The 42,768-nt window shown below is 72.9% G+C and carries 38 protein-coding genes; 12 read left to right on the top strand and 26 right to left on the bottom strand.

Annotation, left to right across the window (positions count from 1 at the left end; all coding sequences use genetic code 11):
• The 5 genes from I3F58_RS23185 to I3F58_RS23165 form a co-directional block, all read right to left on the bottom strand.
• Positions 1-1,519: polyketide synthase (locus tag I3F58_RS23185; protein WP_240110605.1), on the bottom strand; the 1,519-nt coding region annotated here is incomplete at its 3' end.
• 65 nt (positions 1,520-1,584) lie between these two features.
• Positions 1,585-2,526, bottom strand: coding sequence for an NAD-dependent epimerase/dehydratase family protein (locus tag I3F58_RS23180; RefSeq protein WP_240110603.1), 942 nt, complete (start codon positions 2,524-2,526; stop codon positions 1,585-1,587).
• 106 nt (positions 2,527-2,632) lie between these two features.
• On the bottom strand, positions 2,633-3,412 hold the full coding sequence (locus I3F58_RS23175) for a hypothetical protein (protein WP_240110602.1): 780 nt from the start codon (positions 3,410-3,412) through the stop codon (positions 2,633-2,635).
• A gap of 212 nt (positions 3,413-3,624) precedes the next feature.
• Positions 3,625-5,214, bottom strand: a complete 1,590-nt coding sequence (locus I3F58_RS23170) for an MFS transporter (RefSeq protein ID WP_240110601.1) — start codon at positions 5,212-5,214, stop codon at positions 3,625-3,627.
• Between the two features lie 107 nt (positions 5,215-5,321).
• Positions 5,322-6,878 (bottom strand): D-alanyl-D-alanine carboxypeptidase family protein, encoded by a 1,557-nt coding sequence (locus I3F58_RS23165; RefSeq protein ID WP_240110600.1) that lies wholly within the window; start codon positions 6,876-6,878, stop codon positions 5,322-5,324.
• A gap of 1,698 nt (positions 6,879-8,576) precedes the next feature.
• Here I3F58_RS23165 and I3F58_RS23160 point away from each other — a divergent pair.
• The 3 genes from I3F58_RS23160 to I3F58_RS23150 all read left to right on the top strand — a co-directional run bounded on the left by I3F58_RS23160 (position 8,577) and on the right by I3F58_RS23150 (position 10,911).
• Positions 8,577-9,314, top strand: a complete 738-nt coding sequence (locus I3F58_RS23160; protein WP_240110599.1) for a GPP34 family phosphoprotein — start codon at positions 8,577-8,579, stop codon at positions 9,312-9,314.
• Positions 9,315-9,608: 294 nt separating this feature from the next.
• Positions 9,609-10,475 (top strand): helix-turn-helix transcriptional regulator, encoded by an 867-nt coding sequence (locus tag I3F58_RS23155; RefSeq protein ID WP_240110598.1) that lies wholly within the window; start codon positions 9,609-9,611, stop codon positions 10,473-10,475.
• A 235-nt stretch (positions 10,476-10,710) separates the two neighbouring features.
• Positions 10,711-10,911: a DUF397 domain-containing protein gene (locus I3F58_RS23150; RefSeq protein ID WP_240110597.1), complete on the top strand. Its 201-nt coding sequence runs from the start codon at positions 10,711-10,713 to the stop codon at positions 10,909-10,911.
• A gap of 264 nt (positions 10,912-11,175) precedes the next feature.
• On the opposite strand, the gene I3F58_RS23145 is transcribed toward I3F58_RS23150, so the two are convergent.
• From I3F58_RS23145 to I3F58_RS23130, 4 genes are all read right to left on the bottom strand, one after another.
• Positions 11,176-12,306 (bottom strand): ADP-ribosylglycohydrolase family protein, encoded by a 1,131-nt coding sequence (locus I3F58_RS23145; RefSeq protein WP_240110596.1) that lies wholly within the window; start codon positions 12,304-12,306, stop codon positions 11,176-11,178.
• A gap of 190 nt (positions 12,307-12,496) precedes the next feature.
• Positions 12,497-15,169 (bottom strand): bifunctional FO biosynthesis protein CofGH, encoded by a 2,673-nt coding sequence (locus I3F58_RS23140; RefSeq protein ID WP_240110595.1) that lies wholly within the window; start codon positions 15,167-15,169, stop codon positions 12,497-12,499.
• Between the two features lie 91 nt (positions 15,170-15,260).
• Positions 15,261-16,091: an LLM class F420-dependent oxidoreductase gene (locus I3F58_RS23135; RefSeq protein WP_240110594.1), complete on the bottom strand. Its 831-nt coding sequence runs from the start codon at positions 16,089-16,091 to the stop codon at positions 15,261-15,263.
• Between the two features lie 222 nt (positions 16,092-16,313).
• On the bottom strand, positions 16,314-16,982 hold the full coding sequence (locus I3F58_RS23130) for a hypothetical protein (RefSeq protein WP_240110593.1): 669 nt from the start codon (positions 16,980-16,982) through the stop codon (positions 16,314-16,316).
• 220 nt (positions 16,983-17,202) lie between these two features.
• Between I3F58_RS23130 and I3F58_RS23125 the strand changes: the two genes are divergently transcribed.
• Positions 17,203-17,790, top strand: a complete 588-nt coding sequence (locus I3F58_RS23125) for a TetR/AcrR family transcriptional regulator (RefSeq protein WP_240110592.1) — start codon at positions 17,203-17,205, stop codon at positions 17,788-17,790.
• Entirely contained in the window at positions 17,787-18,161 is a 375-nt protein-coding gene (locus I3F58_RS23120) for a hypothetical protein (RefSeq protein ID WP_240110591.1), read from the top strand. The genes I3F58_RS23125 and I3F58_RS23120 overlap by 4 nt, the downstream gene beginning before the upstream one ends.
• 112 nt (positions 18,162-18,273) lie before the next feature.
• Here the strand turns inward: I3F58_RS23120 and I3F58_RS23115 are convergent, their stop codons facing one another.
• Complete coding sequence (locus I3F58_RS23115) at positions 18,274-18,843, bottom strand: SMI1/KNR4 family protein (RefSeq protein WP_240110590.1); 570 nt, start codon at positions 18,841-18,843, stop codon at positions 18,274-18,276.
• A gap of 43 nt (positions 18,844-18,886) precedes the next feature.
• Between I3F58_RS23115 and I3F58_RS23110 the strand changes: the two genes are divergently transcribed.
• Both I3F58_RS23110 and I3F58_RS23105 read left to right on the top strand, forming a co-directional pair.
• Positions 18,887-19,645, top strand: coding sequence for an IclR family transcriptional regulator (locus I3F58_RS23110; RefSeq protein ID WP_240110589.1), 759 nt, complete (start codon positions 18,887-18,889; stop codon positions 19,643-19,645).
• Positions 19,646-19,692: 47 nt separating this feature from the next.
• A complete protein-coding gene (locus I3F58_RS23105; protein ID WP_240110588.1) occupies positions 19,693-20,022 on the top strand; it encodes a putative quinol monooxygenase in 330 nt (109 codons plus the stop codon).
• Between the two features lie 722 nt (positions 20,023-20,744).
• On the opposite strand, the gene I3F58_RS23100 is transcribed toward I3F58_RS23105, so the two are convergent.
• Together I3F58_RS23100 and I3F58_RS23095 are read right to left on the bottom strand one after the other, a co-directional pair.
• Positions 20,745-21,077: a hypothetical protein gene (locus I3F58_RS23100; protein ID WP_240110587.1), complete on the bottom strand. Its 333-nt coding sequence runs from the start codon at positions 21,075-21,077 to the stop codon at positions 20,745-20,747.
• A 122-nt stretch (positions 21,078-21,199) separates the two neighbouring features.
• Positions 21,200-21,721 (bottom strand): hypothetical protein, encoded by a 522-nt coding sequence (locus I3F58_RS23095; RefSeq protein ID WP_240110586.1) that lies wholly within the window; start codon positions 21,719-21,721, stop codon positions 21,200-21,202.
• Positions 21,722-22,094: 373 nt separating this feature from the next.
• Here I3F58_RS23095 and I3F58_RS23090 point away from each other — a divergent pair, with 373 nt between their 5' ends.
• Entirely contained in the window at positions 22,095-22,976 is an 882-nt protein-coding gene (locus I3F58_RS23090; protein WP_240110585.1) for an N-acetyltransferase, read from the top strand.
• A gap of 90 nt (positions 22,977-23,066) precedes the next feature.
• Here I3F58_RS23090 and I3F58_RS23085 read toward each other — a convergent pair whose 3' ends face one another.
• Both I3F58_RS23085 and I3F58_RS23080 read right to left on the bottom strand, forming a co-directional pair.
• On the bottom strand, positions 23,067-23,285 hold the full coding sequence (locus I3F58_RS23085; protein WP_240110584.1) for a DUF397 domain-containing protein: 219 nt from the start codon (positions 23,283-23,285) through the stop codon (positions 23,067-23,069).
• Positions 23,264-24,112: a helix-turn-helix transcriptional regulator gene (locus I3F58_RS23080; RefSeq protein ID WP_240110604.1), complete on the bottom strand. Its 849-nt coding sequence runs from the start codon at positions 24,110-24,112 to the stop codon at positions 23,264-23,266. Before I3F58_RS23080 ends, I3F58_RS23085 begins: the two co-directional genes overlap by 22 nt.
• A gap of 168 nt (positions 24,113-24,280) precedes the next feature.
• Between I3F58_RS23080 and I3F58_RS23075 the strand changes: the two genes are divergently transcribed.
• Both I3F58_RS23075 and I3F58_RS23070 read left to right on the top strand, forming a co-directional pair.
• Positions 24,281-24,520, top strand: coding sequence for a hypothetical protein (locus tag I3F58_RS23075; RefSeq protein ID WP_240110583.1), 240 nt, complete (start codon positions 24,281-24,283; stop codon positions 24,518-24,520).
• A gap of 30 nt (positions 24,521-24,550) precedes the next feature.
• Positions 24,551-25,492, top strand: coding sequence for a DUF4429 domain-containing protein (locus tag I3F58_RS23070; RefSeq protein WP_240110582.1), 942 nt, complete (start codon positions 24,551-24,553; stop codon positions 25,490-25,492).
• 141 nt (positions 25,493-25,633) lie between these two features.
• Here I3F58_RS23070 and I3F58_RS23065 read toward each other — a convergent pair whose 3' ends face one another.
• The 10 genes from I3F58_RS23065 to I3F58_RS23025 form a co-directional block, all read right to left on the bottom strand.
• A complete protein-coding gene (locus I3F58_RS23065; protein ID WP_240110581.1) occupies positions 25,634-25,951 on the bottom strand; it encodes a cupin in 318 nt (105 codons plus the stop codon).
• A gap of 141 nt (positions 25,952-26,092) precedes the next feature.
• A complete protein-coding gene (locus I3F58_RS23060; RefSeq protein WP_240110580.1) occupies positions 26,093-27,667 on the bottom strand; it encodes an APC family permease in 1,575 nt (524 codons plus the stop codon).
• A gap of 264 nt (positions 27,668-27,931) precedes the next feature.
• On the bottom strand, positions 27,932-31,345 hold the full coding sequence (locus I3F58_RS23055) for an AAA family ATPase (protein WP_240110579.1): 3,414 nt from the start codon (positions 31,343-31,345) through the stop codon (positions 27,932-27,934).
• 97 nt (positions 31,346-31,442) lie between these two features.
• Positions 31,443-31,574, bottom strand: a complete 132-nt coding sequence (locus I3F58_RS29465; protein WP_275678840.1) for a hypothetical protein — start codon at positions 31,572-31,574, stop codon at positions 31,443-31,445.
• A 633-nt stretch (positions 31,575-32,207) separates the two neighbouring features.
• On the bottom strand, positions 32,208-32,621 hold the full coding sequence (locus I3F58_RS23050) for a PaaI family thioesterase (RefSeq protein WP_240110578.1): 414 nt from the start codon (positions 32,619-32,621) through the stop codon (positions 32,208-32,210).
• Positions 32,622-32,796: 175 nt separating this feature from the next.
• A complete protein-coding gene (locus I3F58_RS23045; RefSeq protein WP_240110577.1) occupies positions 32,797-33,537 on the bottom strand; it encodes a hypothetical protein in 741 nt (246 codons plus the stop codon).
• Positions 33,538-33,629: 92 nt separating this feature from the next.
• Positions 33,630-34,001 carry a hypothetical protein gene (locus tag I3F58_RS23040; protein ID WP_240110576.1) on the bottom strand — a complete coding sequence of 124 codons (372 nt, stop codon included), beginning with the start codon at positions 33,999-34,001 and terminating at the stop codon, positions 33,630-33,632.
• A 181-nt stretch (positions 34,002-34,182) separates the two neighbouring features.
• The gene (locus I3F58_RS23035; RefSeq protein ID WP_240110575.1) at positions 34,183-35,121 is read right to left on the bottom strand and encodes a threonine/serine dehydratase; all 939 of its coding nucleotides are present in this window, start codon (positions 35,119-35,121) and stop codon (positions 34,183-34,185) included.
• Between the two features lie 18 nt (positions 35,122-35,139).
• Positions 35,140-36,342, bottom strand: a complete 1,203-nt coding sequence (locus I3F58_RS23030) for a hypothetical protein (protein ID WP_240110574.1) — start codon at positions 36,340-36,342, stop codon at positions 35,140-35,142.
• A 133-nt stretch (positions 36,343-36,475) separates the two neighbouring features.
• Positions 36,476-37,069, bottom strand: a complete 594-nt coding sequence (locus tag I3F58_RS23025; RefSeq protein ID WP_240110573.1) for a pentapeptide repeat-containing protein — start codon at positions 37,067-37,069, stop codon at positions 36,476-36,478.
• A 148-nt stretch (positions 37,070-37,217) separates the two neighbouring features.
• Here I3F58_RS23025 and I3F58_RS23020 point away from each other — a divergent pair, with 148 nt between their 5' ends.
• On the top strand, positions 37,218-40,214 hold the full coding sequence (locus tag I3F58_RS23020) for a BTAD domain-containing putative transcriptional regulator (RefSeq protein ID WP_240110572.1): 2,997 nt from the start codon (positions 37,218-37,220) through the stop codon (positions 40,212-40,214).
• A 219-nt stretch (positions 40,215-40,433) separates the two neighbouring features.
• On the top strand, positions 40,434-40,667 hold the full coding sequence (locus tag I3F58_RS23015; RefSeq protein WP_240110571.1) for a hypothetical protein: 234 nt from the start codon (positions 40,434-40,436) through the stop codon (positions 40,665-40,667).
• A 131-nt stretch (positions 40,668-40,798) separates the two neighbouring features.
• On the opposite strand, the gene I3F58_RS23010 is transcribed toward I3F58_RS23015, so the two are convergent.
• Both I3F58_RS23010 and I3F58_RS23005 read right to left on the bottom strand, forming a co-directional pair.
• The gene (locus tag I3F58_RS23010; protein WP_240110570.1) at positions 40,799-41,326 is read right to left on the bottom strand and encodes a hypothetical protein; all 528 of its coding nucleotides are present in this window, start codon (positions 41,324-41,326) and stop codon (positions 40,799-40,801) included.
• 178 nt (positions 41,327-41,504) lie between these two features.
• Positions 41,505-42,768: PQQ-binding-like beta-propeller repeat protein (locus tag I3F58_RS23005; RefSeq protein WP_240110569.1), on the bottom strand; the 1,264-nt coding region annotated here is incomplete at its 5' end.

Below are 42,768 nucleotides of genomic sequence, written 5' to 3'. Positions count from 1 at the left end.
CAGGGGAAGCCGGCGGCGTGGCGGACGCCTCCGGGACGGCCGGGCCGGTGACGGCCGGTACGGCCGGTGTCGGGGCGGTCGTCGAGGTGGCCGCCGATGCCGGGGCGACCGGTGCGGCGGCCCTCGGCGCCGGGACGCCCGACGGCACCGCGCCGGCCGCCACCGGCCCGGTCACCCCCCAACCGCCCACCGCCGTCACGGCCTCCTCCACCACCAGGTGGACTCCCGTGCCGCCGAAGCCGAAGGCGCTCACCCCCGCCCGGCGAGGCTGCCCGGTCTCCGGCCAGCGCACCGCGGCGGTCGGGACGGTCAGCCCCGCCGCGTCGAGCGCGGGGTGGGCCGACAGGCCGAATTCCGGCTGCGGCGGGACCACCCCCCGCTGCACGGCCAGGACCGACTTGATGAGGCCCGCCAGCCCCGCCGCGTTCAGCGAGTGGCCGACCACCGCCTTCACCGCGCCCAGAAAGGCGGGGGCGGCGTGCTCGCCGCGCAGTTCCCGCAGGACGTCCAGCTCGACCGGGTCACCGACCGTGGTGCCCGTGCCGTGGGCCTCCAGGAGTCCCACCGCGTCCGGGGGCAGGCCCGCGTCCCGGTATGCGCGGCGCAGCGCGCGGAGCTGACCGGACGCCTGGGGGTGCATTCCCCCCTGGACGGTCCCGTCATTGGCCGTTCCCACGCCTCGTACCACGGCGTAGACCCGGTCGCCCGCCGCCAGCGCGTCGGACAGGGGCCGCAGCACCAGCATCCCTGCGCCCTCGCCCAGCACGAAGCCGTCGGCCTCCGCCCCGAACGGCAGGCACCGTCCGCTCCGCGAGATGGCGCCGACCCGGCACAGCCCCACCAGCAGGTCGGGAGTCAGGATCAGTTGGGCGCCCCCGGCGACGGCGATCCGGCACCGGCCCGCGCGCAGCGCGGACACCGCGTTGGCCACGGCCATGAGTCCGCCCGAACACGCCGCGTCCAGCGCATAGCTCTCCCCGTGCAGATCGAACACCGAACTGACCGCACTCGGGCCCATGTTGAGCAGCAGCCCGGCCACGGAGCTGCCGTGCAGCCGGTCCACCGCCCGCACCGCTGTCCGCCACCGGGAGTCGGACGGCCGCGCGCCGAACTCGCCGCCCGCCAGCTGGCGCATCCGTATCGGCAGGGTGCTGATCTCGCGATAGCCGCTCTCGGTGAGGGAGGTGATCACCGAGGTCTCCTCGCGGTCGAAGCCCTCCGCCTCCCAGCCCGCGTCCTGGATCGCCTCCCGCGCGAGGTCGATCAGCAGCCGGTGCTGCGGGTCCATCGCCCGGGCCCGCCGCGGCGGAATGCCGTAGTGCGCCGCGTCGAAGTGGCCCACCTCCGGCAGCAGCGCCATCGTGTCCGTGTACGCCGCGGTCGCGTCGCGCAGGTCGTCGCTGAGGAACCCGGCACTGCGCCACCGCGAGTCCGGCACGGCGGCGAACTGCGGCCGGGGGTCCGTCAGCAGCCTCCAGTACTGGTTCACATCGCGTGCCCCGGGGAACCGGCAGGCCATCCCCACGATCGCGATGTCACCGCGGCGCGCCCCGGCCCCGCCTCCCGGGATCTCCGCCACCCGAGTCACCCGCGGGTCGCCGTCCGCTCACGCCACCAGTCCACCGTGGCCTTGACCTGCTGCTCGACAGGGGTCGCCCGTACCGCGAACTCGGCCTCGTAGGCGCTGGAGTCGACGACGAACGGGCGGTCGAACTGGTAGCGGACCTCCTTCAGTTCGCGCAGCAGCGGCGAGAACAGCGACCCGGCGCCCAGCACGGCCGACGGCAGCCCGCGCACCGGCACCGGCCCCGTGCCCGCGGCGGCGGCGAGGCGGTCGACCATCTCCCGTGTGGAGAGCGGGGGTTCCGTCGGCACGTGCCAGGCACGGCCCCAGGCCCGCTCCTCGCCCGCGACCTCGATCAGCGTCCTCGCCACATCGGGCAGATACGTCCAGCTGTGCGGCGCCTCCGGGTTCCCGAGCGCCGAGACCGGCTTGCCGGCCAGCACGCGCGGCACGACCCGCGAGGCGAGATGCCCGCCGTCGGTCACCCCGGGCCCGAAGAAGTCCGAGGCCCGCACCTCCACGGCCCTGATGCGGCCCTGCTCGTGCAGCGCCCGCGCCTGCTCCCACACCGCGGCGCGCAGCCGCCCCTTGGTGCCGGTCGCGGCGAGCGGCAGGTCCTCCGTCAGAGGGCCGTCCACCGGGCCGTAGCCGTAGAGGTTGCCGAGCATGACCAGGACGGCCCCGGTCGCCTCGGCCGCCGCGCAGGCCGAGGCGGCCAGCGGGGGCCAGTCACTCGCCCAGCGCGGGTAGGGCAGTCCGAAACAGCTGTAGATCACGGTCGCGCCCCGCGCGGCCTCCGTCAGCCGGGCGCTGTCCGCCGCGTCCAGCGCGATGTGCTCGATACCCGGCTCCGCTCTGCGGCCGGACCGGGTGATGACCCGTACCTGATGTCCCTCTGCGGCCGACTGCCTGGCCGTGGCCGCCCCTGCGGGCCCGAAACCTATGACGACATGAACGCTCACGCTTCGCACACTAGCGTGAGCGTGTGGTGCCACTGTGTCGGGTGCGCATCAAGCGATGGGAGAGGAACCGCCGTTCTCAGCCACCTCCGGCGCGGCTGTGCCGTCTCTACGGCTGGCGCGTGGTGTGCGGCAGGTAGTGGTAGGCCACCTGCTTGTCGGCGGCCGTGTCGATCAGGTAGATCATCAGCGAGTCGCTCCCCGCTCCGCCCCCGGCCAGTGCGCGCATCCGGTAGCGGATGGTGCGGGCGGCGTTCAGCGCCAGCGCCGAGCCGCCCTGGTGGAGGGCCGGGGGATAGGCGTCGGTGGCCACCCTCAGATCCACGTTCTTCCAGGTGCCCGTCGCCGGGTCCCATCGCTGGAGCACGATGCCCTGCAGGTACTCGATCTGGAAGGTCGGCTTCAGATGGGTGTACGCGCGCGTGTTGCCGTTCGTCAGGGTGACGGTGAACTCCTGGGCCGCCCCGCCCCGCACCAGATCGAGCCCGCCTCCGGCCGTACGGACCGCCATCGACAGGCGTGTCGGCACCGGCGGCTTCGTCGGTGCCGGGGAGGCCGTCCTGGTCTCGGCCGGGGTCGGCTTAGGGCTGTCGTGCACCGGCTTCGGCGTCGGCTTCGCGGTTGCCGACGGGGGCGCCGCCTCGGTCGGCGTGGGGCTCGGGCTCGCGGAGACGCTCGCCCCGGAGGCGCTCGGCACGGGGGAGGACGGGGACTGCGCCGCCGTCGCGCTCACCGACGCGGTCGGCGCCGCCGCCTCCGACACGACCTGCTCCGGAGCCGCCCCCGAGTCCGTCCCGTTGCAGGCCGTGGCCGCCAGGCCGAGCAGCGCCGTCGCCAGGCCCCCCGCCACCAGCCCACGTGTTCTGCGCACCCCGCGCATTCCGCGCATGCTCGTCATCCCCCTGTTGCTGCGACTGGTCGTGTCCCGGGGAAACCTACGCACCCCAGATCACGGCCAGGACCGGGGTGGATAACACTTCGGATGTGCTTTTCGGCCAGATCGGCCGGAAGTCCACCAGAAAGGGACCCACTCCGGGGCGGCACCCTCCGCCATGGCTCCGTCACGCAGGACCCCGTTCCGGAGGCTCCCCCGCCACCGCCTCAGCACGGCGTCCCCCGCGACAGCAGCGAGTACGGCGCGCCCAGCCGGTACAGCCCCGCCTCGGGCGCGTCCAGTTCGGTCCACTCGTCGCCGTCCCCGGTCACCGGAGCCCGCCGCAGGCAGCCCCGGCCGTCCCCCGCCGCCAGTCGCTCGTCCGCCTCGTCCAGCAGCGACAGCCACGGCGAGTACGGCACCCTTATCAGCACCCGCCCCGGCTCGTCGACCCGCAGCAGCAGGCCGCCCGCCCCCGCGTGCTCCACCTGCGCCGGAGGCCCGGCCAGCGGCGTGGCCTCCTGGACGGCGAACAGGCGCCAGTTGTCGTCGGCCCACTCCTCCTTCAGGTACGGCAGGCCGCCCGCCACCAGTGCGCTCTCCTCCTGGGCCCCCATGTCCGGCGTGCCGCCCGTGGGGAGCACGACGTACCGCACGGCCCACCGGTGCAGCCACTCCCGGTAGCTGTCGGCCGTCAGGGACCCGTCGTAGAAGAGCGGGTTGCGTTCGAGATCGGCCTGCCGGTTCCAGCCGCGCGCGAGGTTCACGTACGGCGCGAGCGCGGACGCCTCGCGGTGGCTGCGCGCGGGCACCACCTCGACCCGCGCCTCCTCCGCGCCCCGGCTCCGCAGCTCCGCTATCAGAGGCGCCGCGTCATGTGTCCACGACGCCTGCGGAGCCGTGCGCACCACGTCGTCGACGCTCTTGAAGCCCAGCCACGCGTGGAACACCACCAGGGCCGCCACCAGGGCGTACCGGCGCCGCCGCCCGGCCCGGCCGCCCTCCGCCCGCGCGTAGGGCAGGGCCGCGGCCAGCACCACGCCCCCGAACAGCATCGCCAGCCGGGTGACGTTGGAGCCGACGGGCGAGTGCACCGCCCATGCCAGGACGACCGCGACCGCGTACACGGCCGCGACCGTACGGAGCGTCCGCCAGCCCGTCGGCACGAGCAGCACGGCCGCCACCGCGCACAGCAGAGGCAGCACCACCGTCCCGAACCCCATGGGCATCGCCCCGGAGAACGGGAACAGCCACACCGACAGCGCCACCACGGCCACCGGCGGCAGCCCGAGCGTCAACGACTCACGGAACCGGCCCCGCAGGAACAGCGCCGCCGCCAGGAAGCCCAGGAACAGCCCCGCCACCGGGCTCGCCGCGGTCGCGAGACCGGCCAGCAGCCCCAGCGACACGAACGCCCCCGCTCCGAGGCCGCCGGGGCGGGCCAGCACCGCCACCGCGCCCAGCGCGAACACCAGGCCGAGGCCGAACGTCACCCGCCCCGACAGCGCGTTGCACAGCAGCGCGAACACAGCAGCGAGCGAGCAGGCGGTGATGTTCCGGACGGCCCGCGTCCGCGCCAGGACCAGCACGACGAGCCCCGCCGAGACCGAGCCGACGAGCACCATGGTGGTCCGTACGCCCAGCACCGCCATCACATAGGGGGACAGCACGCTGTACGAGACGGGGTGCAGGCCCCCGTACCAGGCCAGGTTGTACGCGGTGTCCGGGTGGCGCCCGGCGAACTCCGCCCAGGCGTCCTGCGCGGCCAGGTCGCCGCCGCTGTTGGCGATCCACACGACCCACAGCAGGTGCAGCACAGCCGCAGAACCGGCGGCCGTGAGCACCGCCCTGTGGAGGGGGTTCCCGAAGACCCCCCTCCACGCGTGCGCAGCTGTGTGGTTCGCCTCCCCCGCGGCCACTTCCGTCAGCCGAGCCTGGTGAGCCTGATGCCGATGCCCGGCTCCGACAGATCCTCCTGGAGTGCGACGGGCACGCTCACCCGGCCTTCGCCCTTGCCGACCGAGAGTTCACCGACGACCGTGCCGTCGACGGCGTTGCGCGGGAGGTCCTTGCCACCCTCGGTGAGGGTCAGCTCCACGTTCAGCCCGGCCCAGCCGACCGGCTTCAGGTCCTCGGTGGCGACGACGGGCGTCCGGCCGCCGAGCCCGTCGTCGACGTACCCGACGACATCGCCCTTCCTGACGGCCGTCTGCGAGTCGACCCCGTCCTGCGCGGTCCTGATCATGTTGTAGCTGTACGTCTCGATCGCCAGCTTGGTCTTCTCCGAGAGGTGCACGGGGCTCTTCACGCCCATCGTGACGCCCAGGATCCGCTGCCGTTTGCCGTCGACCAGGGTGTACGCCGCCCACAGCAGGTTGCCGCCCGCCGGGGTCGACGTACCGGTCTTGATACCGGCGACACCGTCCTTGAGGAGGATGCTGTTGCCGTTGTAAAGCTCCTTGCCGATCTGGGGCAGGTCGACGCTCGGCATGTCGACGATCTCGCGGAACGCGTCGAACTCCATCACCGCCCTGGCCAGCTTGAGCTGGTCGGTGGGGGTGGACACGGTGGTCTTCTCGAAACCGCTGGGGTCGGTGTAGACGGTGTCCTTCATGCCGAGTTCCCCGGCGGCGGCGTTCATCTTCCTGAGGAACGCCTCCTCGGTGCCGGCGTCCCAACGGGCCAGCAGGTGGGCCACGTTGTTCGCGGACACGACCATCAGGAGCTGCATCAGCTCGCCCTGCGTGTACTTCTGCCCCTTCTTGACCGGCGCGACCGACCAGTCCGCGTTGTGCGACTGGTCCTCGGTGAGCTGGTCGATCTCGATGACGGGCCCGCCGTCCTTGTCCTTGATGGGCCGGTCCTTGAGAAGGACGTACGCGGTCATGGTCTTGGCGACGCTCGCGGTGGGCGCGGGCTTCTGCGGGCCGTAGGTGCCGATGGTGCCGACGCCCTCCACCGCGACGGCACCCTGCCCCTCGCCGGGCCAGGGCATGTCCAGCCTCCCGCCCTCGAAGGTGTACGAGGAGCCCGCGGAGAGCCGCAGGGACGGCTCGGGCAGCGGGCGCAGCATCTGCACGGTCGCAAAGACGATCAGCAGCAGGACGACCAGCGGGGTCCAGATCTTGAGCCGCCGGGCCGTCGTACGCAGCAGGGTCGGCGGCGGGGGCGGCGTGTTCGTCAGCTCCGCCAGCATGTCGAGCGGGGGCCGCGGGGGCAGCGGCTGCTGCTTGGTCCGTTCGGCCTCGGTGAGCGCGGCGGGCGCAGGCGCGTCTGCCTCCGGCCCGGCACCGGCGCGCAGCGGCACGAACGTGCTGCCCGGCCGTTCACCGGCCCGCCCCGTGTCGGCCCGGTCCGCGGTGCCGGCCGCGTCGCGTCCCGGCGCGGCGTCGGCGTCGGCGTCGGCGTCCGCCCACTTGGGCGCGGCCTTGCGCCTGGCCGCCGGAGCTTCCTCGGCCTCCGGGGTGGGGGCCCTGAACACGGCCGTGGCCTGGTCGGATCCGCCCTGGTCCGACGCACGCTTCTGGAACGCGCTGAATGCCGCGGTGGGCTGATCGACGCCCCCGGCCTCGCGCCTGCCCGCAGTCCCGGACGCACCGGAGCCCCCCGTCGCGGGTTCGGGCTTCTCCCGGGATCCCGCCGTCGTGGAAGCCGCCGCTCCGGCACCGGCCGGGGAGTCGGAGGGGGACGCGGGCCTGGCGCCGGTCGCGCCCCCGGACGCGGTTCCGCCCGCGGACGCGGCCCCGGACCTGCGCGCGGGGCCGTCCGACGCCCCCGCTCCGGACACGGACCCGCCCGTGGACGCGGCTGCCCGGCCGGGTCCGGACCCGGAACCGCCGGCGGACCCCGGGCCCGGCCGAACGGACCGCCCTGAGGCAGTCCCGGCGCCGGAGCCGGACGCAGACCCGGGCCTGGAGGCGGGCACCGCCCCGGCACCGGACCCGGGCTCGGGCTTCTGTGCGGAACCGGCAGCGGACTTCGCGGTGGAGGCGGACGCGGACGCGTCAGCGGAGCCCTGCGCGGAACCACTCGGCCGGCCCGGCGAGGACGCGGCCTCGCCGTCGGCCCCGGATCCCGCACGGGACGCGGACGCCGGACCGGCTGCGGGCCCGCGCACGGACCCGCCCGACGGGTCGGGCGCGGTCTCATCCGCAGAGCCGGACACGGAGCGGTCCCCCCGGCCGGACCCCGGTCCGGCGACGCCGGACGCAGCCCCGGCGCCACGCCCAGCCGCGGAACCCGGCGCGGACGCGGGCCTCGGCGCAGACCCGGCAGGCGGGTCCGACGGGTCCGACGGGGACCCGGCTTCTTCGTCGGCCGCTGCCGTGGACTTCGGCCTGGAGCCGGTCCTGTGCTGGTTCTCCCGCTCGCCGCGGGCTGCGGACGCGGCCCCGGCACCCGGCGCGGAGCCGGACGCGGAGTCGTCGGCGGGCCCCTGCCGCGAGCCGGCCGACGGCTCCGACGCGGTGGCGGGCGCGGACCCGGGGACGGAACCGGACACGGGTTCAGGCGCGGCCCCCGCGCCGGCCGCGGCCGTGCCCGCCGCGGGCTTCCGCGGGGAGGCCGCGGACGGGCCCCGCCCGGATCCCGCCGACCGGCCCGAGGCAGCATCGTCGGCGGCACTCGTCGCAGCGTCGGCCGACCGCCCCGACGGGGGCGCCGTCCCGGCCGACACGTTGGGCGCGGGCCGACGCGCGGGAGGCGTCACGGAGCGGTTCCCGGCGGCGGGGGAAACGGCTCCGGATTCGCCCTTCGCGCCCTCTTCGCTCGATTCGCCCTGCTTGTCCGACGCTTCCTGGTCGTCCGGTCCGGCCGAAGGCTCATCGGCCTCTTCCGGGCGCGGTGCGCGGAAGACCGCCGTCGGCTGGTCGACCGTGTCCCGACGGGCACCGCCGTCCGGGGCTCCGCCGCCGAACGCGGTCAGCCGGGGGTCACGGCCACCCGATGCCGTCTCCCCCGACGACTTCCGCTGCTCCGACTTGTCGGGGGACTCGCCCGCCACCGTGCCTCCAACCAACGCGTTGTCCGAACCGTCTACCAGTGTCCTGTGTGGGCACATGGCCACCCGTGCAAGACGAGAACGACATACCTACTGGTTCCCGCCCGAAGCGCCCAGGCACTCTCGACAGATGAATGTGAGAGGGGTCACCCTGTCATTCATCCACGCGGGGAGGCATGGATGGGCAGGAGCCGCAGAACAATTCCGGAAGAGCTTCTGCTGCTCGCTCTGGACCCGGCCACGGGTACCACAGCGCAGCCGCAGTCGCTCGACCTCGGCCTCGCCGGAGCACAGCTAGTGGAGCTGGCTCTGGCAGGACGGATAGCCCCTGACGGGGATCGTATCGCCGTGGTGATGCCACGGCCGACAGGAGATCCGACCCTGGACTCCGCACTGGAACTGCTGCGCAGGCGCGGCAGTCCGGTACGGGCCGTCCACTGGATAGGCGGGCCCCGGCTGGGGCTGCGTCAGACGTATCTCTCGCATCTGGAGCGGTGCGGCATGGTGCATGCCGTCGAGAGCCAGATGTGCGGGGTACTGCCGACGACGCGCTACCAGGCGACGGACACGGCGATCAGCCGCGAGATCAGGGCCCGGCTCGACAGCGCGATCCGCACCGGCGTCCCGCCGGACCCGCGGACCGCCGCACTCGCCGCGCTCGCACACGCCGTCGGGCTCGGCAAGCACCTCTACCCCGGCAACGAAGGACGCTCCTCGCGTTCCCGTCTCCGGGACCTGATCAGGCACGACCCCATGGGCGGCCTCGTGGCGCACGCCGTGATGGACGTCCAGAACGGCGTGGCCGCCCAGCCGCGCCGGGCGACCGCAGGAGGCGGCACCGGCAGGCCGGCCGCTGCCGCGCCGATGCGGTCGGCTGCGCACAGGCCCGGGCCCATGGCCCGCGTCGCCGCACGCTGACCGTCGCGTCGCCGCACCCCGTAGGCCCGGGGGCGCGCCTCGACGCGCACCCGCACCTCACGGCGTACATCCGCACGTCCGTCGCACCGGCGGTCCCCACAGGCCTGGTCCGGGAGCCGCAAGGGCGCGTGGGGCGGCCGTCCCGGCCGCCCCACGTGTTCGAGACGGCGCACGGGACAACAGCTCACCCGTGTGGCAATTCTCCAGCGCGACACGCCCTTTGGTGGCAGTCTGCTGAGCGGTAGATACGCAGAGCAACGCCAGCGTCAGCAGGCAGCCGGAGGTGCAGTTCCCGTGGCGTCCAACGTCAACCCCACCGTCAGGCGACGCAGGCTGGGCATGGAGCTCCGCCGACTGCGCGAGAACAAGGGCATGACGGCGGAGGAGGTGGCCGAGCGCCTGCTCGTCTCCCAGTCGAAGATCAGCCGACTGGAGAACGGCCGCCGTTCCATCAGCCAGCGCGACGTCCGCGACCTGTGCACCGTGTACGAGGTGGAGGACCGGCGGATCGTCGACTCGCTGATGCAGATGGCCAAGGACTCCCGCCAGCAGGGCTGGTGGCACGCCTTCGGCGACATCCCGTACAGCGTCTACATCGGTCTGGAGACGGACGCCGCCTCACTGCGCGTGTACGAGCCGCAGATCGTGCCGGGACTGCTCCAGACCCGGGCGTACGCCGAGGCGGTGATCACCGGGGCGCTGCCGGAGTCCCCGGCGGCCGAGATCGAGAAGCGGGTCAACGTGCGCACCCGGCGCCAGGACCGCGTCCAGGACGTGGACAAGCCGCTGCGCCTGTGGGCGGTGATCGACGAGTCCGCGCTGCGCCGGGTGGTCGGCACGCCGCAGCTCATGGTGACGCAGATGGAGTGGCTGATCGAGCAGTCGCACCTGCCTCATGTCACCGTGCAGGTGCTGCCGTTCGAGATGGGCGCCCACCCGGGAATCAGCGGGCACTACGCGATCCTGGAGTTCCCGGACGCGACCGACTCGTCCGTGGTCTACATCGAGGGCGTCACCAGCGACCTGTACCTGGAGAAGGCCAACGACGTGCAGAAGTACAGCCTCATGTACGAGTACCTCCGTGCACAGGCCCTGGGTGTCGAGCAGACCCGGCAGTTCATCGCCCAGGCCGCCAGGGATCACGCCGAGTCGGCTCAGTGACCCGAACTGGGCCCCACCTGCGAGGGTTTCGGCGCAATTGACCGATCCGCTGCTGAGAAAGCCGACACCGTACACCGCTGTCGGCTTCCAGTGGAAGACCCTGCCTGAATATGCCATCCGGTCGAGTGAACGCCCATCCCGTGCACGGAGGGCGGCGAGTAGCGTCGATCACGCCAGCCTGCAGGTTGGCGCGACTCCTACCAGCCAGAACCAGCCAGAACCGGGAGCCAAGCACATGGCTATCATTCAGGGCGCCACCGACACCTGGACCAAGTCCTCCTACTCCGGCGGCAACGGGGCCTGCGTCGAGGTCAAGTCCCCCGTTGTCGCCTCGATCGCGGTCCGCGACTCCAAGGTCCCGGCGGGCCCGTCGCTCACCTTCGTGGGAGACGCGTGGAACGCCTTCGTCCGCGAGGTGCGCGCCGAGTCCGTCTGAGCTGCTCCCCCTTCCCCGCATCCGGCTCCCGCGCGAGCAGGAACCACCGAAGAGCCCTCTCGTCTGGTCGCCGTCCCGGCCGAGGGGGCTCGGCGCTTCCCGGATTCCTCCCGGGGCCTTGCCTGTTGGTTTTCCGGCCTTTTCCGTGAAGTTGGTCGACATACCGGTCAGTACCCGGCAGGGTGACCCCTGAGTGGCACCGCCGGTCCAGCCTCCCCGCCAGGACCGACAGGGCCGCCGGACCGACCGTCAGCCGTGCGCCCCTCAGCCGCCCGTCGGCGCCGGGTAACGCGCCAGCCAGCCCGGAGACGTGGCCGCCGGGCCGTGCAGCGCGGGGCCCTGGGTCATCTCCATCGCGAAGTCGTCGGCCATCTCCAGGACCGTCGACCGCCCCTCCAGCTCGGCCACCCAGGCCGGTGGCAGCGCGGTCTCCCCGTGCATGGCGCCCATCAGCGCCCCGGTCAGCGCGCCGGTGACCGCCGACGGCCCGTCGTGGTTCACCGCCAGCCGCAGCCCGTGCCGTATGTCCTCCCCGACCTGGGCGCAGTACAGAGCGATGGCCAGTGCGTCCTGCGCCGCCGCCCCGTCCGTGTCTCCCAGGGACGCGATCCGCTCCGGCGACGGCACGCCCTGGCGTACGGCTTCGAGGGCCTGGTTCATGGCGTGGGCGACCGGCTCGTGGCCGGGCCGGGGCGCCAGCTGGGCGAGGGCGCCGCGTACGGCGGCGCCCAGGTCCTGCCCCCGGGCCACCCCGTGCACGACCACCGCGAAGGCCCCCGCCGCGAGATACGCGTCGGGGTGCCCGTGCGACTGGGCGGCGCACTCGACGGCGAGCTGGCACACGAGGTGCGGCTCCCAGCCGACCAGCAGCCCGAACGGCGCAGAGCGCACCAGAGCGCCCACGTCCCGGGCGGTCGGGTTCTTGGGCTTGGCGAGCGTGCCGAGCGTCTCGTCCCCGAACCCCGACAGGGTGGCCGGGGCGGGACCGCGGCGTGAGTACAGCCACTCCTGGCCGGCGAGCCAGCCGTTGTCCTTGCGCCGCTCGTCGGGGCCCCAGTCCCGCTGGGTGGCCGCCCAGCGCAGGTAGGCGCGGTGCAGGTCGGTGGGCGGGTGCCAGGCGCCGGTGTCGCGGCGCACATGCGCGCGGATCAGCCCGTCGACGGTGAACAGGGTGAGCTGGGTGGCGGAGGTGACGGCGCCGCGCCGCCCGTGGGCGGGCGCGAAGTCGGCCAGTCCGCCGGGCCCGTGTGCCGCGCGGACGGCCTCCAGGGACAGGTCCGCGACGGCGGCGCCGAGGGCGTCCCCTGTCGCGGCGCCGAGCAGGCAGCCGCGCACCCGGGAACGGAAGTCCTGCTGTTCGGCACGGCCCCACACCACTGCCGCCGTGGTACTCACCGCAGGCCTCCCCCACGAGGTAGCTCAGCCAGCACTGCTCCGCCCAGCACTGTAATCGAACGGCCGCTGCAGGTTGGGGCCTCCGGCGGTCTTCCCCCGCTCCGCCGCTTCCCGGCCGGGCCGGTGTGCGGCTCCGGCGCACGGGGGATCCGCCCGCACGCCCCCTCGGTCGCGGCTCCGCCGCTCCTCCTCAGGCGCCGGACGGGCCGGTCCCGGCCTCCCCTGAGTCCGAGGAGCGGCGGTCCGGGACGGAGCCCCCGATGACCGGCAGCAGCTCCGGCAGATGCCCGTCCGACGCCTCGGCCGCCGCGCGCCGCTCCTCCGGTACGGCCCCGTACAGGGTGGTCCGGGCGCGAGCCGGGCGTCCGGCTGCCTCGGCTATCGCCACCAGGTCCCGCACGGACTTGTACGAGCCGTAACTCGACCCCGCCATCCGGGAGATCGTCTCCTCCATCAGCGTGCCGCCCAGATCGTTCGCCCCGGACCGCAGCATCTCGGCCGCCCCCTCCGCGCCGAGCTTGACCCAGCTGGTCTGGATGTTGGTGATGTACGGGTGCAGCAGGACCCGCGCCATGGCCGTCACCGCCCGGTTGTCGCGGACGGTCGGCCCGGGCCGGGCGATGCCCGCCAGGTAGACGGGCGCGTTGGTGTGGATGAACGGCAGGGTCACGAACTCGGTGAAGCCGCCCGTCTCCCGCTGGATGCCCGCCAGGGTGCGCAGGTGCCCGAGCCAGTGCCGGGGCTGGTCGACGTGCCCGTACATCATGGTCGACGAGGACCGGATGCCGAGTTCGTGCGCGGTCCTGACCACCTCGGTCCAGGTGGCGGCCGGGAGCTTGCCCTTCGTCAGCACCCACCGCACCTCGTCGTCCAGGATCTCCGCCGCGGTCCCGGGGATGGAGTCCAGCCCGGCCTCCTTCGCGGCGGCCAGCCAGTCACGGATCGACAGCCCGGTCCGCGACGCCCCGTTGACCACCTCCATGGGCGAGAACGCGTGCACGTGGATGTCCGGCACCCGTTCCTTCACCGCCCGCGCGATGTCGAAGTACGCGGTGCCCGGGAGGTCCGGGTGGATGCCGCCCTGCATGCACACCTCGACGGCGCCCACGTCCCACGCCTGCGCGGCCCGGTCCGCGACCTGGTCCAGGGACAGGGTGTAGGCGTCCGCGTCGGTACGGCGCTGGGCGAAGGCACAGAAACGGCAGCCGGTGTAACAGACGTTGGTGAAGTTGATGTTGCGGGTGACAATGTACGTGACGTCGTCCCCGACCGCCGACTTCCGGATGTCGTCGGCGACCCGGCACAACGCGTCCAGCGCCGGTCCGTCGGCGTGCAGCAGGGCCAGCGCCTGCGCGTCGCTCAGCCGCGTCGGGTCGTCGGCGGCGAGCCGCAGCGCCTCCCGCACGTCGCCGTCGATCCGTTCGGGCACCAGCCCGGGCGCGGCGGCCTCCCGGAGCGCGCCCCAGTCCCCGTACACGGCGTCGAAGTCCTCGCGCCGATCGCCGCTGCGCCCCTCCGTGTCGATCGTCCGGTGCAGGTCGGTCCGGCCCGTGGGCGCGGCGAACACCTCGTCCGGCTCCTGCCAGGGCAGGCCCTCCGGCCGGACGCCCTCCCGGGCCAGGCCGGTGACGGGATCGGCCAGGGCGGCGACATGGGGCCGCAGCCGGGGGTCCAGCCACGGCTCGCCGCGCAGCACGAACTCCGGGTACACGCAGAGCCGTTCCCGCAGCGAGAACCCGGCCGCCGCCGACTCCTCGGCGAGCCGCTCGATCCGCGGCCACGGCCGCTCGGGGTTGACGTGGTCGATGGTGACGGGCGAGACCCCGCCCCAGTCGTCGATCCCGGCGCCTATGAGCCGCGCGTACTCGCCGTCGACGAGGTTGGGCGGGGCCTGGAGGCAGGCGGAGGGCCCGAGGATGTGCCGGGCCACGGCGACGGTCGCGACCAGGTCGTCCAGTTCGGCGTCCGGCATCCCGCGCATGGCCGTGTCCGGCTTGGCGCGGAAGTTCTGGATGATCAGCTCCTGGACGCCGTGGTAGGCGCGGGACACGCGGCGCAGCGCGAACAGCGATTCGGCGCGCTCCTCGTACGTCTCCCCGATCCCGATGAGCAGCCCGCTGGTGAAGGGGACGGACGACCGCCCGGCGTCCTCCAGCACCCGCAGCCGCACGGCGGGTTCCTTGTCGGGGGACCCGTGGTGCGGGCCGCCGGGTTCCGACCACAGCCGCTCGGCGGTGGTCTCCAGCATCATGCCCATGGAGGGGGCGACGGGCTTGAGCCGCTGGAAGTCGGTCCAGGACATGACCCCGGGGTTGAGGTGCGGCAGCAGGCCGGTCTCCTCCAGGATGCGGACGGAGACGGCCCGCACGTACGCGAGGGTGTCGTCGTACCCGTGCGCGTCCAGCCACTCCCGCGCCTCCGGCCAGCGGTCCTCGGGCTTGTCGCCCAGGGTGATCAGCGCCTCCTTGCAGCCGAGGGCGGCGCCCTTGCGCGCGATGTCCAGGACCTCGTCCGGCGACATGAACATCCCGTGCCCCGAGCGGCGCAGCTTGCCGGGGACGGTGACGAAGGTGCAGTAGTGGCAGGTGTCCCGGCACAGCCGGGTCAGCGGGATGAAGACGCTCTTCGAGTACGTGATGACCCCGGGCCGCCCCGCGTCCTCCAGCCCCGCGTCCCGCAGCCGTGCCGCCGACGCCGCCAGGTCGTCGAGGTCCCCGCCCCTCGCCTGGAGCAGCACGGCGGCCTCGGCGGCATCGAGCGCCACGCCGTCCCGGGCCCGCCTCAGCGCCCGGCGCATGGCGTTCTCGGTGGGGCGGGACCGATCGGGGCCGGTGGCGGAGGTGGCAGGTCCTGTGGAGGTCATCCCCCGAGCATACGAGCGCCCGCCCCTGCCCTGACCAGCCGTTCCCGCCACCTGACCGATACCGGCCGCACGGCCGTCCAGGCTCGGCGGATCAGAGGTACCGGGCGTAGTCGTCCAGCGCTCTCAGGACCTCGCCCTCCTCTGCGGGCGGGAGCTGGAGGACGACCTCGCCGATGCCCAGCTCGGCGTAGTGGGCGAGCTTGCCGGGAGTGGGGCGTACGGCGTACGGGACGACCTGGAGGTCCTTCGGGTCGCGGCCCGCCCGCTCCCACTCCTCCCTCAGAGCCGGGATGTTCTCGCTCAGCCCGCTGCCGCCGATGGGCAGCCAGCCGTCTCCGTACCCCACGACGTCCTCGAAGAGCCGGGGCCCGGCCGCGCCTCCGACGAGCACCCGCGGTGCCCCTCCCCGGGCAGGCTTGGGATGGGCGAGGGAGGCGGCCACCGCCACGAACTCCCCCTCGTACGACTGTGGTTCCTCCGCCCAGAGCGCCCGCATCAGCGCCATGTGCTCGCGCACCCGGGAACGGCGGGTCGGCCAGTCCACCCCGTGGTCGGCGGCCTCCTCCCTGTTCCAGCCCAGCCCGACGCCGAGCGTGAGACGGCCGCCGGAGAGGTGGTCCAGCGAGGCGGTCTGCTTGGCGAGGTCGATCGGGTCGTGCTGCGCGACCAGCGTGATGCCCGTCCCGAGCCCGAGCCGCTCGGTCACGGCGGCGGCCTGGGCCAGCGCCACGAACGGGTCCAGCGTCCGCCCGTACTCCCGGGGGAGCTCGCCGCCCGGCGGGTAACCCGTCGCTCTCTCCACGGGGATGTGCGTGTGCTCGGGCACGTACAGCCCGGCGAACCCGCGCTGCTCCAGCTCACGCGCGAGCCGGACGGGCGTGATGGTCTCGTCCGTGAGGAAGATGGTGGTGGCGATGCGCATGGAGCCCTCCTCGGTCCGCTGTGCTCCTGTGCGGTCAACGTGCGGCGGTCGCGGAGGATTTCCCGATCCCGACACTCGTTCGAGTGATTCGGGGAGGGGCCGGAGAGGCTTCGGCCGTCGCGCTCGCAGTCGGCGCATCCCGACGGGCCGCCCAGCCGGATTCGGCCGGAATGCCGATGCGGGCGGCCCGGCCCGCGGTCCGCCGAGGCCCGGACCGGCCCCTCACCCCCGCCGCCGCGGGCGCCCGGGGCGCGGACGGAAAGGGCGGTTCGCGTAGGCGGGGTTGACGGCGGCGGCGAATCCGTGGAGCAGGTAGACCGACACGAGCAGCACGGGAACGCCGACGGCCGGTCCCGCCAGGGAAGCGACCCTCTCCGGCGTCTCGGCGGCGACCCGCCCCCGCGGGTCCACCAGGACGGTGAACGGCTCGCCCGCCGGGTACTCGTGGACGAGGCTCCGCCTGGGCGGGCCCGGCACGGGTTCCCCCGTGCCGGTGTAACGGAACGTGAAGTCGCGCCACTTGAGCCGGGTTGCGACCCTGTCGACCGTCACCTCGGCGGGTTCCCCCCGCACCCGCAGCACGAGGCCGTCCATGCCCGGCTTGAGGAAGAGGAGCGCCGCCACGACGGTCACGAACGCCATCATTCCGGTGAGCAGCACACTCCGCTTCCCGACCACACGGCGTATCAGCACACCGAACGCCATGAGCAGTACGGCCCACAGCGCCGGACTGAGCCACCCGGGTGTCTCGGCCCACAGGTACACACACGCCCCGGTCGCGAGGACCCACCCGAGCCCGGTCGTCGCGACGAGGCCCGCCTGGCGGCCGGGGGGCCGCGTGCGGGCCCGCCGGTCGGGCCCGCTCTCCTGGTGCGGCCAGATGACGGTCATGCGCGACACCCCGTTCCCCCGTGTACGGCAGCCCCTGCGAGCCGCCGCCACGAGCTTAGGCCTCGCCCGGTGCGGTGATCCGGCGACGGCCGGCGAGCACGCCCGGCCGCGGTCCACGGACCGGCGGACCGCCGCCCCGGCCACCGGCGCCCACCGGGCGGAGCGGTCGAGGACTGCGAACATTTACCATACGGGTCGACCCGTATGGTAAAAAGGGTTCATGACTGCCAGGACAACTCCACGCGGACGCCCGCGAGATGAGCGCTCACATGCGGCGATCCTCGCCGCCACCGCCGAGCTCGTGGCCGAGACCGGCTATGCCGCCACCTCCCTCGGAGCCGTGGCGGCCCGGGCCCGGGTGGGCAAGGACACCATCTACCGCCGGTGGTCCGGCAAGGCCGAGCTGGTCTACGAGGCGGTGTTCACCACCACCGACACCGCTCCGGTTCCCGACACCGGCAGCCTCGAAGGGGACCTCACCGTCCTCGTCCAGCAGTTGATCGACGAGTTCGACGCTCCGGGCGCCGCAGCGGCGCTGCCCGGCCTGCTGGCGGACTTCGCCGCCTCCCCCGAACTGCGCGCCACCATCCGCACCGCCTTCCTCGCCCCCGCCAAGCAGCGCCTGGCCGACGTCTTCGAACGGGCCGGGGCACGCGGCGAGACCGAGGCGAGCATCGAGACCGACCTGGTCCTCGACGCCCTCGTCGGCACCATCCTGTTCCGGCTGGGCATCCTCGGGGAGGCCGCCGGTCCCCGACTGGCCGGGAACATCGCCGGCATCGCCGCCAAGGGGGTCGAGGTCCGGTGAACGGATGGCTTATGGCCGCGGGCGTGCTGGCGACCCTGACGGCCCTGGTTCACCTCTTCGCCGGAGGCCGCGACGTGGTCCGCCCGCTGCTGGGCAGCGCCCTGGCGGACGAGCCGCTGCGCACCCTGCACGCGGTGTGGCACTTCGCCACGGCCGACCTCCTCTTCAGCGGCGTCGCGCTGATCGCCCTCGCGGTCCGGCCCGCGCCGAACGCGCCGCTCGTCCTCTTCATCGCGGCCCACTTCCTCGCGTACGCGGCGGTGTTCCTGGTGATCACGCTCCGCGTGGGCTGGTCACGCCCTCTGCTGCGGCTGCCGCAGTGGATGCTGCTGCTTCCGGTGGCGGCCCTGGCCGGAGCCGGTGCGCTGTAGCCGCACCGGAGCGCGGCTCACACCGCCGGCCGTCCCCGTCCCGCGCGCCGCGGTCGTGGATACCGGTGTCCGCCCGCCCCGAGTCCCGGTGGCGCCCCTGGGGTCACCGGGCTCAGTACGGGCGGATGCCGGTGCCCAGCGGAGGAAGCTCCCACCGCTCCAGCCCGCCGTCGATCCAGTCGGCGACGAACTGGGCCACGCCACCCGTGTAGTGCCACCAGCCGTGACTCCGGGCGGCCACGGTCACCGTCCAGTCGTCCGGACCGGCACCGGTCGTCGTCCAGAAGAAGAGGTCGCCGTCCACCGACTCTCCCCACGGGAGCAGCCCGCCCGGAGCCGGGTGGGGACGCAGACCGATCGACATGTCGTCCTCCCACCACTCCTGGGCGATCTCCAGGAAGTGCTCCAGGCCGCGCAACCAGCTCTCCTCCCGCCCCGGACCGGGCAGTCGGACATTCAGGAAGCCGTCGAGCTCGAAGGGCCCGAAGATCTCGGACAGCAGTCGGAAGTCGGCAGGCGGCAGCGTCCCGAGCCGGGCCTCGATCACGGACCAGTCTGGTGGGGCAGGGGCACTGCGACGGTGCGCCACGAGCCCCGGGACCGCCGCCTCCAGAGCGGCGACCGCCTCACCCGGATCCGTGAACCGGCGCCGGGGGTGCTGTGTACCGATGAGGTCGTCCATGGCCGGCAGCATGCCAGGACGCCCGGGCCGTACCCTCGGGGGCATGCCCACCCCCGGCCCGCAGTCCGTCGACCGTGCCCTGGAGATCCTGGACGCGGTGGCCGACGCGGACACCCCGCTCACCGCCAAGGCGCTGGCCAGGCGGCTGGGCTGCTCCCTGTCGACGGTCTACCACCTGCTGGGCCCGCTCACCGCACGCGGCCATGTCGTCCGGGCGGCGGACGGCGGGTACGCGCCCGGGCCCCGGGCGGCGGCACTGCACCGTTCGCTCCAGCGGCACATGGGACTCACTCCCGGCGTACCGGAGCTGCTGGGACGGCTCCGGCGGGCGACGGGGGCGGAGGCGTACTTCACGGCGTACCGCGACGGCCGGATCACGGTCGTGGACACGACGGCGCCGCTCACGGACACCGGCCACCCCTTCACCCCCGGCCCGGAGCCGCGCGCCCATGCCACCGCCCACGGCAAAGCCCTGCTGGCGGGCCTCGACCGCACCGCCCGCCGCCGTTACCTGACCGACCACGGGATGGCCCGCTTCACCCACCGTACGATCACGTCCGCCGACCGCTTCGAGGCGGAGATGCGCCGGGTACGGGCGGGGGACGGCGTGGCGGTGTCGGTGGGAGAGGCGGACCCGGCGTACACCTGTCTGGCGGTACGGCTCCGCGACGGCGGCGGCCACGGCCCCCTGCACGCCCTGTCGCTCTCCGTCCCGACGGCCCGCTTCCGGCACGGGCACGGCGCGCTGCGACAGGCGCTACGGGAGGCGGTGGCGGGTTTTCCGACCCTGCCGGAACGGTAGGCGCCCGGCCTTGGCGAACGGGCAGGTCCTTGCGGACCCTGGGACCCATGATCTTCATCACCGTCCGGTTCACCGTCCGCCCCGAGTACCGCGACCAGTGGCTCGCGCTGGTCGACGACTTCACCCGCGCCACGCGCGCGGAGCCCGGCAACCTCTTCTTCGACTGGTCCCAGGACGTCGAGAACCCCGACCGCTTCGTCCTGCTGGAGGCCTTCGCGGACGAGGCGGCGGGCGCCGCGCACGTGGAGTCGCCCCACTTCAAGGCGGGCCTGGCCGCCATGGCGGACGCGATCGCGACGACCCCCGAGATCATCAACGTCACCATCCCGAACGCCACGGGCTGGAACGTGATGGCAGAACTGAGCCCGCGGGGCTGAGGGCTGAGCCTGGGCGGCCTAAGGTGCCTCCCATGGGAGGGCACGACTACGACGCGGCGGACATCCGGATCGTCGAGTTCGACGCGCATGTGCGGAAGCAGCCCGGCATGTACCTCGGAGTCGGCCCCGACAGCCCCGACCTGGCGACGCGTGTCCTGACCCGGGTGCTGGGCGACGCGTTCCACCCGGCGGCCTGGGTGGCGCCCGCACACGCGCCCCGGGTCGCCGGGGAGGTCTCCGGTGACCTCGCCTTCACGGTCGCGGACGACCAGGCCGAGGCGCTGGACTCGGACGGCGTTCCATGTCCGGGCTACTTCGGCTCCCTGTTGGGCCCGGCCCGGGTGGGCGCCGCGGCGGCGGCAGCGCTGAGCACGCGCACGGTGGTGGAGGTGTGGCGGGACGGCACCGCCCTGCGCCAGGAACTGGCAGGACTGCGCCCCCTGTCGGCGCCCGTCCCCTTCCCGGCGCCGACGAACACGGGGACCCGGGTGTCCTTCGAACTGGACCCGTTCTTCCGGGCCCGGGGCCGCGATCACCGGGGACCTGGCGCGCGTTGCGGTCGGCTGCCCGGACTGCGGGACGCAGGGCGGCGGACGGGGACGGGTGGAGGCGCGCGACCTGCGGGGCCGGAGGCCTCCCCGGGCCGGCTGAGGCGGTCCAGGCGGTGGATGACGAATGCGTCGTCAGTCGTGCGACGCGGGTGGCGGGGGTCCGGAAGCGGGCTATTCAGGAACTTGGATGTCGGCGGCCCACCGCACGTCCTGCGTGGTGGTGACGCGGAAGCGCCCGCTGCGGCCTTCGGCGAGGTCAAGCTGATTGACGTTGTTGCCGATGCCGCGGTCGGTGCATTCCAGGGTGAACGTGCCGACGGTTTCGATGTCGAGAGTGATGGTGCGAGTGCCGCTGTCTGCCACACAGTTGACGTTCACCCAGGTGATGCCCTTGTTCAGGCGGACATCGCCAAGGCTCGCCGGTCCGCGCACGGGCCCCTTGGACACCAGGACCCGGTAGCCGGGCTGAACATCCGGCGGGGGAAGGTCCAGGTCCTTGCCCACAAGCGGGCTGGAGGGCTGGGTGGTGGGCGCAGGGGGAGAGGGCGGGGGCGGGCTGGGGTTCCCCTCGCATGCCGCCAGCATCACGGCGGCGGCCAGGAGGGCGGCATGGCGAGGGGTGCGCATCAGTTGCTCGTCTCCCAGTAGCGGAATCCGACCTTCTCATTGGCTACCTTGACCCAGCCCGTGGAGCGCTGGGACTTCCGGCAGTCGGGAAGCTGGTAATACTTCTCGACGGTGGCGGTATGACCCCAGGAGCCGTACTGGACATTCCCGTATTTGCCACGGGATATGTTCCGCCGGTACTGGTGACTGGTGTCCCAGGTCACTGCCTTGGTGGCGCTGGCGCTGACTTCGGCCTTGGCTTCGAGGACGACGAAGTCTGCGGAGACTCCGGCGACGCCGCCGACTTCGGTGGAAAGGGTCTCGGACTTGATCTTTGTGACGACGACAGTGCCGCCGGGACCGTCCTTGTAGACGCTGCCCTTGCCGAGGTGGGTGGCCTTGTAGCCGTAGACGTTCTTGCGCCACCCGCCTGAGCAGATGCCCTCGGGGGCGGGCTCAGGACCATCGGCCGCGAACGCCGCGACGGGAGAAATGAGCGTCGCGAAACAGCGGTCGCGACGAGGCTGGATGAAATCTTCCATATGCGTACCACAGCAGGCAATACCTCTCTCGAGGAAAGGGGGGTGAGATTTCTTTCCGTGCCCACTTCCGGGGCCGATGAGGAGTCAAGCACATGGGCACCCTGAGAATCGGCTACACCGGCGTCAATTTGCCCAACCGTGACCATTTGATCTTCATTTGAGGTTCCCCACGTCGACACATGCACACCCCATGCGCACCTCGGGGAGATTCAGGCTCGACATCTCAATTTCAGCCATCCTTGAGCAGAAAAGAAAAGCTCCGGGAGAGATGCGGAATGATGCACTGTCAGGCGATTTACGGAGCAGACGTGAGACAGTTTGTGCTCCTATGTCCGACGGTAGATTCGAGCCAGGCCATGCAGGGAGGCACCCCGTGGCGAACGGCGACGCAGGCCGGGCGTCACACCTGTCGGCACGGCCCTACCAGGCCACTGACGAGACTGCCGTGCTCGCGCTGATTGAGGCGGATCGGCGCCCCGGACAGCCGAGGACCACGCCCGCGATGCTGGCCGAGGCACTTGTCGGCCGCTCAACGGTGGACGCGGGCTGGTGGTCTGAGCTGGAAGCGCCTGCCACGGACGTGGCGTGCGACGCCGTCGGGCGCGTGGAGGGGGTCGTCTCCCACGCCACCCGCCCGTCCGACGGGGCGGGTTACATCTTGTGGTTGCACAGCCGCGAGGACCTGGCTGTGGCCGAAGCCCTGGTCGCGCATGCACTCGACCGGCTCGGCCCGCGCACCGTGTACGCCTTCGAGTTCGCCTCCGCGCTGTCCCTGGGGCTGGAAGGCCTTCCGGTCCGCCATCGCCCGGCGACACGGAAGGCCCTGGAGCCGTTCGGCTTCACCGGCCGTGACCTGTGGCGCTACATGCGGGCGCCGCTGCCGCTCGCCGGGTTGGAGCGGACGACGGTCCACGCACTGGTCACCGACTCCGAGGACCCGCCGGGCAAGCGCCTGGAGATCCACGAGGACGGCGACCTCGTCGCGGAGGCCATGATCGGCCGCCCGGTGTCCGGGGTCGGAGTGCTGTGGTGGATCAGCGTGACCCCCGGCTCCCAGAGGCGCGGCCTGGGTATGTCTCTGCTCGGCTCAGCGCTGGATCAGCTGAGGGAACTGGGCGCCAAGGAGGTCATTCTGTACGTCGACGACGATGCCCCGGGCGATCCAAAGCGCAGCCGCGCCGCAGCCACCAGGATGTACGACCGCGCCGGGTTCACCGAAGTCGACCGGCTCTTCTCCTACACGCGACAGCCGTAGCCCGCGAACCTGTGAGAGCCGTCAACGTGCCGCAACGGCCCCGATCTTCATCACGCCAGCATGATGGCGACGTCAGCCAGCGCGCGGCGCTCATGCCGTGAGGGCGCCGCTGCGGACGCCGGCGACGAAAGACGCCCACGCGTGGGGCGTGAAGGCCAGGGGGGTACGGGCCGGGGACTTGCTGTCGCGGACCGGGACGGTGTTGGGGACGTTGTCGGCCACCTCGACGCAGTTGCCCCCATCGTGGTTGCTGTAGCTGGACTTGCGCCAGCGCGCGACGCTCACGTCTATTCGGGGGGCGGCGGACATGGGGTTTCCTCCAGGACTCGCTGTACGAACTCCACCGACTGATGCGGGGACAGGGCGTGGTCGCGGAGTTGATCGTAGCGTTGCAGCAGTTCGTCAACCCTCGCGGCTTCCTCGACGAGTTCCCCGCCGTATCCAGTCTCCACCCAGGTGAGCGTCATGCCATCCGGTAGGCGCAGAAACGCTGTGTCGGTGTTGCTCATCTCGCGCACCCCGGCCGAGAACGGAAGTACCTGCACCCTGACGTTCCACCACGTAGCCGCCTCGGCAAGGTGGGTCAACTGCTCGCGCCACGCGGCCTGGTCCGACAGCCCCCGGCGCAGCACGGACTCGTCGAGAATGGCCCGGAACTTCGGAGCCTCGTCACGAGTGAGCAGCTTGCGACGGCTGAGGCGGGCGTTCACCTGCTGGTCGAGCCTCTTGCCTGGCTCCGTACCGCCCAGCACGAGCATCCGGTGGGCGTACTCCCTGGTCTGGAACAGGCCCGGCACCACGCTGGGCGAGTATTGGTGAATGCTCGTGGCCCGCGCCTCCAGCTTCATGTAGCGGCGGTACCTCGCCTTGAACTGCGGCGTGTCCCCGACCGCCAGCTCCCACAGCGTCAGCAGCACCCCGGACGTGCCGTAGTACTGGTCCAGTGCTTCCACAACGTCCACGCTGCCCAGCGTGACGCCCTTCTCCATCTTGCCGAACAGCGACCAGTCCCAGCCCAGCGCCGCACCCAACTGGCGCAGGCTGTCGCCGCGCTGTTCCCGCAGCGACTTCAGCTCCTCGGCGAAGCGGCGGCGCGGCTCCTGGCTTCGGCCAGTGACCCCGTGGTTCGGCTCCATGCAGCCCCCTCTGTGGATCGAGCGGACGGGCTCCCGTACGGCGTGGAATCGCGACCTCGCCACACGTACTCGCCCTGCATCCCGAGTGCATTCTCGTGACACCCGACCTACGCAGCGTAGTCCGGCAGTCACCCGTCACGTACGGGAATCACGAGCGGAGTTGGACCAATGAACACAGAGCGAGTCACCTCGTCCCCGCGGTACGCCAAGTTCAAGGAGGTCATGGACGCCCGCCTCGCCCTCGCCTCCGCCCTGCGGAAGGCCGGCATCCAGCTCCCCGCGCTGGACATCCGGGTCACCGGGCGGGCCGACGACCCTGGGTACGGGGTCGTCGAGCTGGGGATCTGCGCCGCGCCGGTCGCGCAGCAGTTGGCTGAGGTGATCACACGGGGTGCCGAACCCAGGTAGGTTCACCGTCCCCGTGGGACCATCCATCTCATGGCGGAGATCAACCAGAAGGACGGGACCTGGACGTTCGACGGGAGCACCGTGCGGATCGTGCCCGGCAGTGACAAGAGCGTCAGTCTGCTGCGGAAGGCATTGGGCGAAGTCGCCGTTCCGCTGGAGGCGTTGGGGGGCGTCTCGTTCGAGCCGGGGAAGAAGGCCGGGCGGCTCCGGCTGCGGCTGCGGAACGGGGCCGATCCGCTGCTTCAGATAGCTCAGGGGAAGTTGGACGACGCGTCCGACCCGTACCGGCTCGTCGTGGAGAACGCTCGCGCGGGCGTTGCCGAGTACTTCGTGGACGAGGTGCGGAACGCGTTGCTGCTGGACGGGGTGGAGTCCGGGCCGGTGGGTGAGTACCTGCTGCCTGGCCCCTCGCTGCCCGTCACCGCCAGCGCCGGGGACGGGACGGTCACCTTCGACGGGGAGCGGGTGCGGCTCGGGTGGAACTGGAAGACCGAGGAGTCCAAGTCGTCCGGTGGGGAGCGGGTCGTCGGGCTCGCCGACGTGACGTCCGTGGAGTGGCTGCCGTCGACCGGGCTCGACAACGGGTTTCTGCGGTTCGGTGTCGCTGGGGCGGCCACGGCGGAGGCGCTGCCGCCGAAGTACGACCCGCACGCCGTGGACCTGTGGGGCTTCCGCAAGGACCCGCTGATGGCGCTCGTCGGCGCTGCCGTCGTGGCGCGGCTGCCGCATCCGTACGCGCCCAGGGCGACGCCCGGGGGCGGGGCCGCCGACGCCGCCCCCGTCGCGGCGTCGACGGCTCTGCCGGTCCTGGGGAAACCGGCCGCCGCTGCCGCCGCCGAAGCCGGCCCGGGCGGTGAGGACCACGACGTGCTCCTGCGCCGTCTGCGGGAACTCGGTGAGCTGCACCGAGAGGGGATCCTGACGGAGGAGGAGTTCGCCATGGCCAAGCAGGCCGTCCTGCGGCGGATGTAGCCGCCGGGTCCGGACCGGTTCTGCTCCCCCGTCCGGTCCGGACTCCGACGGCACGTCCGAACGTACGGGATCGGGGCGGCGCCGAGGAGTGCACTTCTGCACAGTGGCTGCGGGGAGGGGTTCCGCCCTGCACAGTGACGGTCAGTCGTTGACCGTCGTCAGCAGGAACGCCGTGTCCGTCACCGCCGCCAGACCGTGGCGTTCATGGGGGATCAGGTAGAGATCGCCGTTGGTCAGTTCGATCTCCTCCGCCGGGGTCGTCAGCTTCACGACCCCGCGCAGCACCTGGATCGAGGCGGCCGGGGGCGCGTTGTGCTCGTCGAGCTTGGTGCCGGCGGTGAGCGCGATGATCGTCTGGCGCAGCGGCTGCTGCCGCAGCAGCAGGTTGGCGCTGCGGCCGTGCTCGCTGCGGTGGGCGGCGACCAGGTGTTCCTCGGCGATGGCGTAGAGGTCGTACATACGCCCCAGCCTGCATCGCCCCCGCCCGGCCCGCATGGGGAGCGGGGCGTACGGGCCACGGCGGGCGCGACGGCAACGGCCGCGCGGCAGGGGCCTCGCCCCGGCCACGCGGCCGTCGTACGACTCAGGGAAGCGGGAGCCTCAGTCGGCCACCACCAGCGCCGGTGTCTCCTTCGTCAGCACCTCGCCCCGGAAGAACGCCGGGCTGCGGCGCCGCATCCAGAACATCAGCACCACGCCGAGCAGCAGCAGGCCCACGCCGATCACGAAGACCGAGCCGACGCCGAAGACCGCCGAGCCGCTGCCGTATGCCGGGTCCCACATGTCCTTCAGGGTCTGGAGGAACACCGCCCCCAGCATCATGCCGCCGAGGCCCGGCAGGATGCCCTTGACCAGCAGGTCGCGGCCGGAGCGGCGCAGCTCGCGGCGGAAGTACCAGACGCAGGCGAAGGCGGTGATCGCGTAGTAGAAGCAGATCATCAGGCCGAGCGCGTAGATGGTGTCCACCAGGACGTTCTCACTGACCAGGGTCATGACGGTGTAGAAGACACCCGTCGCGATCCCGGCCACGACCGTCGCGCGGCCCGGAGTCCTGTGGACCGGGTGGACCTTCGCGAAGGCCGGGGGGAACGCCTCGTAGGTCGACATGGCGAGTGCCGTGCGGGCGACCGGGATGAACGTCGTCTGGAGGCTGGCGGCGGCCGACGCCAGGACGGCCAGGAAGAGCAGGATGCCCAGGCCCGAGCCCATGATCGGGCCGGCGAGTGTCGCGAAGACGTTGTCGGCGGTGTCCGGGTTGCCGAGGCCGAGTCCCTCCTCACCGATACCCGCGTACATCTGTACGGCGATGGAGACCATCAGGTACGAGGAGACGATCACGATGATCGCCAGGATCGCGGCGCGGCCGGGGGTGCGGGCGCTGCCGACGCTCTCCTCGTTCACGGACAGGCAGGTGTCCCAGCCCCAGTAGATGAAGATCGACAGGGACAGGCCCGCGGTGAAGGCGGCGAAGGACTCGACGCCGAAGGGGTTCATCCAGGACCAGGAGAAGGACAGTGATCCCGCGATCTCTCCGGACTTGGCGACCGCCATCGCCGCGAACAGCACGATCACGACGAGTTGGAGGCCGACCAGGGCGTACTGCAGCCACTTGGTGGCGGTGATGCCGCGGTAACTGACGACGGTGGCGGCGGCCACGAACGCGAGCGTGGTGAGGATGTGGACGGCCTTGTTGCCGTCGAGGGCGGCGATGTCCGGGTTGCCGGTGATCTCGCCCGCGGTGAGCCAGAAGAAGGAGGTCGCGACACCCGCGAGGTTGGAGAGGACCACGACGGTCGCGACGAGCAGGCCCCAGCCGCACATCCAGCCGACCTTCGGGCCGAAGGCCTTCACCGTCCAGGTGAAGGAGGTGCCGCAGTCGGGGACCGCCTTGTTCAGCTCGCGGTACGCGAACGCCACGAGCAGCATGGGGAGGAACCCGGCCAGGAAGATGGCCGGCATCTGGAGACCGACCTCGCTGACGGTCGGCCCGAGTGTCGAGGTCAGACAGTAGACCGGGGCGACGGTCGAGATACCGATGACGGCACCGCCCATCAGCCCGACGGAGTTCCCGCCGAGCCCTTTGCCCCGGACACCGCCGCCATCGCCGCTCCCGCCCGTCGCGGGGACGTCCCTTACCGTGTCTCCGGCCTGGGGCCGCGCTTCCACCTGAGTCATGAGGAGGACGGTAGGTGCTGCGGTTTCCACATCCGGAGTACGGAACTCCGGAAGCTTCACCTTCCGTTATGCGGGACGAAACGGGCAGTTGGCAAGGAATGAAAGATCGGTTGACGCTTCAATAAGCGAATCAAGAGACGGCACGACGAGTGTTCGATATGCGGGAACCGTAGCCTCGCCCGATTTGCCTGGTTTAAAAATTTCCCGTGCTTGTTTTCACGGGGTTCGGTCTCCGGTTGCGGGACCGCTGCCCGGCGGACCGGGTCACTCGGGGGCGGAGCCCAGCGCGATGTCCGTGCCCTCACCGCCCCAGCCCGCCAGGGTGCGCCAGATGACGTCGACATGGAAGATGTCGCGGATCGTGCCCGCGGCCCACTCCTCGGTGGGCGGTGCGGAGAGGACGAGGTAGAGGCCGTCGGCCGGGGTGGGCAGCGTGTGGTTGATTTCGAGCAGCCGTGTGGCGCCTGCGCGGAGGTCCGCGTAGGCCGAGCGGTCGGCTCCCAGGGCCTCGTAGAGGAAGAGGCCGCGCTCGGTGACGCAGCTGACGTCGATGACCGACGAGTCGGCCGGCTGGAGGTCCGCCCAGAGGAGGGACGACTTCAGCGCATGGCGGACCGCCTCGTGCTTCTTGCACAGACGGTCGGCGGTCGCGGCCTCTTCCAGTGCGCGAAGGAAGCCTTCCCGCTTCACCGGCGACGGCGCGGTGGAGGTCGTTTCCGCAGTGGGCATCTGCATGTCTTCCTTCTGTTCGGGTTGGTACGGAGCGACACGGGCCGCGTCGTCGGCCTCCGGCTCCGCACCGGTGACGAAGCGGGCGTGGAGCGCATGTCCGGCTTCGGCCAGGGGCGCTGCCCAGCCGGAGGCCGCCAGATCCTCCTTGAGGCGGCCCGCGTCGAAGGTGCCGTGCTTGAGCGTGCGGTTCGTGGTCGCGGCGAGGTCGCGCAGAGCGCTCAGTCTGTCCCTGCCCGGGTCCCCGAACAGATGGAGCACATCGACCCAGTCGGCCTGGTCCCGTCGGAGGATCCGGTTGGCCATGCCCTGGAGCTCGGAGAGACGGCTACGGGCATCGGGGACGTCGCCGTCGCGCTCGATCAGCTCACCGAGCACGTTCAGTGCCATGGCATAGCGGCTCGCCATCCGCTCCGAGACGGGCGACCGGCCGCGCGAGTCGGCGGTGAGCACCGTCTGGCTCGTCTCGTTGGCGAAGACCCAGCAGTCCAGTACCTCGCCCCGGCGCGGGGCAGCCGATCCGTGGCGGACGGTGAGAACCAGTGGCCGGTCGGTCACGGGGGACAGCGGCCTGACCCTGTAGCGACCGCCGGGCGCCTGGTCCACGACCTCGACCCTGATGTCGGTGCCGATCCGGGGAAGGGGAAGCCGTTCCGCCGCTCCCTCCGACCGGGCACCGGACGTCTCCGGCTCCCCGCCGCCCCCGGAGCCGGTGAGCGCGCCCGGGAGCGGGGCGGTGTGCAGCACGGTCAGACTCTGGGTGCTGCGGGTCAGGGCCACGTAGAGCTGCCGCAGGCCGGCGGGACCCCGGTCCGCGATGGTGGCGGGCTCGACGACCAGCACGTGGTCGTACTCCATGCCCTTGGCCTGGGCGGCGGCCAGAACGGACACGGCCTCTCGGTTCTGCTCACCGATGTCGCCGCCCTCGTCGATCCTGCGGCTGATCACGTCCAGCCAGTCCGAGTCGTCGGGGACGATGACGGCGACGGAACGGAGCGTGTTGCCGTCGCTGGTGCCGACCAGGCGCTTCACCTGGTCGACGGTGTCGTCGAGCAGCTTCCAGGGCTCGGTCGCCAGCGTCCGCACGGCCTTCGCACCCGCCTGCCGCACCGCCTGCGGGTAGGGCAGAGCCGGCGCGACTGCCTTCGCGAGCGGGGCGACGAACTCCATGATCTCGGCGGGAACGCGATAGCTGGTGTCGAGCTCGGCCACGCGCCAGTCGCCGTGGTCGGACAGGAGCATGCCGGTGCGGTCCCAGCTCGTCGGGAGGTGGGGACCGGTCGCCTGCGCCAGGTCACCCAGGACGGTCATGGAGCCGTTGACCGCACAGCGCCGCCGCAGGGAACGGGCCTGCATGGGCGTGAGGTCCTGAGCCTCGTCGACCACGATGTGCCCGTAGCGCCTCGGCATGTCCCCGGTGATGAGCACCTGGAGCTCTTCGAGGCAGACCTGGTCGTCGAGAGTCCAGGGGTCGGCGTCGGCGCTGGCGGCGCGGGCCCGCAGCAGGGCCGCCTGCTCGTCCTCGTCGAGCAGGCCGTCGGCGCAGACGCGAAGAAGCTCGGGCGAGTCGTAGAGGCTGCGCAGGGCCTCCCGAGGACCCGGTGACGGCCAGACGCGTTCGACGAGACGCTCGACGCGGCGGTTGCGTTCCAGGTCGCGGCGGATCGTGCCGGCCTGTCCGCGCCGGGGCGCGATGTCGGCCAGCTCCCGGAGGAGACGGTCGACGAGCAGGCCCCGGAAGCGTTCGCGGCGCCGCCGGTACGGAGCGTCGCCCTCGTGCGCCTGGCCGAGGAGTGCGAGGACCTCGGACCTCGGTATGCGCAGGGTCACGCTCCCCACGGTCACGACGATCGCGGGCTCGTCCCCCTCGAACGCGGGGGCGGCGGTGAGATCGTCCACGGCTTCGGGGCGATAGTCGTACTCGACGCGACGCCGCAGGACGGCCGCCATGCGTTCGTCCGACTTCACAAGGCGGCCCTGCGGGGAGTCGGTGCGGAGGGTCTCGCCCTCCCACAGGCGGTTCAGTTGGACGGCGTTGACGTCCCGGGTGCCGAGAGTGGGGAGGACCTCGCCGACGTAGTCGAGGAACCGCTGGTGGGGGCCGATGACGAGGATGTCCTGAGCCTTGAAGTGCTCGTTGTCGACGAGCCAGGTCACGCGGTGGAGACCGACCGCGGACTTGCCTGTACCGGGGCCGCCCTGGACGACGAGGATGTCCGAGGGAGAGCCGGTGACCAGGTCCATCTGGTCGCGCCGAATGGTCTCGACGATGTCCCGCATCCGGCCGCTGCGTGAGCGCTGGAGCTCGCGCAGCAGGAAGTCGTCCGGCTGGAGCGGCTTCCGCCGTCGGCGTCGGACGACGTCGCCCGGGGTCGGGATCGGCGCGTGGTGTCCCGCCGCTGCCGGGGTGGGGACTTCGTCCGGCGACTCCTCGCGGCTGCCGTCGGCGGCCTGCCGCGGCTCCGGGACGGGAGCAGGCCCGCTCACCGGCGGGGCGTGGTCGGACGCCTGCGGGGCGATCTCGTCGAAGTAGTCCTCAACCACTCGCTGTACGCAACGCAGTCGGCGCCGCAGAACCACCTCGCCCGGGTTCCCGGGCCGGGCCTCCGTCCACTTCTTCGCCAAGGGGCTGGTCCACAGCAGGACCACCGGCTCGTTCGAGGCGTCCCGAACTCCTCTGCGTCCGATGTACCAGGGGCGGGACTCCATGCCGGACTCCTCCGGCGCGTCGACGCGGGCGAAGACCAGGGCCTCGTTGCCGAGCCCCCCGTACGCGGCGGCGGCCGTCTCCACTGCGGCCCGGTTGGCGATGCCGTCCTTGCCGCTCGCGCTCGCCGTGGCCGCCGATGTTCCGGTCATCTCGGCCAGCCGTGCGGCGTAGCAGTGGTACGCGTGGTCCACCGCCTTCTGCTCGACGGCGAGGATCTCGTCCCGAGTGGTGGTGCTCATGTGGTCCTCCCTGCGGCGCCGAAGGGACACCGCCACGGGGCTGTGCTGTGCCGTACCCCGCTGAAACAACTATCAGAGAGCGGGTGGTGACGAACAGTCAGTAGAAGAAACCGTGCACGAGGGCACCGGGCTCCGCCTGCTGCCAGGCGCAGCCGAACGGGACGGCAGGGCCGGCCGTCAGCACCAGGAACTCGGTGGAGAGCAGGCGGAAGGATGGGGGAGGGGACATCACGCGCGCGCCCCCGGCTTGCGCACCTGTTGGAACAGGGCGGCCGCATGCGGGACGGATCGATGCGCGTCGGAGACCTGCGCGCCTCCCGGATGCGCCCCGCGCCGGCACAGCCGGGACACGGCGGACCGCTTGGTCGCCGTAGCGGAGGTGCGTCTCGGTGCCGGCGACTCCGACGCGGCGCGCGTGGCCGAAGAGGGCGAGCGCCGCGACCTCCCGGTTCCTCTTCCGCGTCGTCGACCGTGTTCCGCAGCCCCTGTCCGGACCCGCTGCTGCAGTGGTCCCGGATCCACGCCGCTGCCGGGAAGGCGCTCTCCCGGGCGATACGGCACAGTCCGGGCAGTACGTGGGTGAGCGTGCGGCCGGGAGGTCCGGGGTCGAGACGATGGCCCGCGCACCGGACACGGCCTGGCCGGGCCGTTCGCCTGCGTGACCGTCAGCCGGTCCGCAGCCGCTGCGCCGAGTGCGGCCGACGCGTGCAGCGTGGCCGTTGTCGCCCCCAGACGGCGTCCCGGCACTGGCTGTGAAGGGACAGTGGGCCATGTCGGCCGGTCACGGACGCGCTGTTCGCCCGGGGATGCCCGCGGGGCCCGCCAGGGGAGCCGTGCCTGGCCTTCCCTCGATGTGCGGGAACTACCCCAGCAGCGCGTACACCGTGGAGGCCCGGGCCGCCGGGTCCGTTTCGCCCTCGGCCGTCATCGTGATGTCCGTGAAGGCCATGCGCTTGCCGAGCTTGGTGATGCGGGCGTCCAGGAGGACGTCGGCGCCGACGACCGCACGCTGGAAGGACGTGGACTGCTGGACGGTGGTCATCGGGACGAAGCCGCCACGGGCGGAGGAGACGGCGATGACCGTCGCCGTGTCGGCGGCGGCCATCAGGGCCTGGCCGGAGATGCCGCCGCCCTCCCGTGCCAGTTCACCCGCCCAGGGGAGGCGGAGGACGGCGTGGCGGTCGCCGGCCTCTTCGACGGTGAGGCCGAGGGCGAGGACCCAGGGGGCGAAGTTGTCGGAGAGGATCTTGTCGGCGGCAGCGAGGGTGAGGGCCATGCGGGGCTTCTCCCCCGCCCCGTCCCTTCCCGAAACCGGCACGAAGCCCCGCCCCGGGGCCGGGCGCCGCACGGCACGGGGCCGCAGGCCGCTGCCCGCCCTGCGCGGACACCGGCCGGAGGTCTCTGCGGGTGCGGGGGCGGGACGGCCCGCCCCCGCACCCATGGCCTCACGGTCAGTGGCCGTGCGGTTCGTCGTCGTGCCCGTCGCCTGCGGGTTCCGTCGACGTCTTCGGCGTGTCCGGTTCCTGCGCGGAGGGAGCAGGAGAGGATTCGGCACCCTCCGCGCCGTCCGAGCCGGGGTGGGGCTCCTGCGGCTCGTGGCTCTCACCGCCGCCGGCGCCCTCACCGTCATGGTGGCCGTCGTCATCGTGCGGAGCGGATTCCTCCGCCGTGCCGTGGCTGTGACTGTGGCTCATCGCGCCCTCGACGGCGGGCAGCGTCATGCCCGTCACCGCCGCCCCCGCGGCGCCGACCAGCAGCACCGCCTGCAGCGAGGAGGCGAAACCACGCGAGGCGCGCCGCCACAGCCGCCACACCGCCACCAGGCAGATGACCAGCTCGAAGGCCACGGCGGTGACTCCGACCCGGGTGATCTCCTCGGGCACTCCCGCGCCGGGACCCACCGGGATCCCCGTGGTCCGGCTGACCGCCCACATCGCGATGACACCGGCGTTGGCGAGCAGACCGAGCAGCATGACACCGCGGCCGGATGCCCACAGGGCCGCCATCGCCCAGCCGGCCTGGAAGGCACCGACCGCGTAGAAGAACACCCCGGCGAGCCACCACTCGGCATAGTGGTCCGCAGCCGACGCGACATGGATCGCGGCGGCCCCCAGCGAGGCGAACGCCGCGACGACACGGCCCGCGCCCACATCCGCCAGGACCCGTGTCTCGCTGTTTCTCCTGGTCCCCATATATGACCGTCCCATATTTTCTGTCCGGAATGGATCGAGAAGCCTGACGTGTGCGTGCTGCTGCGCGGTGGCAGCGGCACGCGGCACGGCTTCTAGATCCGCCAGAGGGACAGAACGGCGAGGGACGGGCTGGGCGGAGACCGCGAAGGCACGGCGGCGCCGCACAGCACCCGGAGGGCAGGACGCAGGTCACCCGGCAGCACGGCGAAGCCGCCTGCGGCCGGATACCAGAAGCGGGGACCGCCGCCGGAGACCATCTCGCAGGCCGTCCCGTCATGACTGTCGTCATGGCTGTCGACGCCGTCGGTCTGCGGCGTGGAGAAGGACGCGGCCACCATCGCCAGCGCGCCATCGGGATGACCGGGCAGGTGGGTGGCCGCCCCGGCGAAGCCGTGGCCGAGTGTGAGCACGGAGACGGCGACAAGCGCCAGCCAGCGCATCACCACTCCGCCGCGCACTCCCATGGTCTCCCTTCGGGGCCCGCACCTGCGGGGGCGCCCACCCTAGCGCCCCGGACGTCCGTCCCGGCCCCCCGTGCACGGCCGCGCCCCGCCGCCCGGCCCGATGCGCATCCGGAACGGCGGCGTGCCGCTCCGCCGCACCCCCTGGACGGCGCCCGCCCTCAAGCCCCGTCCAGCCGGAGCCTCACGCGCCGGACGGGTTCCGGGCCAGGTCCCCGGGGTCCGTGTTCGCACCGCACAGCACCACCGCCACCCGCTCGCCCTCCGCCGGGCCGTACGCGCGCAGGCCCGCCAGGGCCGTTCCCGCGGCGTGCTCCACGGCCAGGCGGTGCTCGTCCCACAGTTCCTGCCGGGCCCGGACGACGGCGGAGTCGGGGACGAGGACGGAGCGGACGTCGTACTTCTGCGCCGCGTACAGGGCCATGGGCGTCACCCTGCGGGCGCCCAGGGAGTCGGCGGCGACCGACTGGACGGGCACGTCGACGACCTCGCCCGCGTCGAGGGCCGCGTTCAGGGCGCGGCAGTTCTCCGGCTCGGCCGCGACGACCCGTACGCCGTGGTGGTGGGCGGACGTGGCGACCCCGGCGAACAGCCCGCCGCCGCCCACGGCCACGACGACCGTGTCCAGCTCGGGGAGCCACGTGTGCAGCTCCTCCATGAGGGTGCCCGCGCCCGCGGCGATGAGCGGATGGTCGTACGCGTGCGAGGCGAGCGCCCCGGACTCGCCCGCGAACGCGCGGCAGGCGTCCAGCGCCTCGGCGTACTCGCTGCCGACCAGCCGCACGTCCGCGTCGAAGGCCCGCAGCCGGGCGACCTTCACGGCGGGGGCGTTCGCGGGCAGGAACACGGTGGCCCGCACGCCCTGCCGCTGGGCCGCCCACGCGCAGGCGAGCCCGGCGTTGCCGCCCGACGCGATCGTGACGCCCGCCTCCGGCAGGGTGCCCGCCTCCTGGTGGGCCCGTACGAAGTTGACGGCGCCCCGCGCCTTGAAGGTGCCCGTGAACTGGAGCATCTCCAGCCCGAACCACACCGGGCCGTCCATCGGCGCCACGGCCAGCGGGCGGACCCGCCCGGCGACCCGCCCGGCGGCGGCGGTCACGTCCTCGTAGCTGAGGTGGATCATGCCGACGACGATACGCGCTCAGGACCAGACGACCAGGGAGCCTCCGGTCGTCAGGCCCAGGAAGAAGGCGAAGGCGATCCTGCGGCCCTCGCCCGTGTTCCGGGCCACGGCGTGGAAGTGGGCCGGGTCGAAGAGGAGCGCGTCCCCGAGGTGCGGGGGCAGGTCGACGCGCTGGCGGCCCGCGACGGCGGCGTGGCGGTAGCCGTACGCCTCGCGGTGCCGCTCGTCGGCGGGGTCCCAGCGGTGCCGCCACACCGTGGTGGCGCCGCCCGGCGCGACACTCACGTACAGGTTGAAGGCGAGCTGGGCCAGGATCTCCTGGTCGAACAGGCCGTCCGGGAACTCGCGGTTGATGTCGTCGTAGTGCATGAGCAGCCCGGCGTTGATCTCTCGGAGCGTGCCGCCGAAGGCCGCGCGGCCGTGGACAGTGGCGGGCGCCACCGGCGTGCCCCAGGCCGCGCCGAGACGGTCGAGGGCGTACGCGACGGGGTCTTCGCGCCGGAGGGCGGAGGCGCGGCTCCACTCCCGCCACTCCTCGCGTGCGGTCTGCGCGTCGGGCCAGTACCGCTCGCCGTCCAGTCGCGCGGTGGCCGCTCCGGGCAGCCGGTAGTCGTTGAGCGCGGGCCCGAAGCGGACCACCGGCGTCGGCACGCGCGCCGGGTCGTACGGAGCGGTGGGCAGCGCCCCCAGCGCCTCGGTCACCGCCCGGCAAGCCGCCCCGTCCAGGAACCCCGGCACGCGCACGGCGGCGAGCGTCCCGACGGCCAACCGGGCCATGTGCCGGCCGGTGAAAGCGGAGGCGTCGAGGGCGGTGAAGAGGGGGTCGAGTGGGGTGCGGCCGCCGGTGGCGGCATCGGCGGGGGTGACGGCGGGACCGGCGGGGGTTTGCCGGCGCGGCCGGTGGCCGGACTCCTCCCGGGCGTCCCGGCCGGTCTTCCGGCCCGTCTTGCGCCCGGGCTCCCGTTTGATCACCGTGCCGGTGTCCCGGCCGTCCTCCCGGCCGGGGATCCCGCCGGTACCCCGGCCGGACTCCCGCCCGGCTTCCCCGGGAACGCGCCTGCCGACGGCCCGGCCGGGTTCCCGTCCGGTGTCCGGCCCGGCCTCCTGGCCGCTTCCGCGGGCAGGCCCCGGGCCGGTGTTCCGGCCGGCCTCCCGGTCGGCGGCTTTGCCGAGTCCTCGGCCGGGCTTGCCGCCGGGTGACCGGCCTGTCGCGGTGGCCATGCTGCGCACCTCCTCCGGGCCGGACGCCGGGGCGGTGCGGCAGCCGGGGCGGTTCCGGGTCGGTTCCGTGGAGTTTCGCGCGCGTCCTCTCGACCGTACGACGGGCGGACCGGCGCCGCATGCGGGCGGGCGTTCAGGTCACCTGGAAGCCCAGGGCCGTGACCAGCGTCGCCGCCTGCGACAGGTCGATGCGGGCGCCCCCCGGCTCCACCTCCCGCGGGTCCAGCGACGACAGGTCGCTGCCCCGCAGGTCGGCGCGGTGCAGGCGGGCGCCGCGCAGCAGTGCTCCCGACAGGTCGCAGCCCGTGAGTACGGCGCCCTCCAGAACGGCGCGCGACAGGTCCGCCTCACGGAGCCGTACACCCTCGAACCCGGCCTTGCTCAGGTCCGCGCCCGCCAGGCCGGTGAACGACCCGTCGCCGCCGTCCACCGCCAGCAGCTGGAACGTGCAGTCCTGGAAGCGGCTGCCCACGGTCTTGCAGCCGGTGAACCGGGAGTCGAAGAACACGCACCCGCGGAACACGCAGTTCGTGAAGGCGGTGGCCGCGTGCCGCGAGGCGTTGAAGCGCACGCCCGCGAACGTGCAGCCGTCGAAGGACGCTCCCTCGCTGAGGCCCTCCGTCCAGTCCACGTCGTAGAACGTGCAGCCCGTGTGGCTGTCCCCGGAGCCGAGCTCCCGGGCGTACCAGTCCTCGCCTCGGAACACCTGGTCGTGTGTGCTGGTCATGTGGCCGATTGAAGCGCCTGCCACTGACAACCGCCCTGAGCCTCCGTCGTGTCACGAGCTTGTGCGGAGCGTCATCCCCCTACTGACGGGTTGCCTTCCGCAAGGCACACTGTCAGCGGCGATACCAGCGGGAGGGGCAGGGGGAGCTATGGGCCGTGACGGCGGGCCGCGAGTGCCGGGGCAGCGTGCTGCGGGGCAGCCGCGGGCGCAGGGCGGTGCGGACGCTGTCGTGGGCGAGGGCGACGGCCCCGGCGGGCTGCGGTTCTCCGTGCTCGGGCCCGTGCGGGTATGGGCCGGGGGCGAGGCGCTCGCGTCCGGGTCGCCCCAGCAGCGGGCCCTGCTGGCCGCGTTGCTGCTGCGGGACGGTCGGACCGCCACCGCCGCCGAGCTGATCGACGCGATCTGGGGCCACGAACCGCCGTCGCAGGCGCTCGCCGCCGTACGGACGTACGCCTCACGGCTCCGGAAGGTCCTCCCGCCGGGCGTGCTGGTCAGCGAGTCCGGCGGGTACGCGCTGCGCGGGCGGGCCGACACCCTGGACCTGAACGTGGCGCAGGAGCGGGCCGCCGAGGCCGAGAAGACCCGGGCGGGCGGGGACCGGGCCCGGGCGCGGGAGCTCGTCGACGAGGCGCTGGGCCTGTGGGACGGGGAGCCGCTGGCGAACGTCCCCGGTCCGTACGCGGAGTCGCAGCGGGCCCGGCTGGAGGAGTGGCGCCTGCAGTTGACGGAGACGCGGCTGGATCTCGACCTGGAGTGCGGGCACCACGCGGAGGCCGTGTCCGAGCTGACCGCGCTGACGGCCGCGCATCCGCTGCGGGAGCGGCTCCGGGAGCTGCTGATGCTGGCGCTGTACCGGGGCGGGCGGCAGGCCGAGGCGCTCGCCGTGTACGCGGACACGCGGCGGCTGCTGGCCGACGAACTGGGTGTGGATCCGTGCCCGGAGCTTTCCCGGCTCCAGGAGCGGATCCTGCGGGCGGACGCGGAGCTGGCGCAGCCGGTGGAGGAGCCCGCGTCCCGTGCGGCGGTGGCGGCGCGGCCCGCGCAGCTCCCGGCGACCGTGCCGGACTTCACGGGGCGGGACGCGTTCGTACGGGAGCTGGGGGAGCTGCTGGCCACGGCCGAGGGTTCGGTCATGGCGGTGTCGGCGCTGGCCGGGATCGGCGGCGTCGGCAAGACGACGCTGGCCGTGCATGTGGCGCACCTGGTCCGGCCGCGCTTCCCGGACGGGCAGTTGTACGTGGACCTGATGGGCGCGGGGGCGCGGGCGGCGGAGCCGGAGACGGTGCTGGGCGCGTTCCTGCGGGCGCTGGGCACACCGGACGAGCGGATCCCGGAGACGCTGGACGAACGGGCCGCGCTGTACCGGTCGGTGCTGGCGGGGCGGCGGGTCCTGGTACTGCTGGACAACGCGCGCGACGCGGCGCAGGTGCGTCCGCTGCTGCCCGGTACGGAGGGGTGCGCGGCGCTGGTGACCAGCCGGATCCGGATGGTGGACCTGGCGGGGGCGCATCTGGTGGACCTGGACGTGATGGCGCCGGAGGAGGCGCTGCGGCTGTTCACCCGGATCGTGGGCGCCGAGCGGGTGTCGGCGGAGCGGGAGGCGGCACTGGACGTGGTCGCGGCGTGCGGCTTCCTGCCGCTGGCGATCCGGATCGCGGCGTCCCGGCTGGCGGCACGGCGCACCTGGACGGTGTCCGTCCTGGCGGCGAAACTGGCGGACGAGCGGCGGCGGCTGGACGAACTCCAGGCGGGGGACCTGGCCGTGGAGGCCACGTTCGAGCTGGGGTACGGGCAGCTGGAGCCCACGCAGGCCCGCGCGTTCCGGCTGCTGGGGCTGGCGGACGGGCCGGACGTCTCGCTGGCCGCGGCGGCGGCGGCGCTGGACCTGCCGGTCCAGGGGGCGGAGGACCTCCTGGAGGTGCTGGTGGACACGTCCCTGCTGGAGTCGGCGGCGCCGGGGCGGTACCGGTTCCACGATCTCGTACGGCTCTACGCGCGTGCGTGCGCGGAACGCGACGAGTCGCCGGAGGCCCGGGACGCGGCGATGTCGCGGCTGCTGGACTTCTACCTGGCGACGGCGGCGCGTGTCTACGCCATCGAGCGGCCGGGCGACCGCCTGGTGGACCACCTGGAGGCGACGGGGGCGGGGGCGGGGCTCCGCTTCGCGGACCGGCACGCCGCGCAGGACTGGCTGTACGCGGAGGCCGACTGCCTCCTCGCCTGCGCGCGGCAGGCATCCGCCGGCGCCCGGCTGCGGCACGCGGTGGACCTGCTGTGGGCGGCGCAGGACCTCGCGGAGTCCGGGGCGAACTCGAAGACGTACGAGTCGGTCGCACGGGGCGTGCTGACGGCCTCGGCGCAGTCGGGCGACCACCGTGCCGAGGGCCGCGCCCGGACCGTCCTCACCAACGTCCACCTGGTGGCGGGCCGTTACGAGGCCGCCGACGAGGAGGCCCGGCAGGCCGCCCGGCTGGCGGGGGCCGCGCACGACCCGGCGCCGGTCTACTGGTCGTACAACGACCGGGGGATCATCGCGGCCGTCCAGGGCCGTCACACGGAGGCCGAGGAGCTACTGGGCCAGGCCATGGAGGCGGCCCGCGCCGATCGCAATCTGCCCGTCGAGGCGAGCGCTCTGTGCAACCTGTCGCGCATCCGTGTGGCGCTGGGGCGTACCACGCAGGGCATCACCCTGGCCGAGGAGGGCATCGCCATATATGAGCGCATCGGGCACACCCTGCGCCTCGCCAACGCCCGTTACGCACTGGGTGTCGCCCTCATCCAGATGAACCGTCACGCTGAGGCTCTGGAGCAACTGCGCAAGGCACTTGAGCAGTTCGAAACCAATCGGCAGCGGCTCTGGGAAGGCACCGCCCGCTTCCGCATCGCCCAGGCCCATCTCGCCGCACACCAGCCCGCCCGTTCGGCCCAGCACGCCGAACAGGCCCTCTCGATCGGCTGCATCGGCGGCGACCGCACCCGTGCCGGTGTACTGACCGTCCTCGGCAAGGCCCTCGACCGGCTCGGCCAACGCGATCGGGCGCGGGCATGCTGGCGCGAGGCACTGCTGCTCCACGAGCAATCAGACGCGCCCGAGGCCCGGGAGGTCCGGGAGTTGCTGGACGCGCCGCTGAGCGGGGCCGCCTGAGTGCGGTCCTGCGGGGCGGACAAGCGACCCGCAAGCGGCCGGACATGGGCGTTCATCGAATGTTTATGCTCATCAGGAATGCTCTAAGCACACGGTCCGTCGACGTCGGGGGGAGACGGGCGGACTACCACCGGGCCTTCCGTCCGGCGACCCTCGGGGGAGTTGCCGGGCCGAAGGCCGTCTTCAGCCCTATCCCGCGAACCATGGGGGGACAGCAACATGCGCAGTGACGAGCAGAAGCATTCGGACATCACCACGTTGGACCACCACATGCCCGCCCCGCCCCAGGACGGGTCCGCCTCCGCCGGTGTCGGCGCCGAGATCACCGTCACGGATGACCATGAGGCTGTCCTCCCGCAGGCCGGCGTCGACCTCGATCCCGAACTGGACGCCGCCCTCGACTCGGGCATCAAGCTGATGGACCACCACATGCCCGCCCCGCCCCAGGACTGACGACCACCCCACGGGGGACGCACGGCCGCGGCGGCGCGGAGGGGGAGCCGTCGCGGCCGTTGCCGTGGGACGCGCCGGGCCCGCACGCCCAGGATGGGGTGCGGGCCCGGTGCGGTGCCGGAGGGGCGTGGTCAGGTGAGGGTGCGGGACGCCTTCGCGACCGTGCAGCGCTTGTACTCGGAGCCGTCACCCGTTCCCGGGTACGCCGTGCTCGCCTCCGCGGTACGCGTGGCACCGCCCTCGACCGCCAGGTCGTCGACCCGGGCCACCGCGCGGGTGACGCTCTCGCCGGCCGCGCCCTGGAACCGGACCGTGAAGTCGTACGCGTAGTCCAGCGCTCCGTCGTTGGTGACGGTCAGCCGCGCGACGAGCTTCTTGGACGCCGGGTCCATCTTGCACTCGTCGATCCTGATGTCCCGCAGGGCCGCGTTGCTGCTGCCGCCGGGGACCACTCCCCCGCCGGAGCCGGAACCGCCGGAGGCGCTCGACGTGCCGTCGTCCGTGTCGGACTTGCCGACGCCGCCGCCGTCCGAGCCGTGGTTGCCCGACGACCCGTGGTCGGAGCCGCCTCCGGACCCGTGGGAGGAACCGCTGCAGCTGCCGCCGCCACTGCCCCGCGCGCCGGTCAGGGCGATCAGCACGATCCCGAATACGGCCACAGCCCGGACATGACGAGTTTTCATGTTTCGACCCCCGTCGAACGTGGAAAAATGCGCCGCACACTTGGCGCGTGCACGTCACCCTAACAGCGCCGGGCACCCGGACAGCCCCGTCCTCAGGCGCCGGACAGGTCAGGGGCCGCGGCTCCGCGGCCCCTCCGCGTCGGGCGGCCCCGTCTCAGCGCGCCGCGGCACCCCGCCCCGTCGCCGTACCCTTCACCGCGTCCAGCGCGTACACACAGCGGTCCTTGCTGCACGCGTACACAACGCCCCCGCGTACCACGGGAGAGCCCGTGATCTCGCCGCCCGTCGTGAGTTTCCAGCGCAGCTGGCCGCCCGCAGCGTCCAGGGTGTACAGGACATGGTCGGCGGAGCCGAAGTGCAGCCGCCCGTCGGCCACCACGGGCGCGCCCACGATCTCGCCGCCCGCCGCGAACCGCCACTTCGGTGTGCCGGTCACCGCGTCCAGCGTGTACAGCGCGCTGCCGCTCGCCACATGGATGTCGCCGCCCGCGACCAGCACCGGCTCCACCGACTGGCGGGACTCGGTCGCGATACGCCACCGGTCCTGGCCGGTCGTCGCGTCCAGCGCGTACACCGTCCCGAGGTAGTCCGTCAGGTACACCCCGCCGCCCGTGACCGCCGGCCCCGGCACGAAGACCGGCGGCGACAGGAACACCGCGGGCGCCTCGAAGTGCCAGCGCACACGCCCCGAAAGGACGTCCACCGACAGCACGCGTGTCCCGGCCGCCACATACACGTGGCCGTCCTCCGCCGGAGCCGCCGCGATCCGCACCGGCACGCCCCCGCAGGACGCCGCGTCACCGACCGGGTACGACCAGCGCTCGGTGCCCGTACGGGCCTCCAGCGCCCTCAGCCTGGCGTCCTGCCACACGTACACGGTGTCGCCGTGCACGACCGGCCCCGCCTCCGGGGTCTCGAAGTCCGTCTGCGCGCCGTTCAGCTCCCACAGCGGGGCGCCGTTCGACGCCTCCCACGCCTGGACGCCGCCACCGCGCGTACCCGTCACGACCGTGCCCCGGTCCACTCTCAGCGAGTACGCCCAGGTGTCCGTCCGCACCCGCCACAGTTCGCCCGCGTCCCGCGCGTCCAGTGCGTAGAGCGTCGGCCCGTCGGTGGCGTGGATCCGGCCCGACGCCACCGCCATGGACCAGGCCACGTCCCGTGTCTTGAACTGGCGCCGCCCCGTCGCCACGTCCAGCGCGTGCACCTCGAACGAGGTGACGTACAGCAGGTCGCCGTCCACCACGGGCGTGCCCCACACGTCGTTCGACATGCGGAACCGCCAGGGGCGCCACGGCGCGTGCGGCACGGCGGCCGTGGGCCCGCCGTCGGCGCCGGTGGACTGGCCGGGGACGGCCGGGGCGTGCCCGGTGCCCGGCAGGGGGCGGCCGGTGGGCGGCGGCAGGTCCGCGCTGACC

The sequence above is a fragment of the Streptomyces sp. MUM 203J genome (assembly GCF_022414595.1).
GTDB lineage: Bacteria > Actinomycetota > Actinomycetes > Streptomycetales > Streptomycetaceae > Streptomyces.
The sequence above is the reverse complement of the archived record's forward strand: the minus strand, read 5'-3'. Positions and strand labels throughout refer to the sequence as shown.

Excerpts from the sequence above, each read along its gene's own strand:
- I3F58_RS23030 (WP_240110574.1), bottom strand. The coding sequence starts at position 36,342 with ATGGCCACCGCGACAGGCCGGTCACCCGGCGGCAAGCCCGGCCGAGGA.
- I3F58_RS23125 (WP_240110592.1), top strand. The coding sequence starts at position 17,203 with ATGACTGCCAGGACAACTCCACGCGGACGCCCGCGAGATGAGCGCTCA.
- I3F58_RS29465 (WP_275678840.1), bottom strand. The coding sequence starts at position 31,574 with ATGTCCCCTCCCCCATCCTTCCGCCTGCTCTCCACCGAGTTCCTGGTG.
- I3F58_RS23105 (WP_240110588.1), top strand. The coding sequence starts at position 19,693 with ATGATCTTCATCACCGTCCGGTTCACCGTCCGCCCCGAGTACCGCGAC.
- I3F58_RS23140 (WP_240110595.1), bottom strand. The coding sequence starts at position 15,169 with ATGACCTCCACAGGACCTGCCACCTCCGCCACCGGCCCCGATCGGTCC.
- I3F58_RS23045 (WP_240110577.1), bottom strand. The coding sequence starts at position 33,537 with ATGGGGACCAGGAGAAACAGCGAGACACGGGTCCTGGCGGATGTGGGC.
- I3F58_RS23070 (WP_240110582.1), top strand. The coding sequence starts at position 24,551 with ATGGCGGAGATCAACCAGAAGGACGGGACCTGGACGTTCGACGGGAGC.
- I3F58_RS23095 (WP_240110586.1), bottom strand. The coding sequence starts at position 21,721 with ATGGAAGATTTCATCCAGCCTCGTCGCGACCGCTGTTTCGCGACGCTC.
- I3F58_RS23015 (WP_240110571.1), top strand. The coding sequence starts at position 40,434 with ATGCGCAGTGACGAGCAGAAGCATTCGGACATCACCACGTTGGACCAC.
- I3F58_RS23085 (WP_240110584.1), bottom strand. The coding sequence starts at position 23,285 with ATGTCCGCCGCCCCCCGAATAGACGTGAGCGTCGCGCGCTGGCGCAAG.
- I3F58_RS23055 (WP_240110579.1), bottom strand. The coding sequence starts at position 31,345 with ATGAGCACCACCACTCGGGACGAGATCCTCGCCGTCGAGCAGAAGGCG.
- I3F58_RS23115 (WP_240110590.1), bottom strand. The coding sequence starts at position 18,843 with ATGGACGACCTCATCGGTACACAGCACCCCCGGCGCCGGTTCACGGAT.
- I3F58_RS23130 (WP_240110593.1), bottom strand. The coding sequence starts at position 16,982 with ATGACCGTCATCTGGCCGCACCAGGAGAGCGGGCCCGACCGGCGGGCC.
- I3F58_RS23110 (WP_240110589.1), top strand. The coding sequence starts at position 18,887 with ATGCCCACCCCCGGCCCGCAGTCCGTCGACCGTGCCCTGGAGATCCTG.
- I3F58_RS23050 (WP_240110578.1), bottom strand. The coding sequence starts at position 32,621 with ATGGCCCTCACCCTCGCTGCCGCCGACAAGATCCTCTCCGACAACTTC.
- I3F58_RS23160 (WP_240110599.1), top strand. The coding sequence starts at position 8,577 with ATGGGCAGGAGCCGCAGAACAATTCCGGAAGAGCTTCTGCTGCTCGCT.
- I3F58_RS23020 (WP_240110572.1), top strand. The coding sequence starts at position 37,218 with ATGGGCCGTGACGGCGGGCCGCGAGTGCCGGGGCAGCGTGCTGCGGGG.
- I3F58_RS23065 (WP_240110581.1), bottom strand. The coding sequence starts at position 25,951 with ATGTACGACCTCTACGCCATCGCCGAGGAACACCTGGTCGCCGCCCAC.
- I3F58_RS23150 (WP_240110597.1), top strand. The coding sequence starts at position 10,711 with ATGGCTATCATTCAGGGCGCCACCGACACCTGGACCAAGTCCTCCTAC.
- I3F58_RS23060 (WP_240110580.1), bottom strand. The coding sequence starts at position 27,667 with ATGACTCAGGTGGAAGCGCGGCCCCAGGCCGGAGACACGGTAAGGGAC.
- I3F58_RS23040 (WP_240110576.1), bottom strand. The coding sequence starts at position 34,001 with ATGGGAGTGCGCGGCGGAGTGGTGATGCGCTGGCTGGCGCTTGTCGCC.
- I3F58_RS23080 (WP_240110604.1), bottom strand. The coding sequence starts at position 24,112 with ATGGAGCCGAACCACGGGGTCACTGGCCGAAGCCAGGAGCCGCGCCGC.
- I3F58_RS23135 (WP_240110594.1), bottom strand. The coding sequence starts at position 16,091 with ATGCGCATCGCCACCACCATCTTCCTCACGGACGAGACCATCACGCCC.
- I3F58_RS23035 (WP_240110575.1), bottom strand. The coding sequence starts at position 35,121 with ATGATCCACCTCAGCTACGAGGACGTGACCGCCGCCGCCGGGCGGGTC.
- I3F58_RS23175 (WP_240110602.1), bottom strand. The coding sequence starts at position 3,412 with ATGCGCGGAATGCGCGGGGTGCGCAGAACACGTGGGCTGGTGGCGGGG.
- I3F58_RS23025 (WP_240110573.1), bottom strand. The coding sequence starts at position 37,069 with ATGACCAGCACACACGACCAGGTGTTCCGAGGCGAGGACTGGTACGCC.
- I3F58_RS23075 (WP_240110583.1), top strand. The coding sequence starts at position 24,281 with ATGAACACAGAGCGAGTCACCTCGTCCCCGCGGTACGCCAAGTTCAAG.